The following is a 54,924-nucleotide window of genomic DNA, read 5'->3' on the forward strand; positions in this document are numbered from 1 at the left end:
CTTGGCGCCGCATCCCCAATAGATCAGCAATCGCCCCTTGGGGCGCTGGAAGTCCTTGGGCAGGTCTTCGGGGACCTCGTCGGTGCGGGTGCCGGGCTTGGGGGTGAGCAAGGGCACCGATGCGCCGAGCTTGGCGACCGGCGGCATGAAATGATCGGCCTTGGGCGCTCCGGACGCGGGCGCCCGGGACGAACCCAGCCGCAGGATCAGCTCGTGCATCTGCTTGTTGCCGCCACCGCCGAACATCATCGAGAGCCCCGCCCCCATGCCGCCGCCGCTTCCCATCGCTGCAAGGCCGGTCACGGTGCCGACATCCATGTCATAGCGGGCAACGGGGCTGGCGGACTGCTGGCTGCTCACCGGGCTGGCGACGAGGACCGCCATCGCGGCGGCGCAGGAACACAAAGCGGTTTTGCGAAAGGTGGCAGTGGGCATGGTCAAGGCTCCCGGAGATAATGGGGACATGCAGGCGACTCGCCTGATAGCACATCCGTGTACCGGCGGGGAGCCGTGGCCGCAGTGCGCCAGGTCATAGCCTCAACTGCGGGACCTCAATCGGCCGGCACTTTCTGCCAAGGGCGATCGTTCAGGTAGCCGTTAGCTTTTCCGCGCCTGCAGCCGTCTCCTGCTTGGTCAGCTTGTTAATGATATCGGGCACGAAACGCTCGGCAAACCCTGAGACAAAAGCGTACACCAGCATCTTGTAGAACTGTACCTTGTCGTGCATCCCCAGCGACTTTCTCACCTGTTCGACCCAGTTGTCACAGGGGTCTTTTTGATTGTCGCACGACTTTGCCGCGACATTCGCGTCCGATTGGGCGTTGGCCGTCGCAGCGCCCGTTGCACCATCGCTCGTCAGCGCGGGGGTGCCAGCGGCGGTGCCCCCCACCAACTCGCCATCGGGCGGCGCGGTAGGCAACTCCGCTGCGCCGCTACCATCATCGTCGCCCGTGGCGATTGTCGGAGCGATATCTGCAGAACTGCCGCCAGCCGCGCCGCTCCCTGCACCCAATGGGCCGCCGGGCTGATCCGGGAGGCTGAAATCGGGCAACAGCGCCTCAAGCAGGTTTGCTGCAGCCAGAATGTAGATGAACAAGGCAAACACACCGCCGATCCCGATCGAGCTGAGCACGCTGACCCAGCCGATCCGCAACCCTAACAGTTCGAAGATTCCGTCCTCGTTCATCGCGTCGCGCGATGTGGCCTTTTGCAATCGCTGGAGGATCGAGATCATCGCCCCGACCATGCCTGCCGCGATGATGGCCACCAGACCATGTTGGGCCAGCTCCGCGCGCATGCTGATGAATGCAATGCCAATCAAAATCACCACCGCAGCCGATACCCCGACGATCACCATCAACCGTCGGATCGAGTTTTCGCGTGCCAGATTGATCAGGTAGTTGGCGTGGATCACGTCGAGCAGATTACGCGCACGCTGGCGCAGAACCTCATCGTCGAGGTCTTCGATTGGTCCCGGGGCGAAGCTCGCCTCGTACGATTTGATGACACCCGCTGGTACCACCCGGCGAAACCTGTCCTCGATCGTCCAGAACCGGGCCTGGAGCGCCCTTTTGGGTACCAGCCATATCAGCGCCAGCTCGATCTTGAACAGTTGTCCCAGTGTCGGTTTGTTGCCGTTCTGCGGGTCGAGATCCTGAAACTCGTCTTTCAATCGCTCGAGCATTTTGCGCTTGATGGCGTTGCTTTCGAGGTCATCGGGTTCGTCTATATCGTCGGCTTTCCAGGCATAGCCCTCGAAGTTGTCGCGCATCGATTCGTAATAGATCCGCGAGATATAGCGCTCTTCATGGAACAGACGAAACATCGCAGACCTCCCCCTCACTCGGAGGTATTAGGCCTTGTTTTGGAGCGTTTGCGCCAGTTCAAGTGGCACCGTTTCGGACGGTTGCGGCACCTGCCATTGTCCATTCCGGATCATTTTCCCCCGAACAGCTGTCGGCCCGCCAGATCGAGCATGATCTCTTCCGATCCGCCGCCGATCGCGTTGACGCGGACCTCGCGGTAGATGCGCTCGACCTTCGATCCGGTGATATAGCTTGCCCCGCCCAGGATCTGCGCTGCCTCGCGCGCGACGATCTCGAGCATCTGCGTCGCCTGCACCTTGAGCATGGCGAAGTCGGCAGGCTGGTCGCGGCCGTGCTCTACCGCCCAGGCGCACTGGTCGACCCAGGCCTGGGTGGCGGCGATGCGGCGCGCCATGTCGGCGAGCTTGATGCGGATCGACTGGTGCTTGACCAGCGCCTTGCCGAAGGTCTCGCGGGTCTGGGCCCATTCCACCGCCTCCTTCAGGCACACCCGCGCATAGGCGCAACAGCCCATCGCCATGCCCAGCCGTTCGGCGTTGAAATTGCGCATGATGCCGATGAACCCGCCATTTTCCGGCCCGATCAGGTTCTCGGCAGGGACCTGCACGTCCTGCAAATAGATCGCTGCGGTGTCCGAACAGCGCCAGCCCATCTTGTCGAGCCGGGTGCGGGTGACGCCGGGCGCGGCCATGTCGACCAGCAGCAAGGATATGCCGCCTGCGCCCGCGCCGCCGGTGCGCACCGCGCAGGTCAGCCAGTCGGCGCGCATGCCGGAGGTGATGAACATCTTCGCGCCGTTGACGACGTAATGGTCGCCCACCCGTTCGGCGCGGGTCTTGAGGGCCGCGACATCCGATCCGCCCGATGGCTCGGTGATCCCCAGCGCGATGATCTTCTCGCCCGCCAGCACCGGCGGCGCGATCCTCTGCTTGAGCGCGTCGCTGCCCAGCGCCAGCACCGGGGGCAGGCCGATGCCATGCGTCATCAGCGATGCGGTCAGGCCGCCCGCACCCACCGCGGCCAGTTCCTCGGTCTGGGTCATGCCGTGAAAGATATCGAAGCCCTCGCTATGCCCGCCATAGGCTTCCGGATACCGCAGACCCAGGATACCGGCTTCGGCGGCCTTGCGATGCAGGTCACGCGGCAGCTCGCCGTCCGCCTCCCACTGGTCGATATATGGCGCGATCTCGCGCGCGACGAAGCGGCGCACCGATTGCGCCAGCGCCTCATGGCTGTCGTCGTAAAACGGCGAGCGCGCGCGCCAGTCGTCGAAGTCGGTCATCGGGCATCCTCTTGTCGTCTGTTCTATGAGTGCTGGGCTGGGGCGCTGTTACCAGTTTGTCAATTCTCCCGCGTTATGTGCTATGTTGATGGCTGAACCGGCCGAGGGGAGGCATGATGCAGCAGGACCAGACCGTGCCCGACACATCGCAAACGATGAGCGGCCGTTTCGTCGATGCAGCGCTCGAACGCCGTTTCGTCACCGGGGAACGCACGGCGCGCGTGGTCCACATGCGGCTGTTCGCGGGCTTTCTTGCGGTGATGCTGATCGGCTATGCGCTGGTCAATCCGCTGTATTTCAGCCGCGACGACGAGCTGCGGTTTACGTTTCTGCTGCTGCCCGCGCTCGCCATCCTGGCCGGCTATGCCGGGGCCACGGCATGGCGCGGCTATGCCAGCCGCCCGATGATCGATTTCGCCTGCCTGCTGGGCGTCGCCTTCCTGATCATGGCGGAAAATGCGTTGCTGTTCGAGGAGATGCAGCGGGCGCAGGTGCAGTTGCACGCCTCGATCGCGATCAACGGCCTGATCGTGATGGCGTTCGCCGCGATCGCCTTTGCCGGGCAGGTGCGCTGGTTCGCCGTCTGGCTCGTCTGCCATGCCGTGGTCTATTTCGGTATCATGCTGGTGACCGAGGCGGACATGATCCCGCTGATCTATGCGACGCTCGCTTATTGCACCAGCGCTGCTGTCATGGTGCTGCTCAACTGGTCGGTGGGGCAGGCCCATCGGCAGAGCTTCATCCTCGCGCAGGCGCTCGAGGCCGAGCGTGCAAAGACCGAGGAACTGCTGTTCAACGTGCTGCCGCCTGCGGTCGCTGCGCGGCTGAAAGCGGGGCAGGTGGTCGCCGACAGCTATCCCGACGTATCGGTGGTGTTCATCGACATCTGCGGATTTTCCGATCTGTCGCGGCGGATTTCACCCGGACACCTGGTCGATCTGCTCAACGGCTTTTTCCTGCTTGCGGACCGCTGCGCGGCCGAGACCGGGGTAGAGAAGGTCAAGACCATCGGCGATGCGTATCTGGCGATCAGCGGCGGCAACAACCCGGCGGTCAACAGCGCCGATGCCGCGATCCGCTTTGGCGAGGCGGTGATCGCGGGCCTGCCCGAACTGCGCGCCGCCACCGGAATCGATTTGCACATCCGCGTCGGCATCCACACCGGCCCCGTGGTCGGCGGGGTGATCGGCGAGACGCGGATGGCCTATGATTATTGGGGCGAGACGATGAACATCGCCAGCCGCATCGAAGGTGCTGCCAGCCCGGACGGCATCGCGGTATCCGAAACCACCTGGATGCGGGGCCGCGGCGACCGCTATTTCGAACTGCCGCAGATGCTCACCCTCAAGGGTGTCGGCGAGATGCCGGTCTATCGGCTGGCGGACAAGCCCAGCGCGGAGATCGTCCGGCTGGTGGTGTAGTCAGGGCTAAGATGCTCGTCATTCCCGCGCACGCGGGAATCCCGCTTTTTGCAAGGCCGCCGCAACAGCGGGACCCCCGCGTTCGCGGGGGTGACGATCGAAGGTGTTGAGCGGCCACGACGACAATTGGCAGTCCCGCAAAAGCTAGCTAACAAGGCCTCATGCCAACCCTTCTCATCTTCCTGTGCGGCGTTGCCAATTTCGCGCTTCACAAGGCGACGATGGAGGCGGACCATCCGATGGCGCAGCAGATGCGCGCCGCGTTCGGCCGCTTCATGGGCGGCTATGGCAGCTATATGCTAGAATTCCTGATCCTGCTCTCGGCGCTGAGCTTTGCCGCGATGGGCTATTCCATCGCGCTCCCCGCCTATCTTGTCTACACCGGCATGAACGGGCTTGCCGGCTGGGCGATACTGACAGGAAAGATCTAGGCCGCGACCGCCTGTTCGGCCTGTTGCAGCGCTGCGGCTAGCAACCGCTTTTCCAGCGTTTTCAGGCGGGCCTTGCTGTCGATCTTGTCGCCCAGCAGATCGGTGACGTAGAACGTATCGACCGCGCGCTCGCCATAGGTCGCGACATGCGCCGAATGGACGATGCACTTGAGGTCGAACAGCGCGAACGCCAGCCGGTTGAGCAAGGCGGGCCGGTCGAGCGCATTGACCTCGATCACCGTGAACCGGTTCGATGCCTTGTTGTCGACCAGCACCACAGGCGCGACATTGAACGCCTCGGTGCGCGGGCGCGCGGTCGGCCGCGCGATCAGCCTCGGGGTCAGCGCGACCCGGTTGGCCAGCGCATCGGCGATCGCGCTCTTGAGCCGCGCGATCTGGCTTTCCTCCATGAACGGGCGGCCCAGCGGGTCCTGCACCAGGAAATTGTCGAGCGCCATGCCATCGCGGCGGGTGTGGATCCGCGCATCGATGATATTGCCGCCCGCCAGATGGATGCCGCCGGCGATGCGATAGAACAGCCCCGGATGGTCGGCCGCGCTCACCGTTACCAGCGTCGCGCCGCGCGCGGGATAGAATTCGGCCGCAACGGTCAGCGGTTCGGTGTCGTGCGCATCGATCAGCCGCATGTTCTGGACGATGATATCCTCGGGCTCGGCGATCCAATAGGCATCGTCGAGCTTGCGCGCGATCTGGGTGAACCGGCCCTCGTCCATCGCCAGCGGCACGCGCACCGCCTCCTGCTTGGCGAGCACCCGCTCGCGGCGACCGTGCTGCTTGTGGCCCAGCCGCAGCACCTCCTCGGTCGATTCGAACAGATTGCCCAGCAGCTGGCGCTTCCAGCTGTTCCAGATACCCGGGCCCACCGCGCGGATATCGACGACAGTCAGCACCAGCAGCAGCTTGAGGCGTTCGGGGCTTTTCACCATCGCGGCGAAATCGGCGATCGTCTTGTAGTCGGTAAGGTCGCGCTTGAACGCGGTGGCCGACATCAACAGGTGATAGCGCACCAGCCAAGCGACCTGCTCGGTTTCCGCCTCGCTCAGCCCCAGCCGCGGGCACAGTTTCATCGCCACTTCGGCGCCCAGCACGCTGTGATCGCCGCGCCTGCCCTTGGCGATGTCGTGCAACAGCGTCGCAACGAACAGCACCCGCCGGCTGATCAATTTCTGCATCACCGCATAAGCGAGCGGATGGTCGTCCTTGAGCTCACCCGATTCGATCCGTGCGAGCAGGCCGATCGCGCGGATCGAATGTTCGTCGACGGTATAATGGTGGTACATATCGAACTGCATCTGCGCGACGACGCGGCCGAAATCGGGAACGAAGCGGCCGAACACCATCGCCTCGTTCATCCAGCGCAGCACCAGCTCGGGATCGCGCGGGCTGCACAGCACATCCATGAACAGCGCATTGGCGCGAGGGTCTGCCCGGACATGCTTGTCGATGAGCCCTGCGTCCATGCTCGCCTGGCGCATCGCGCTGGGGTGAATCTCGACCTTGTGCTTGTCGGCCAGCTGGAAGATCTCGATCATCCGCACCGGATCTTCGCGGAAGAAATCGGGCCGGGGCAATGCCAGCCGTCCGCGATCGAGGATGAAGCCCGACAGCTTGCGTGGGCGCCGCCGCAGCAGCGCTGGGATGAAGCGGCGATCGCGCGTGGCGAACTGGTCGTCGAGCTGCGCCAGGAACACCCCGGTGAGGTCGCCGACGCGTTTGGCGTTGAGGAAGAAATACTGCATGAACCGTTCGACCGCAGACTTGCCCGGGCGGTCGGCAAAGCGCATCCGGCTCGCCACCTCGCGTTGCAGGTCGAAGGTCAGCCGGTCCTCGGCGCGCCCGGTGATATCATGCAGGTGGCAGCGTACCGCCCAGAGGAAATTGGCCGAGCGGCGGAAACCGCGAAACTCGGTCATCGTCAGCAGCCCGGCATCGACCAGTTCGGCGGCAGAGCGGACCTGGTGGATGTACTTGCCGATCCAGTAGAGCGTGTGCAGATCGCGCAGGCCGCCCTTGCCGTCCTTGACGTTGGGCTCGACGACATAGCGGCTGTCGCCCATCTTCTTGTGCCGGGCGTCGCGCTCCTCGAGCTTTTGCGAGACGAAATCGCGCGCGGTGCCGGTGACGACATCCTTCCAGAAGCGCACCGACGCCTCGCGGTAGATCTCCTGATCGCCCCAGACATAGCGCCCCTCGAGCAGGGCGGTGCGGATGGTCAGGTCGCCCTTGGCCTGGCGGACCATCTCATCGATCGAACGGCTGGAGTGACCGACCTTGAGGCCAAGGTCCCACAGGATATAGAGGACCGCCTCGATCGCCTGCTCGGTCCAGCTGTTCTTCTTCATCGGCGTGAGGAAGGCGATGTCGACGTCGCTGTGCGGCGCCATCTCGCCGCGGCCATAGCCACCCACAGCGGCGATGCAGAAATGCTCGCCCATGCTGTGGTTGGCGACCGGATACTGATATCGCACGACATAATCGTGGATCAGCCGGACGATCTGGTCGATCAGGAACGATTGCGCGGCGGCGCATTCGTGCCCTGCTGCAGGACTGGCGACCAGCCGCTCGGCGATCTCCGCGCGGCCCGCCGCCAGCGCATCGCGCAGCAGGGCGACCACATCGGCGCGCGCCTTGTCCCCCTGCTCGTCGGCCAGCACGGCGATACGGGCATCGAGCGCGCGACGATCGATGATCGCGCGCTGGTTGGGTACGGTCGTCACTGGCATAAGCGGCAAGGGCGTTGGGGAAAGTTCAGCTGCTGGCTCCTGCCTGGGCTTTCGCCTCGGCCTGATAGGTCTTGCGCAGACCGACCTTGTCGATCTTCGCTGTCCCCAATCTGGGGAGCGCCTCGGCGCTTTGCCAGAGCATGGCGGGAATCTTGAACGCGGCAAGCTGGCTCGAGAGGAACTCGGTCAGTTCGGCATCGCTCAGCGAGGCGCCATCGCGCACGACATAGACCGCACCGACGATTTCGCCGAAGCGCTCGTCGGGGATCCCAAACACGCTGGCCTCGGCGATGTCAGGATGCGCATAGATCGCCGCCTCGACCTCGACGCAGCTGATGTTCTCGCCGCCGCGGATGATGATGTCCTTCTTGCGGTCGACGATGAACAGATAGCCATCGGCATCGAGATAGCCCAGGTCTCCGGTGCGGAAATAGCCATCGGGCATGATCGCGGCGCGGGTGGCGTCCTCGTTGTTCCAATAGCCCAGGAAATTGGCGACCGATCGGATCGCAACCTCGCCGACCTCGCCTGAGGGCAGCGGCTTGCCGTCGTCATCAAGAATCGCCAGATCGACCAGCGGACGCGAGGCCTGGCCGGTGCTGTCGGGCTTGGCCATGTAGTTCTCGTTGAAATTGCCGCAGCCAACGCCGTTGGTCTCGGTGAGGCCATAGCCCAGGATCGGGAACGCCCAGTCCATCGTCTCCTTGATCCGCTTGACGTGCTCGACCGGGCGCGGCGCACCGCCTGCAGCGAACGACACGCAGCTGGTGAGGTCGTATTTGTCGCGGTTGGGATGGGTCGCCATCTCATAGCTCATCAGCGGCACGCCGACGAAATAGCTGACCTTTTCGCGCTCGATCAGACGCATCGCTTCTTCGGCATCCCATTTGGGCATCAACACCAGCTTGCGCCCGATGACGAAGCTCTGCAGCAGCACCGGCACTTCGGCGGTGACGTGGAACAACGGCACGTTGAGCAGGGTGGCGGGCTGGCCTTCGGGCGGCTTGCCCTGGCGGGTGACGATGTTGAGCGCCATCAGGGTCTGGGCGACATAGCTGAATACGCCCTGCACCACGCCGCGATGGTCGGAATAGGCGCCCTTGGACTGGCCGGTCGAACCCGACGTGAACAGGATCGTCGCCAGATCGTCGCCGGTCAGCTCGGGCAATTCGCCCGCCGCATCGCCGCCGGCCGAAAGGATCGATGCCAGGCCGTTTTCGGGCGGTCCATCGTGCGAGATGGTGATGACCTTTGCGTCCCCGATATTGCCGCATTCGCCGATCCGCCGTGCACAGCGGTCATCGGCCAGCACCAGCTTGCAACCGACATCGGTAATCCCCGCGCACAGTTCGGGTCCCTGCCACCAGCCGTTGAGCAACGTGGCGACGCCGCCGGCCATCAGCGTGCCCATATAGGCGATGATCCAGTTGGCCGAGTTGCGCGCGGCGATGCCGACCCGGTCGCCCTTGGCAACGCCATGGCCCGCGATCAGCGCGGCGGCGACCCGGCGCGCGGCGGCGTAGCTCTGGCCAAAGGTCAGCCGGGTGTCGCCATCGACCAAAAATTCCGCGTCGGCATGCTGCATGCAGAAATAGGCGAAGAACTGCGAGAGCGCAGGCGGGGCCGAGGCGATCATCGGCAGTTTCTGGCCGTATCTCTCAAAATGCGTCAAAGGCAGCATGCCTCCTTCGCCGGTCAGCGCCTGGATGGCTTCATCCATCATCTGGTCCAGCTCGGTTGCCATCGAAATCTCTCCTCTTTCGCTTCTGGTTGCCAGCCCTTATGGAGAGTAAAACCCGTGGGGAAAAGCCTTGATCCTGCCAATTTCGGCGCTTGCCGCCAGTCTTGCCGCCAACACAGCGGCTGCCGTAACGTCCGCTCCGATCCGCTTCGAGGACCTCGGGCTGTCGCCGGTCGCGCTCAGTATCGGATCGTTCCAGCTCAAATGGTACTCGCTGGGATACCTCTTCGGCATCCTTTTTGGATATTGGTATATGCTGCGGTTGCTCAAGCAGCCCGGTGCACCGATGGCGCAGCGCCATGCCGATGACCTTATGCTCTATTCGACGCTGGGCATCATCCTCGGGGGAAGGCTCGGCTATGTGACGTTCTACCGGCCCGACCTGTTCGATACCCCGCTGGAGGTCTTCAAGGTCTGGGAGGGCGGCATGTCGTTCCATGGCGGGCTGATCGGCGTGCTCCTCGCCATCGGGTATCTCGTCTGGCGCAACGGCTTGAGCTATCTGCGCGTCGGCGATTACGTGGCGTGCGTGGTTCCGGTCGGGCTGCTGCTGGTGCGGCTGGCAAATTTCGTCAACGCCGAGCTGTGGGGCAGGCCGACCGATGTTCCCTGGGCGATCATCTTTCCGACCGATCCGGCTGGCCTTCCGCGCCACCCCAGCCAGCTTTACGAGGCCGCACTGGAGGGGGTCGTGCTGATGGCGCTGTTGTCGTTCCTGTTCTGGAAGACCAACGCCCGCTACAAGCCGGGAATGCTGGGGGGCGTGTTCCTGCTGTTTTACGGCCTGTCGCGATTCCTGATCGAGCTGGTGCGCAACCCCGACCAGCATCTGATCGAATTCGCCCAGCGCACCGGCATGAGCATGGGCCAGTGGTTGACCGTACCGATGATCGTGATCGGCCTCTATCTGATCATCAGCGCGCGCAATCGCGTGGCAAAGCCGCTCCCCGCTGCGGCCTGAGGGCGTGGAACCCTCAGGCGACAGCGGTCCGCAAGGCATCGAACCCGAAGATCTCGGCCTTGAGGCCGTCTTCCGGCGGCTGATCGGCGCGACCGGTCCGATCAGCGTCGCGCATTACATGGCCGAGGCCAACGCGCATTATTACGGCCGCGCCGATCCCTTCGGCGCGGCGGGCGATTTCATTACCGCGCCCGAGATCAGCCAGATGTTCGGCGAGATGATCGGGCTGTGGCTGGCCGATCAGTGGCAGCGCGCGGGCAAGCCGGCGCTGAGCCATTATGTCGAGTTCGGTCCCGGCCGTGGCACCCTGGCCAGCGATGCGCTGCGCGCTGGCGAGCGGTTCGGCTTTCGCCCGCAGGTGCATCTGATCGAGGGCAGCAGCCGGCTGCGGCAGGTGCAGCACGCCCTGGTCCCGCAGGCGACATGGCATGATGGCCTCGACAGCGTGCCGCGCGAGGGGCCGTTGCTGATCGTCGCCAACGAATTTCTCGATGCGCTTCCCGTGCGCCAGATCGTCCGTGCCGAGCAGGGCTGGCGCGAACGGGTGGTGGTGCACAATGGCGAGCGGTTCTTGCCGGTGGCAGGCGCGCGGCCAATGGATACTGCGGTGCCGTCCGCGCTGGCCGACGGCCCGGTCGGAACCATCCTGGAAAGCTGCCCGGCGGCAAGCGGCATGGCCTACGAGATCGCGGTCCGGCTCAAGGCGCAGGGCGGCGTCGCGCTGTTCATCGATTATGGATACAGCACGCCGCAGACCGGCAGCACGCTGCAGGCGGTGCGCGCGCACCAGAAGGTCGATCCGTTCGCCGACCCGGGGCTCGCCGATCTCACCGCCTTGGTCGATTTCGCGCAATTGAAGCAGATCGCGCTGGCCGGCGATGTCGATTGCCTGGGGCCGGTGGGCCAGGGCGCATGGCTGATGGCGTTGGGCATCGGCGCGCGCGCGGCAGCGCTGGCGAAGAGCGATCCCGCGCAGGCGCAGGCGCTGATGACCGCGCTCGACCGTCTGGTTTCGCCCGAGCAGATGGGCACGCTGTTCAAGGTAATGGCGTATCGCGGCCCGGGCTGGCCGCAGGGCGAGGGGTTTGGGGAGGCGAACGTCTGATCACCCTCACCCTTCCGGCGCTGCGCGCCTCCCTCCCTCTCCCACCGGGAGAGGGAAGGGGCCCGCACCGCGCAGCGGTGTGGGAAGGGTGAGGGTGACTAGGCCGCCGCCCGCTTCAAACGATCGTTGATCGCCTCGCCCATGCCGCCGGACGGGATCGGCGCAACCGCAATCCGCTGACAGGACGATGCATCCGCGCGGTGCAGCGCCGCATAGAGGTTCGCCGCAGCCTCGGCGAGATCACCCGACGGCGATAGCGTGTCATCCCCCGCCACCGCGCCGAACCCTATCAGCCATTCTTCCGCCTCAGCCGCCACCGCATCCAGCCGCACCGGCTTGCTCGGCGCATAATGGCTGGCGAGCTGGCCCGGCGCTTCGATGGCGTGATCGGTGAGCGGTAGCGGCGCTTCGCCGAGCAAAGCTGCGATCGCGGCAGGATCGATCGGCCCCGGACGCAGCAGCTGCCAGCCGCTCGGGCGATCCGAAAAGTTGCGCAGCGCAACTATGGTCGATTCCAGACCCGCGCTGCACGCCCCGCCATCGAGGATCAGTGGCACACCATCGCCCAGGCTGGCGGCGACATGCGCCGCCGTGGTCGGGCTGATGCCGCCGCTGCGGTTGGCCGAGGGCGCTGCGAGCATCATGCCGCCAGCCTTAAGCACCGCACGCATCACTGGATGCGCGGGGCAGCGCAGCGCGATCGTCGGCAGGCCCGCGGTCACCGCCGGGGCAACATCGGCGCCCTCGGCGAGCGGCAGCACCAAAGTCAGCGGACCCGGCCAGAACGCGGCGGCCAGTTTTTCTGCACGTTCGTCAAAAATCGCCAGCCGCCGCGCTGCGGCCACATCGGGCACGTGCACGATCAGCGGGTTGAAATCGGGGCGCCCCTTGGTGCGATAGATCGCCGCTACGGCATCGGCGCGCGACGCATCGGCGGCGAGGCCATAGACCGTCTCGGTGGGTAGCGCGACGGGCCTGCCGGCGCGCAGCAACGTCACCGCGCGCGCCACGGCTTCGGCGGAAGCGGGCACGATCTGCGCGTCTGAAGGCTTGGAAGCTGGCATCGCCCTGCCTATACAACGCTAGCAGACCGCGAACAGCAGGGAATAATCATGACATTCAACGCACCGACACTCGAACAGCTGTTCGTGCTCAAGACCATCACCGGGATCGATGACCTCGCCCAGCATGAACGCTTTGCCGAGGCGACCCCCGATCTGGTCGAGGCGATCGTCGAGGGCGTCGGCGACTTTGCCGCAGGCGAGTTCGCGCCGCTCTACCGCATCGGCGATACGGTCGGCGCAAGGCTGGTCGATGGCGCGGTGAAGATGCCCGAAGGCTACCGCGAAGCCTATCAGCATTATGTCGAGGCCGGCTGGAGCGCATTGAGCGCACCTGCCGATCATGGCGGCCAGGGCCTGCCGTTCTCGCTCGCCACCGTCGCGCTGGATTCGCTCGGCGCGGCGAACATGGCGTTTGCGCTCTGCCCGATCCTCACCGTCGGCGCGATCGAGGCGCTGCACCACCATGGCAGCGATACCCAGAAGGCGCTGTATCTGCCCAAGCTCGCCACCGGCGAGTGGACCGGCACGATGAACCTTACCGAGCCCCAGGCGGGCAGCGATGTCGGCGCCCTGCGTTCCACCGCCACCCCGCGCGGCGACGGCACCTGGTCGATCAAGGGGCAGAAGATCTATATCTCGTTCGGCGACCACGACATGGCCGACAACATCATCCATCTGGTGCTCGCGCGCACCCCAGATGCGCCTGCGGGCACCAAGGGCATCTCGCTGTTCCTGGTTCCCAAGTACCGGCTCGATGCAGACGGCAACCCCGGCGACGCCAATGGCATCAAGACCGTGTCGATCGAGCACAAGATGGGGATCAACGCCTCGCCCACCTGCGTGCTGCAGTTCGGCGAGGACGGCGAGAGCATCGGCGAGCTGATCGGCGGCGAGTTCGGCGGCATCCGCGCGATGTTCACGATGATGAACAACGCGCGGCTCAATGTGGGACTGCAGGGCGTTCAGATTGCCGAGGGCGCGACGCAAAAGGCGCTGTGGTTCGCGCGTGAACGCGTGCAATCGGCGCGCGCAGGTGCTGGCCGCGAACCGGTCGCGATCATCGAGCACCCCGATGTCCGCCGCATGCTGCTGCGGATGAAGGCGGGAACCGAAGCGATCCGCGCCTTGCTCTATTTTGCCTCGGGCTTTGTCGACCGCGCCAACCTTGGCGTCGACGGCGCGCGCGAGATGGTCGACCTGCTGACCCCGCTCGCCAAGACCTATGGCACCGATCTGGGCAGCGAGATCGCCTCGCTGGGTGTGCAGGTGCACGGCGGCATGGGCTATGTCGAGGAAACCGGCGCGGCGCAATATTACCGCGATATCCGCATCGCACAGATCTACGAAGGCACCAACGGCATCCAGGCGGCAGACCTTGTCGGCCGCAAGCTGGGCATGGGCGGCGGCGATGTCGTGCGCAAGCTGATCGCCGACGTGCAGGCCGATTGCGGCAACCACCCGGCGCTCTCGGCGCTGGCGGGCGATTGCGCCGAGGTCACCGAATGGATGATCGGAGCGAGCGTCGATGACCGGCTCGCGGGCAGCTATCCCTATTGCACGATGATGGCGGTGATGACGAGCGGCTGGCTGATGCTCAAGCAGCACCGCGCTGCCGAAGCGATGCTCGATGGTGCGCAAGGCAACGCCGATTTCCTGAACGCCAAGCTGGTGACGACGCGGTTCTACCTTGAGCGCATGGTCCCCGAGGCGAGCGGCCTCAAGGCCGGCGCGATGGCGGGCGCGGAGCAGCTCTACGCGCTCGATGCCGAAGCGCTGGCGGGGTGAGGGGGGCTGCCCTTTCTTTCTCCCTCCTTTCACCACCCGTTTGTCCCGAGCGAAGTCGAGGGACGCATGCGCAACCGGTAGCGAGCACGTCCCTCGACTTCGCTCGGGAACTCGGAAAGGTCAGCTTGACAGATGATGGGTGACCCTATCGACCCCGCCGACCCCCTCGCCCGCATCGCCGCTGCGCTCGAGCGCATGGCCCCGCCGTTGCTGCCGCCGACCGACTGGAGCGCAGCCCCTGCCTATGTCTGGAGCGGTGCAACCGTTCTGGCAGTGGCCGACCTGCAGGCGATCGCGCTCGACCGGCTTGTCGGCATCGATGCGCAAAAGGCGAGTTTCACCGAGAACGTCCGGCGTCATGCTGCAGGCCTCCCAGCGCACGATACACTGCTATGGGGTGCGCGCGGCATGGGCAAGTCGGCTTTGGTCAAGGCCGCAGTCGCCGCGCAGCAAGCCAGCGGCGCGCCGACCGCGCTCGTGCAGGCGGGCGGCGGACCTGAGGCGCTGACCACCCTGCCAGCCCTGTTCGACCAGCTCGGCGGGATCGACCGGCGGTTTGTCGTGTTCATCGACGATATCGGGTTCGATGGTCCCGAGGCGAGCAGCGCGGCACGCCCGCTGCGTTCGCTGCTCGAGGGCGGCGCGATGGCGCGGCCTGGCAATGTCCGTCTTGCCGTCACATCCAACCGCCGCGCGATCGTAGAGCGGAACATGAACGACCAGGACGACCCGATCAACCCGCGCGATGCGATCGACGACCGGATGGCGCTGGCCGACCGCTTCGGGCTCAGCCTCGGTTTCCACGCCTGCGACCAGGACACGTATCTGGCGATGATCGAAGGCTATGCGCAGGCGCACGGTCTCGCCTTCGACGCCGAAGACGCACTGCTCTGGGCGCGCCAACGCGGCGCCCGCTCGGGCCGCATCGCCTGGCACTATGTCGTCGAACTGGCAGGGCGCGCAGGGAAAGTGGTTTAGCGCGCAATATGCGTTTTCCGGCGAAAGCCGGAATCCAGAGCGGCAACAGCGCAACATCGCTTATGGACTCGGGCTTTCGCCGGAGAACGGGCAGCCCTACTTCTTGGGCACTGGCACCGGAACCGGCCTGGTCGGCAGGGCAGGTGCGGACGATCCGCCCGAGCTTCCGGGCAGCGGTGCGCCCGATGCACCAGGCGCACCCGCCGTGCCGCCGGTGAACGCGAGCGTGATCGACATGCGGCGGTTGGCGGGGTCGTTGCGGTCCTGCGGGTTGAACGGTTCGTTGTCGGCCACGCCTTCGATACGCGCGACCTGGCCCGGATTGATCCCGCCAAAGACCAGCGCCTTGCGGGTCGCCTCGGCCCGCGCGGTCGACAGCATCCAGTTGTTCATCGTCTTGCCCGAGGCATAAGGCAGCGCATCGGTGTGGCCGCGGATGATCACCGGATTGGGCATATCGTTGATCACCTGGGCAACCTCGCGCAGCAGTTCGGCCGCCTTGGGAACAAGCGTATCGGTCGACAGCGCGAACATGCTGAAATCGGCTTCATCGACCAGATCGATCCGCAACCCTTCGCGCGTGTCGGTAAAGCGCACGTTCTTTATCAGCTTCTGCAGATCCTTGCGCGCCGCGAGCCGCTGTTCGATCTCTTTCTTGAGCTGCTGGAACTGCGCCTGCTGGGCGCTGCGGTTGGCCTTGCCCTTGTCGTCATTGGTACCGGTGGCATCCTGCGGCACGGTGATGGCACGGGTGCCCGTCTGCGAGGCGCGCGTGGCATAATTGTCGCGGGCGACGATCGATTCGCCGCCGAACAGGCCGTTGGTGCCCGCGCTGCCGTTCTTGAGCTGGACCATCGTCGGCGCAAAATAGTCGGCGATCGCCTTGCGGTCCTTCTCTTCGGTGGCGCCAAGCAGCCACATCAGCAGGAAGAACGCCATCATCGCGGTCACGAAGTCGGCATAGGCCACCTTCCATGCGCCGCCGTGATGGCCGCCATGGGCCTCCTGGATGATCTTCTTGACGATGATCGGGCGGACGTTCTCGACCGGATCGGGCTTGCGCTTGGCAGCCATGGCTCAGCGACCCCGCATGCCGTCGAACACGTCGGCGAACGACGGCTGGTTGGCGTGGCCCAGGCTCGAGCGTGCGGCCTCGATCACCAGCGGCTGCGGGTGGCCGTGCAACGATGCGATGATGATCTGCTTGGCGACGTGATACATCGCGCCGTCGGCATCAATTACCTGGCGGCAGCGGTTGGCGAGCGGGCCGACCAGGCCGTAAGCCAGGAAAATCCCCAGAAACGTGCCGACCAGCGCCGAGCCGATCATCTCGCCCAGGATCGCCGGCGGCTTGTCGATCGAGCCCATCGTCTTGACGATTCCCAGAACCGCCGCGACGATGCCCAAGGCGGGCAATGCATCGGCAAGGTTCTGCAGGCCATCAGCAGGCGCGATGGCTTCATGATGGTGGGTCTTGATCGCCTGATCGACTACGTCCTCGACCGCGTGCGGATCGAGCTGGCCCGACGAGACGACGACCAGCCGCAGCGAGTCGCAGATCAGGTGGATCAGGGTGCTGTCCTTGAGCAGGGTCGGATATTCGGAGAACACCGGCGAGCTTGCCGGGTCCTCGATATGCGGCTCGAGCGCCACCGGGCCTTCGGTGCGCAGCATCTTCATCAGCTTGGACACCAGGAAGATGCAGTCGAGAAAATCCTGCTTCTTGTACTTCGAACCCTTGAACGCGGTCATGACGCCACCGCCGATGGCCTTGATGTGCGCCCCGGAGTTGCCGATGAGCAGCGAGCCTGCCGCCGCCCCGCCGATGATCATCATTTCCAGCGGCAGCGCATGAAGGATCACCCCCATGCTGCCCCCGGCGATGATGAAACCACCGAACACCATGGCAATCAGAACGACAAAGCCGATAGCAGCGAACATGGCGTATCCCTCGATCCGATAAATCGCGGCACAAAAAGCGGCGCGATGGGGCCGCAAACCGGCCCGGTCAGATCGTAGAACGGCTTTAGTCGTGCGTGGTTAAGGGCAAAACAGGGTTAATAAATAAGGATTTTTATTAACGAAGATAATCGAACAGGGTCTGCTGCGCGATCTTGCCGTAGACGGCCTGGGTCGCCTGAAGATTGATCATCAGCGATTGCAGGCGGGTCAGCGCTTCGGCGACGTTGGCATCGGACAGTTCCGATTTTCGCCCTGCGAGCGACAGTCTGCTCTGATCCAGCTGGTCGCGGGTGGATTCGAGCGTCGAACGGACCACGCCCTGCCGCGTCAGCAGCTGGGTCATGCGGTTGAGTGCGGAGTCGAGCGCGTCGAGCTGGGCGCCGCGGCTGGTGCCATCGCCATTGCGGATCGCCTCGGCGGTCGCGGCCATGATGTCGTCGAGCGTCGCGGTGGCGCCGCCGCCGATCGGTATGCCTTCTTGCACCGCATCCATGTTGGGCGAGGCGACCGTCATCCGGCCATCGCTGATCGGGATCCGGATCGGCGGACCGCTGCCGAACAGCGGGCCGCCATAATTGTCGCGCTGACCCAGGGCATCGCGGAAGTCGGAGGCAAGGCCTTCCATTTCGATCGCCATCGCTTCCGGGTCGGTGGGCGAAACGGTGCCGGTGTTGGCCTGCAGCAGAAGTTCGCGGGCGCGGATAAGGCCGTTGACCACAGCGTTCAGGCTGGCTTCGGCCTGGCTCGCACGGGTTTCCGCGCGGCCCAGATTCTGCGTCCAGGCCGCTTCGTCGGACTGGAACCGCGAGATCGAGGCCACTTCCAGCCACGCCTTGGGGTCGTCGGAGGGACGGGCGACACGGCTTTCGCCACCCACCAGCGCCTGCTGCTTGGCAATCAGCTGGCTCAATTGCAGCTGCTGCGACACCGCTTCAGGCGCGCGATAGCGATTTATCGACTGGACCATATCACGTCATCCCGCTCGTTCAGAATATCGACAAGATCGACTGCAGCGTTTCGCGCGCAATCTGGATGACCCGCGCCGATGCCTCATAGGCCTGTTGCAGGCGGATCAGGTCGGCGGCTTCGCGGTCGAGCTCGACCATCGATACAGAATTGCGCTGTGCCCGCGTGCTGGTGTCCAGCGCGGCAGCGGCTGCAGATTCGCTGCGGATCGAGGCCAGCGCCGTGGCGTGACCGGCCATGAAATTGTTCCAGCGTGTTTCCACGCCGTCGGCGGTGCGCATCGCCGGCAGGGTCAGCAGGTTGCCGTTGGGCGTGCCGTCGGCAGTGGCCAGGGCAAGATCGCCGATTGCCGCCGTCGTCACCGCCATGGTCGAAATCCCGCCGGTCATCGTCAGCAGCGGGGCTCCGGCAGCGCCGGCATCGGTGACGCCATTGGCGTTCCACGCATTGACATCATCGACAAACTGGCGCGCGAGCGCTTCCAGCTCCGCCGATCGGGCCGTGGCGGTGGCGCTTGCCCGGCTCAGCCCGGCGAGCGACCCATTGCTGGGCGAGCGTGCCGCATTGCCGTTGACCAGCACCCCAAGACTGCCATCGGCATTGGTCGCAAGGGTCACGGTCGCGGCAAAGTTCACGGTGGCCAGCGTCTGGCCATCATAGGTGACGGTCGCGGTGCCGTTGCCCGCCAGCGTCACCGTGGCGTCGAGCTTTTCGGTAATCACCGCGAGCATCGCATCGCGCGAATCGAGCAGGCCTGCATGCGCATCGCTGCCGACCGGCGTCCGCGTGATGTTGAGATTGAGCTCGTTTAGGTTCTGCAGCGCTGAATTGAGCGTCAGTGCTTCCAGATTGGCAGTCTGGGCGATCTGCTCGGACGTCAGTTGCAGATTGCGCGCGGTGCGGCCGAACGAATCGACCACCGCTTCCATCCCGCTCAGGAAGGTCAGCCGAAGGGCTTCGTCAAAGGGAGCCGCCGCCAGCTCCTCGCCGCGACTGAAAAAGCTGTTGAGCCGGGTGCCGACATTGGATCCGGCGTTATTGAGATTGGTTTCGATCCGCTCCATCCAGCTGACCTGGGTCTCGGTGCGGACGCGCGAGGCTCCGGTCTGGCGGACCTGGCTCTCGAGAAACTCGTCGGAGGCGCGCGTGACGCTGACGACCCTTACCCCGTTCAGCCCGGTATGGGAGCTGTACAGGGGGTTGAGCTTGCCTGAAACGGTTGCATCGCCCAGCAGCGTCGAGCGGCGGACGTAATCGGGGTTCTCCGCGTTCGCAATGTTGTGCGACACGGTTTCCATCGACCGGGCATAGGCCATCAGGCCCGAACGGCCAATGCTCAACAGGTCGCTCATGGCGTATCCACCCCGAATTGCTTGAGCACCATTTCGGCGATGCCGAAGCTCTGCTTGCCCGCCATGTCATCGGCGAGACGCGAATCCATCATGTCGCGGAACTGGTCGCCCGCGTCCGATCCCAGCAGCGTGTCGCCCTTGGTCGCGCTGCGCATCGATCCGATCATCTGGCGAAGGAAGATCGCCTCGAAGGCTTCTGCGGCCTTGCGAAACTCGGCCTTCTGCGCCTCGGTCTTGCCGCCGGTCGCCGCAGCATCGGTGACGGCTGCGGCAGCCGTGCTCGCTGCGGGCTTGCCCAGCGGCAGCACGGCGCTGGCACGCGCCATCGGGAACGCCGAGGAGGCGGGCATCACGGTCACAGGATCACCAGCTCGGCCTTGAGGGCGCCGGCCTGCTTCAGGGCCTCGAGGATCGCCGCCAGATCGCTGGGCGATGCACCGATGGCATTGATGGTCTCGACAATCTCCGACAAGTTGGCACCTTTTCTGATCTCGAACGCCGGGTTGGTCTCTTCCTCGATCGCCAACTGGCTGCGCTGTTCGACAGCCGTCTGGCCCTGGCTGAACGGCGCAGGCTGGACGACGGTCGGGGCTTCCTGCACCTTCACGGTCAGCTTGCCATGGCTCACTGCCGCAGGGCCGATCCGCACCGCTCCGTTGATAACGACCGTTCCGGTGCGCGCGTTAACAATTACTTTCGCTGCGGCCTCTGCCGGAGTGACGCCGATGTTCTCGATCCGGGACATCATCATCACCCGTTCCTGCGCGGTGACGGGGGCAGCGATCCGCACCGAGACGGCATCGTTGGCCACGGCGATCGCATAACCGAACTGGCTGTTGATCGCATCGGCGACCCGCATCGCGGTGGTAAGGTCGGCGTCGGCCAGGTTGAACATCAGATACGGGGTCTGCTCGAAACCGGTGTCGACCGCGCGTTCGATCGTCGCGCCCGCAGCGATCCGGCCGACCGAGGGGATGTTGACCACCGTGCTCGATCCGTCGGCGCCGCTAACACCCAGGCCGCCGACGGCAAGGTTGCCCTGCGCCATAGCATAGATCTGTCCGTCTGCGCCGAGCAGCGGCATCATGATCAGGGTGCCGCCGCGCAGCGACTTGGCGCGGCCCAGCGCCGAGACCGTCACGTCGAGCCGCTGGCCGGGCTTGGCCATCGGCGGCAGTTCTGCGGTGACCAGCACGGCGGCGGCATTGCGGGTTGCAGGGTTGATGCCCGGCGGCAGCGACAGGCCGAAACGGTTGGTGACGCCGCGCATGGCGAGCGTGGCATATTCCAGATTGTCATCGCCGGTGCCCGCAAGCCCCACGACAATGCCATAGCCGGTCAGCTGGTTGGCGCGCAGGCCCTGGAATGCGCCCAGATCCTTGATCCGTTCGGCCTGGGCAGGCTGCATCGCCGCCAGCAGCATAAGGGCAAACGCCGCACATGCGCGCAACAGGATGGGAAGCGGGTGGGTCATATCTCGGGCCTTCAAAACGGACTGACGATTTCGAAGAAGCGCTGCAGCCAGCCCTTCTGGCTCGCACGCGCGATCTCACCGGTGCCGCCGTAGATGATCTGGGCATTGGCGACGCGCGACGAGGCGATGATGTTTTCCGGGCCGATATCGACCGCGCGGACGATACCGCTGAAGCGGATGTGCTCCGAGCCGCGGTTGAGGCTGATCAGCTTTTCGCCGCGCACCAGCATGGTGCCGTTGGGATAGACCTCGGCGATGGTGACGGTGACCTGGCCCTGCAGCGAGTTCGACTGCTGCGCGGTGCCGGTGCCCTGGAAGCTGGTGTTGCCGCCCATGCTGACGTCGCTGGGGTTGAAGAAGCTCAACGGGCCGGTGACCGGAGGCGTCAGGCCGATGCTGCCGTTGCGATCGGTGTTGGCGCCGTTCGATTTGACCGCCTGGGTGCGTTCGACCAGCGCGATGGTCAGCACGTCGCCGACCATGCCGGCGCGCGCGCCGTTGGTCAGCGCCGAATAGCCGTTGCTGGCCTGAAAGATCGCGCCATTGGGCACCGCCGGCGCCGCATGCGGCATCGACAGCGTCGGCGCATAATCGGGATCGGGCTGGATCGGCTGCCGCTTCTTCTTGGCGTAGGCGGGGGAAGCGGAAATCACCAGTGACAGCGCGATGGCCGCCACCAGTCCTCCCCTGCAAGGGGAGGTGGCAGTGCGTAGCACTGACGGAGGGGTGTCGCCGGTGCGAGGGGGTGACACCCCTCCACCACGCTGCTGCGCAGCGCGGTCCCCCTCTCCTTGCAGGGGAGGATTTTGTGCGGCGATGGGTGCAAAAGTCATTTAATGATCAACCCATCTGCTGGTTGGCGAACTGGAGCATTTCGTCGGTGGCCGAGATCATCTTGGAGTTGACCTCATAGGCGCGCTGGGTCTCGATCATGTCGACCAGCTCCTCGACGATGTTGACGTTCGATCCCTCGAGCGAACCCTGGCGGATCGCGCCGCGGCCCTCGAGCCCGCCGGCACCGATCACCGGGGCACCGCTGGACAGCGTTTCGCCCAGCAGGTTGTTGCCCAGCGACTTGAGGCCGGCCGAGTTGACGAAGCTGGCGATCTCGATCTGGCCGAGCTCGCTGGGCTCGGTCTGGCCTGCCAGCGTTGCCGAGACCGTGCCGTCGGCACCGATGGTGATGCCGGTGACGCCCTCGGGAACCTGGATGTTGGGGACCAAAGGCAGGCCTTCAGGGGTCACGATCTGGCCCTCGGCGGTCAGGTTGAAGTTGCCTGCGCGGGTATAGGCGTTGGTGCCATCGGGCATCTCGACCTGGAAATAGCCGTTGCCCTCGATCATCATGTCGAGTGCGTTGTTGGTGATCTGGGCGGTGCCCTGTGTATCGATGCGGCTGGTGCCCGCGACCCGGACGCCGGTGCCGACCGACAGGCCGGTGGCGTACTGGTTCTGCGCATCGGCCTTGGCCCCGGCAGCGATCTGCTGCTGGTAGGCGAGCGTCTCGAAGTTCGCACGGTCGCGCTTGAATCCGGTGGTGTTCACGTTCGCCAGGTTGTTGGCGATGACGCGCATCTTGGTGTTCTGTGCGTCCAACCCGGTGCGGGCGACCTGAAGGGCTCCGTTGCTCATCTTATTCTACTCCGTTCCGGTTCAATTGGGCAGCCGCATGATGCTGGCCCCGCCGTCGTCCATTTCCTGCGCGGTGGTCAGCATCTTGACCTGGGTTTCCCAGGCGCGGCTGGCCTCGATCATGTCGACCAGCGACTGGGTCATGTTGACGTTCGACCCTTCGAGCGCGCCGGTGGTTACGCTGGCATCGGGGTCCTCGGGCAGGGCGCCGTCGCCGGGCACGCGAAACAGGTTGTCGCGGCCTTTCTTGATCTCGCTGCCCTGCGGGCTGACCAGCTTCAGCCGGCCCGCCTCGATCGGCTGGGCAGGATCGCCGCCGACCGGCACGATCGAGATCGCGCCGTTCGCCGCGATCGTGATTTTGTCGGCTGGAGGCAGCGTGATCGGGCCGTTCTGGCCCAGCACCGGATGGCCGTCGCCCGTGGTCAGCAGACCACTGTCGTTGAGCACCAGGTCGCCGCGCCGCGTATAGGCTTCGGCGCCATCGGGGGCCTGTACCGCGAGCAGCGCATCGCCGTTCATCGCGACATCCAGCGTGCCGCCGGTGGTCTTGACGGTACCGCCGTTCATGTCCGCGCCGATAACCGCCTCGCTGGTCGAGGCGCGGCTGTCGAGCCCGGCACCCTGGATGTAGAGCGCGCGGGCGTTGACGATCTCGGCACGAAAGCCGGTGGTGTCGGCGTTCGCCATGTTGTTGGCGATCGCCGTCTGCCGGCTCATGATGCCCTGCATGGCCTTCAGGTTGGTGTGGATCATCTTGTCCATGTCAGGGCACCGTGGTTGTTGGGTTCAAGGTCAATCTATCGGCCTGTCATCAGGACCGCAGGTTGACGATGGCCTGGGTCATGTTGTTGGCGGTTTCGATCGCCTTGGCGTTCGCCTGGAAGTTGCGCTGCGCCGCGATCAGTCCGACCAGCTCTTCGGTCAGGTCGATGTTGGCCGCCTCCAGCGTGCCCGAGCGGACGGTGCCCAGCGGGCCGTTGCCGGCCTGGTTGATCAGCGCGCCGCCCGAAACCCCGGTGGCCTGCCAGTGCGAATCGCCGATCGGGCGCAAGCCTTCGACCGCGGCAAAGCTGGCCATGGCGATGGCGCCGACGCGGGCCTGGCTGCCGTTCGAGTAGGTCGCGGTGACCACGCCGTCATCGGCGACGGTGATGTTGGACAGCACCGCATTGGGATCGTTGGGGTCGGTTTCGGGCAGCACGAAGTCGAACATGTCGGCTGCAGACGTGGAGGTTATCTGGCCGGCGGCGTTGACCGGCAGCAGCTGCACCTTGTTGCCGGTCGCATCGACGACCTCGCGGTCGACGTTGACCGCGAACGCGCCGTTGCGCGTATACGTCTCTGCCTCGCGCGGGGGCTGGCCCTTGACCACGAAGAAGCCGTCGCCTGCGACCGCCAGATCGAGCGTGCGACCCGTCGAGTTGAGCGAGCCCTGCGTGAACTGCTGGACGATGCCGTTGAGGCGCACGCCCTGGCCGGCGACCGCCTTGGTGTTCTGTGTGGGCGCCGAGGCGAACAGGTCGCCAAACTCGGCGCGGCTCTTCTTGAAGCCGATCGAGTTGCTGTTGGCGATGTTGTTGGAAACGACCGAAAGATCGGTCTGGGCCGCTTTCAGGCCGCTCAGCGAGGTGACGAAGGACATTGGGCTTACTCCTCAGTAAAACTTGGGTCAGTGAAACTTTGGTCGGTGGAACTTTGGTCGGTGAAACTGGGTCGGGTGGGTGGACGCGATCGGGGTCAGCCGATGCGCTTGACGCTGGCGGCAGAGACGTTGCCCGCCGGGGTCACCAGCATCGCTTCGGCGCCGGTGCTGCTCGATTCGACCGCCATCACCGGCAGCCAGACGGAAAGCGTGGAAGGGGCAGCGCCGGTGATCCGGGCGGTGAGCGGTCCCACATCGACCGGGTTGCCGGCCTCGTCCTGGCTGATCAGCTCGAAGGGAACCTTGCCCGCATCGAGCTTGCCCAGCTGCTGGGTGTGGACGACCTCGCCTGCGGTGTTGAGCCATTCGACCGACACGTTGTCCGCGCCGGTCGCCAGGGTGAATTCGCCGCGATAACGGCCTTGTGCGTCGGCATAGGCGGTATCGCCGCCCTGCAGCACCGAGCGGCCGATGAAATTGGCGGCCTCCGACAGGCGCGATGTGCTGAATCCACCGGCGATCTGCTTGAGCGATGCGTTCATCTCGGAAATGCCCGCGACCTGGCTGAACTGCGCCATCTGTCCGACCATCGCCTGGTTGTCGACCGGATCGAACGGATCCTGGTACTTCAGCTGAGCGGTCATCAGCTTGAGGAACGCGGCCTGGCCCAGCGAATCCTGGCTGTTCTTGGCGGCCACGTCCTTGCTGGCCATCTGCGTGGTGGCAAAATCGCCGGTAATCGTGGTCATTTGCCCATCCTTACGGTATCGAGGATCAGCGACTTTGCGGTCTGCATCACCTGCACGTTGTTCTGGTATTGCCGGGCGGTCTCCAGCATATCGATCAGCTCGGCGGTCTCGTCGACGCCCGCATCCCAGACATAGCCTTCGCCGTCGGCCAGCGGATTGGTCGGGTCATGCCGCTTGACCGGCTTGATGTCCGACTGGACCACCCTCTCGACCGACACGGTGGCGACGCCGGGGCGCTCTTCGATGGTCTTGAACACCGGCTTGATCGCGCGATACGCCTCGGCCTCGCTCGCATAAGTGGTGCGCGCGTTGGCAAGGTTGGATGCGGTGGTGTTGAGCCGCGAAAGCTGTGCCGACATCGCGCGTCCCGAGATGTCGAAGATGTTCATCGGACCGGGCATCGCTTATTCTCCCTTGATCGCGCGGGTCAGCGTCGAGACGCGGCCCTCGAGGAAGGACAATGTGGTCGAATAGCCGATGGCGTTTTCGGCGAAGAGCGTCTGCTCGGTGTTGAGCTCCACCGTGTTGCCGTCCATCGAGGGCTGCAGAGGAACGCGATAGCCCGCGTTCTCGCCGAGCGCGGCGTTCAGGCTGTCGCCACCCTGGACGCGCTGCATCGCCTTGTCGAAATCAAGGTCGCGTGCCTTGTACCCGGGCGTCGCGGCATTGGCGATGTTCGATGCCAGCATCGACAGCCGCTGCGATCGCAGCTGCAGCGCCGTGCCGTGCATTCCGAAAATCCTGTCTGCCCCCATGGGACCATTCCTCTTAACCTGTGGCTGCACCTGCCGTCATAAGCGATGGACAGAATGCGTCGCTTCGAAGGTAAGCAATGCCCGTGCCATTTCGCTGAAAACCCCGGTTTTCCGGCATTCATGGCAGGTCGGGCAGTGACCCGGGCATGCGGATTGAGGGCGGGGCGGCAAGCTTCTGCCGGTCGGGCGGCAACATCTTGCCGCTGCAGGCCGTGCAGGGGCATCGCGCAATACAGGACAGACCATGACGATTGCCGCCTTTTTCGATCCGCTGGCGCTGGCCGGTGTTGCAGGCGGAAGCTTTGCCGTCGCCTGGGTCCAGAATGGCAGCGCCGCAGCGCTCAGCGGCCTGTCGGCGCTGCGCCGCGAACTGTGGATGAAGACGCAGGACCAGGCCGACGAGGGCCACCGCGCCGTCCTGCGCATCGAACACACCGTCGAAAGCCGTGGCATCAGCTGCGCCGACCGGGTCAAGGCGGGCGGCGCATTTGTCTCCGCCGCCGCCGATGCCATGGCCAACAACCGTTCGCTCGACGGCTTTCAGGCGGCGATGCTGCGGCTGGGCACGCAGCGCCGCGCGCGACTGACCGCGATGGTGCGTTTCTGGGAGAACGTTGCCGATTGCGCACCGGCGATGGGCATGCTCGGCACGGTCATCGGCCTCATCCTGCTGTTCGGCAATGTCTCGGACGCAGCTTCGATCGGCCGCGCGATGGCAGTCGCCTTGCTGACCACCTTATACGGGCTGGTGCTCGCCAACCTGATCGCGGGCCCGATCGCGCAGCGGCTGGCGCGGATCGCGGGCGAGCAGATCGGCTGGGAAGAGGATGCTGCTCGGCGTCTCATCGATATCGGCCGCCGCGAATATCCCGACATCACGCCAAGCGGCCTTTATGTCGCCACCGAAGAGCCGCGCGCCGTGCGGGCGCCCGTGCTCCCCTCATGACGCCTGCGCAACGCACCACAGTGTCGTTTCTCGACCTTGCCCTGATCATGACCGGGGTGATGGCGCTGATCGCCAGTGTCGGCAATCGTCATCCTGCCGTGGCAGAGGCGCTGGCGGACAGCTTCGGCACCCAGCAGCAGGCAACCACTCGGCGCATCGACCTTCCGCTCGCCCAATTGTTCGAACCGCATGAAGCGCGGCTGACCCCCCAGGGAACGGCCCGGCTCGCCGCGCTGGGCCAGAAGGCCGACCTCGCCGAAATCGGCATCAAGGTGCCGGTGGTAGCGGCAGGCGGCGCATCCCGGCTGGACCGGTGGGAGCTGGCCGCTGCCCGCACCGCCGCGATCATGCGGGTGCTGTCTGATCAGGGCATTGCCGACAATGCGATGCTGCCCGACCTGGCACGCCCCGGCTCCGGTTCGGACGCGCCGGCGCGCAATGTCACGCTGACCGTCCGCATGCCCCCGGCGCTGGATTAGCCCTATTCTGGCACGGACCTTGCTGTGATTGTCCCGACAGTCACCAAAGGACCGCTTATGTTTGTTCCCAGGATCACGCTCGCCGCTCTGGCTCTGGCCCCCGCTATCGCAGCGCCGGCGCCCGCTATGGCCCAGGCCCTTGCTCAGGGGATGCAGAACCTCACCGAAATCGACATTCTGGTCGCAGCAACGATGGGCGCCGAAGTCGGCCAGCCCGGTGGCGCGCGCGCTCTGGTCGATCGTCGGTTGAAATTGAAGGCTTGCCCGGTCGCGCTCGAAATCACCGGGCCCGATATGGGGGCCGCCGCAGTGCGCTGCCCGACCTTGGGCTGGCGCATCCGCGTGCCGCTGGACCTGGCCGCGGCGCCGACACAGGCTGCCGCCCCCCGCGCGCCGCAACCGCGCGGCGCTATGGCCGCCTTGGGCGAGGACGCGGTCAAACGTGGCGAACCGATCCTGCTGTCGGTCGATCGGCCGATGTTTTCGCTCTCGCGCGTCATGATCGCCGACAAGGATGGCCGGGTCGGCGAGGTCATCCCGGTGCGCGACGACCCCAAGGGCAGGCCGATCTTCGTGCGGATCATCGAACCAGGGCGTGCCACCATCCTTGGGAACTGACCGGAATTGGTAACCCTGCCGTTCACCATTGTCGGCAGAACCGCATTAACCTTTTGTCAAAAATTCGCCTTAAGCAATCCAGGCCAGGGCCGTTAAAGGACGTAAGTCATGCTAGAACGAGGTCTTTATTCCATGTCCCGCATAACAGCATATGGCAGCCCGGCGATCGGCGCGACCCGCAAGAGCGCGGCGACCGACAAGGCCGTCGAGGCGACCGCCACATCCGCCGCTTCGGACAACGCCGTCCGCAACGCGCCCGCCACCACCAGCTTCGCGCAGATGGCAGCCGCCACCGCGCCGATCGACGAGGGTCGCGTCGCCGCGATCCGTGATGCGCTCGCCAATGGCAGCTATGTCATCGATGCCGAAAAGCTTGCGGCCAAGATGATCGAACTCGACCTCGGCGTAGTTGCCAACTGATGCAGGCCGATCTGCTTGAGCGCTTCGCCGACACGCAAAGCGCGCTGATTGCAGCCCTGGACGCAGGCGATACCGCAGCGATGATCGCGCACACCCGCGATCTTGGCGGCATCACCGATGCGCTGCGCAATCAGGGCGTGCTGCGCGCCGATACCAGCACCCGCAGCCAGCTCGACCGGCTGATGAAGTTCAACACCGCTGCCGCCCAGCGCCTGCGCTTCCTGCGCGATCATGTCGATCGCCGGGTTGCGGAGATCCAGGGCAGCGAAGCGGCTGCAACCTACCGGGCGCCCGCGCGGCGCTGAATATCAGAGACAATGTGGGGCAAGCCCTCCATCCCTCGCGGGATGGAGGGCTTTTTTGTATTGGGCCTCTCCCCCTCCCGCTCGCGGGAGGGGAGAAGGTCGCGCCTATCCGCCTCTCCCTTGATGGGAGAGGCAGCGAGACTTGGCAGCTCGCTGTCTTAGTCGCGGCGGTGAGGGTGATGGTGCGGCTGGGTGCTGATCGCGCGTTGTCGAAAACAACCACAATCCGGAGAGATCACCCCCACCCAACCCTCCCCCATCAAGGGGGAGGGCTATTTGCGCCTCCCCTTTACCCGATCGCCACGCCACCCCCCAAAAACTGGCACAGCTCTTGCTGATACCCTCTCCAGTACCCCTCTGGAGAGCAGCGCTTTGTCCTCGTATCTTGGCAGTGTCGACAACACCGGTGATCGCGTTACCCGCGCGATTGCTGCGTCTGCGCGCCGGACGGGGATGGATTTCGGCTATCTGATGGGCCAGGCGCGGATCGAGAGCGGGATGAACCCCGATGCCAAGGCATCGACCTCGTCCGCCACCGGCCTGTATCAGTTCATCGACCAGAGCTGGCTCGGCGTCGTCGAAAAGCACGGCGCAAAGCACGGGCTCGACTGGGCGGCCGATGCCATCCAGCGCGACGGCAAGGGCCGCTTGCGGGTCAGCGACCCCGAAACCCGGCAGGCGATCCTGGCGCTGCGCAAGAACCCCGAAGTCGCAGCCTTGATGGCGGGCGAATTCGCCTCCGACAACCGCCAGTATCTCGAAGGCTCGCTGGGCCGCCAGGCCGCGCCGGTCGACCTGTATCTCGCGCATTTCCTAGGCCCCGAGGGCGCACGCCAGTTCCTCGCCGCGCACGATGCCAATCCCGATGCCGCAGCCGCGCCGCAGTTCGGCCGCGCGGCACAGGCCAACCGCAACATCTTCTACGACCGCGCAGGCAACCCGCGCAGCTTCGCCGATATCCGCAGCCGCTTTGCCGACAAGCTCGGCGGAGCGGCAAGCACCGGCGGCAGCCGGTTGCCGCGCGATGGCAATGCGCTGCCGCAGGTGCAGCCTGCCGATTACGTCCGGCTCGCCAGCGCGCGCGCCGCCCGACCTGATGCCGCCTCGCTGGGCGGAAACGACAATGCGCGGCTGGCTTACATGCTGCTCGCATCGATGGGAGCCTGAACTTCATGACACCTGCGTCCAACGCACCCGGCAGCAAACTCGGTGGCATCCTTGCGATGTCGCGCGGCGCGATCCTGCCGCTGACCACGCTGCTGCTGGTGGTGTTCCTGATCCTGCCGGTGCCCGCGCTGGTGCTCGACATCGGGTTCATCTTCAACATCATGATCAGCCTTGCCGTGCTGATGGTGGCGTTGAACGTCACCAAGCCGCTCGATTTCTCGAGCTTCCCCACCGTGCTGCTGTTCGCCACGCTGCTTCGGCTCGGCCTCAACGTCGCCTCGACCCGCGTCGTGCTGGTCAACGGACACGAAGGCGGCGCGGCTGCGGGCCATGTCATCGAGGCGTTCGGCAGCCTGCTGATCGGCGGCGACTATATCGTCGGCATCTTCGTGTTCGCGATCCTGATGATCATCAACCTCGTCGTGATCACCAAGGGCGCGGGCCGCGTCTCGGAAGTCTCGGCGCGCTTCACCCTCGATGCGATGCCCGGCAAACAGATGGCAATCGACGCCGATCTCAATGCCGGCCTGATGACCCCCGACGAAGCCAAGGCCCGCCGGGTCGAGGTCGCCACCGAAGCGGATTTCTACGGATCGATGGACGGTGCGTCCAAGTTCGTGAAGGGCGATGCGGTCGCGGGCGTGCTGATCCTGGTGGTCAACATCATCGGCGGCATCATCCTGGGGATGGTCAGCCACGGCCTGTCGATCAGCGAGGCTGCGTCCAATTACACCATGCTCGCCATCGGTGATGCGCTGGTCGCGCAGGTGCCTGCCCTGCTGCTGTCGATTGCCGCCGCTTCGATCGTCACCCGGGTGAATTCGCCTTTTGATCTTTCGGGCCAGATTTCGGGCCAGTTCGGCATTGCCAAGGCATGGGTTCCGGTCGCCGCGATCCTCGGCGTGATGGGCATGCTGCCTGGAATGCCGCACATGATCATCCTGCCCGCTGCGGCCGTTGCCGGGTTTATCGCGTGGAAGCTGTCGCGCCCCAAGCCGCCGGTGGTCGAGGAAGTCGCGCCTGCCGCGCCCGAAAACCCCAACGCCATCGAGTGGCAGGACGTGTCCGATGGCGCGATGCTGGGCATCGATGTCGGCTATGGCCTGGTGCCTTTGGTCGACGAGCGCCGCGATGCGCCGCTGATGCGCCGCGTCACCGGCATCCGCAAGCAGATCTCCAAGGAGCTGGGCTTCGTCATTCCCCTGGTGCGGATCAAGGACGACATGAGCCTGCCCGCCAACAGCTATCGCATCACCATCGGCGGCACCATCGTTGCCGAAGACGAAATCTGGCCCGACGATCTGCTCGCGCTCGACAGCGGCGATATCGACACGCCGATCGCGGGCCGCGCCTGCAAGGATCCGACCTTCGGCATGGATGCGGTGTGGATTTCGGCCGACATGCGCGCCGATGCGATCGTTGCCGGCTACACCGTGGTCGACGCCTCGACCGTGATGGCGACGCATCTCAACCAGATGGTCCGCCTCAACGCGGCACAATTGTTCGGCATGGACGAGACCAAGAAGCTGCTCGAAACGCTCAAGGAAAGCTCGCCCGAACTGGTCGACGGCCTCACCCCGCAGCCGTTCTCGCTGTTCACCATCTCCGCCGTCTGCCGCGAACTGCTGCGCGAGGGCGTTCCGTTGCGCGATTTCCGCCGGATCTGCTCGGCGATGGTCGAGGCAGCGGGCGAGGGCAACACCGTGGCGCAGATCGTCGAAAGCGTCCGCCAGCGGATCGGGTCGATCATCATCCAGTCTCTGGTGCCGGTGAACCTGCCGCTGCCCGTGGTGACGCTCGATGCCGAGCTCGAAACCCTGCTCGCCCAGTCGCTGCGCGTGTCGGGCGATGCCGCCTTCCCGATCGAACCGGGGCTGGCGCAGCGCATCCTGGGTGCAATCGAACAGGCGGCGCGTCCGCTGATGATCGAACAGCGCAACTACGCATTGGTCACCTCGCCGCTGGCGCGCAAGCCGCTCGCCGATCTGCTGCGGCCGCGCTTCCCCGATACCCCGGTGCTCTCGTTCCGCGAGCTGCCCGACGACAAGCCGGTCGAGGTGGTGGCCACGGTTGGCGGGCATGCGCAGCAACGCGCGCCCCAGGCCGAACACTCCTTCTCGCGCGGCTGAGCTGATGCCGCAGCCCGACATTCTCATGAAGCTGGACACATAACATGCAGCAACTTCCCATCGAGACGATCACTTATGGCCGCAAGCCCGCCGCGATTGCGCCGGGCAAGCTGATCGAGGCGCATCTGCCGCTGGTCCGCAAGCTCGCCTGGCACGTCCGCGGCATGGCGCCCGGCGTGATCGAGATCGAGGACCTGATCCAGATCGGCATGGTCACCCTGGTCGAAGCAGCGAACCATTACGAGGATCGCGGCCATGGCTTTGCCACCTATGCCAGCATGCGCATCCGCGGCGCGCTGATCGATCACCTGCGCTCGAACAGCAACATGTGCAGGTCGGCGATGGATTTCCGCAAGAAGCTGCGCCGCGCGCACGAGAAGCTCGTCCGCCATCTCGGCCGTAACCCGACCGAGGCCGAAGTCGCCGCCGAGATGGGCATGGACGCGGCCGAATACCGCATGCGCTCCGATGCCGCGCAGGACGTTCGCTTCGAATCGATGGACGAGGTCTATTCCGAACACTCGATGTGGTTTGCCGACAGCGAGGATTCCGCCGAGACGCGGATGGAAGCCGACAACCTCAAGCAGTTGCTCAACGCCAGCATCGGCACGCTCAAGGAGCGTGAACAGCTGATCCTGCAGCTGCATTATATCGAGGAAATGAACCTCGACGAGATCGGCCTGATCCTGGGGATCACGGCGGCACGCGTCTGCCAGATCAAGAAAGGCGCGCTGGAAAAGCTGCGCAAGCGCCTGGCGAGTTCGCGGTAACCTAGCAGCTCTCTCCCCTTCAGGGGAGAGAAGCGAGACTTGGCAGCTTGCTGCCTAGTCGCAGCAGAGAGGGGCTGAGCGCAGCGCGTTCCCCTCTCCCAACCCTCTCCCCTGAAGGGGAGAGGGCTTTAAACCCTCACCCACAAACACGAAAAACCCCCCTCCCGTTGCGGGGAAGAGGGTTGATCGAGAATTCGAAAGGCGCCGGCCGATGAGTTGTCGTGAATAACCGGTGCGGAGCCTTAACGGTTCAGTATGGGTCTGGTTCCCGACCGATTAACGGATCAGGCTCAGAACGCCCTGCTGGCTCTGGTTCGCCTGGGCGAGCATCGCGGTCGATGCCTGGCTCAGGATCTGCGACTTGGCGAGCTGGGTCGATTCTTCCGAGAAGTCGGCGTCCTGGATGCGCGAGCGCGATTCCGACAGGTTGGTGACGCGGTTGACCAGGCTCGAGACGGTTGCCTGCAGACGGTTCTGCGAAGCACCCAGAGTTGCCTGGGCCGTCGTGATCGTGTCGAGAGCGGTGTCGAGCAGACCAAGCGCCGTGTCGGCACCGGTAGCGTCGCTGATGTCGACGGCATCGACGCCCAGATCGGCAGCGAGCATGCTGGTCAGCGTGATGTCGACGGTTTCACCCGAGGACGATCCCGTCTGGATCGAAACGGTGGTGTTGGTGCCTTCGAGCAGCTTCACGCCGTTGAAATCGGTGCGGTTGGCAACGTCGTCGATCTGCGCAAGCAGTTCGCCAACTTCTGCCTGCAGGTTGACGCGGTCGCTGTCCTGCAGCGTGCCCGAAGCCGACTGAACCGACAGTTCACGCATACGCTGCAGCATGTTGACGATTTCGTTCATGCCGCCTTCTGCGGTCTGCGCCAGCGAGATGCCGTCGTTGGCATTGCGCACAGCCTGGTTCAGGCCGCGGATCTGCGAGGTCATGCGGGTGGCGATGGCGTTGCCGGCGGCATCGTCCGAAGCCGAGTTGATACGCTTGCCGGTCGAGAGACGGTCGATTGCCTTCGAGAGGCTCTGTTCTGCTTTGGTCGAGGCATAAGAAGCACGCATCGCCGCGACGTTGGTTCCGATAACAGTCATCTGTTGTTCCTTTCAGTTCTTAAATCGGGGCGGCTCGGTCCCACCAAAGCGGCCTCAAAAGCGTTAACGGTGCCCGGCAGGGGGGATTAAGAAAAAAATCGAACCGGAAAATTTCGTTGGGGGGAGGGGGGAAGGCGCACCTGTCAATTCGTCGCGCTCGTCCCGAGCGGGTGTCAAAAATCCGTCACCGGTTCCTTGACTGCAGGCGTCAATAAATTGGCGGATGGGGGTAACCTCTTATTATAGAGGCATCTCAAGGCCCCGTGGTCTCGGCACTTATTTTTTTTGGCACAGCTCTTGCTCTGATCAGTCCTGCGGGGCTCTTCTTTAACGGCGGTCCCCGCGATCCATTAAGTCGGGGGACTGAAATATGATCGAATGCACACTCAGCCAGGCCGTTCGCACGAACCTGCCGATGCTGGAAAGCTGGCTCAAGTCGGCCTGGATCAATCCGGTTGCCACCGCGACCGCCCCAGGCACCGCCAAGGTGCTGATGGCGCAGGAGATCGGCTCGGCCAGCCATCGTGACATTCTTGTCGACCTCATCGACGGCGCACCGCAGCTGGTGCGCGCCGCCAACGGTCTTCCCGCCCGCATCGCTTTCGGCTTCGACGACATGCCGCTCGGCCTGGCGCTGATCGCCGAGCTGCTCCGCGCTGGACGCGGCCCTGCCGTCGGCGAGCCTGCGATGACCAAGCTCATGGGCTATGCCGCCCGCATCGCGCGCAGCGAGGCTGCCGTGCTGATCCAGGGCGAAACCGGCACCGGCAAGGAGGGCATGGCCCGGCTGGTGCATGACCAGAGCCCCCGCGCCAAGGGTCCCTTCATCGCGGTCAACTGCGCAGCTCTCCCCGAAACCATGGTGGAAGCCATTCTGTTCGGCCACAAAAAGGGTGCCTTCACCGGTGCTTCGGCCGATGGCGAAGGCCTGTTCCGCGCTGCCGACGGCGGCACCCTGTTCCTCGACGAGATCACCGAGCTGCCACTGGCGCTGCAGGCCAAGTTGCTGCGCGCGCTGCAGGAAGGCGAAGTTCTGCCCGTCGGCGAGACCCGTTCGGTCAAGGTCGATGTCCGCATCGTCACCGCCGCCAACCGCGATGCCGCCGATCTGGTGGCTGCGGGCGAATTTCGCGAGGACCTTTACTGGCGCCTCAACGTGATGCCGATCGCGCTGCCGCGTCTTGCCGATCGCCGTCAGGATATCCGCGCCATCGCCGCCGCGATGCTGCTTCGCATGCAGAACGATGCCAGCGATTTCGCGTGGCTTAGCGCCGAGGCGCTCGAAACGCTGCAGGCGCACAGCTGGCCGGGCAACGCCCGCGAGCTGGGCAACGTGCTCCAGCGCGCACTGGTGCTGCGCGATGGCGACGCGATCGAAGCCGAAGACCTGGGCCTTGCCCCCGCACGCCTGTTCGCCGCGCCCGCTGCAGCGCCTGCGCCTGCCTCCTTTGGTCCCCGCGCCGATCCCGTGCCTGCCGCCGGGACGGTTAAGCTGATGCGCGCGGGCGATCTGCACAGCCTGTCGCGCGCTGTCGAGCACGATGCGATCCAGCAGGCGCTCGACGAGAATGGCGGCAACCGCCGCGAGACCGCCCGCATGCTGGGCATCTCCGAACGCACCCTGCGCTACCGCCTCGCCAATATGCGCGAGCTGGCCGCCGCAGCGTGACCGGGCCTGAGGGAACCAAGCCATGAGCAATATCAGCAGTTCGATCATGGCAGCGCGCAACGCCATTCTGCAACAGAACAGCGCGCTGCAGCAGCTGTCCAAGAAATCCCCGATGCTGGGCACCGATGCGACCGAGGCCAAGCCCGATGGCTTTGCCGGAACGCTCAAGACCGCGCTCGACCAGGTCAACCAGGTCCAGCACACATCGGCGGAAGCGGCGACATCGTACGAAATGGGCCAGACCACCGACATAGCTGCGGTGATGATGGCCAAGCAGAAGGCGTCGATCGGTTTCGAAGCGACCCTTCAGGTCCGTAACAAATTGCTGTCCGCGTATCAGGACATCATGAACATGCCGGTATAATCCATGTCAGAGATTACCATTACCCCCAGTTCATCCGACGGCACCGCGCTTGCCCCTTCGCCCGCGATCATCGCCGGCCAGGGCGGCTCGGGCGCGGCGGGCCGCATCCTGGGTGGCACCACCATCCCGGCACAGGTCCGCAACTTCGTGGCCCAGCCCGCCGTCGCCAAGGCGATGCCGCTGATCGGCTTCCTGGGCGTCGTCATGCTGGCGATCCTGGCATGGGCCGCCTTGCGCGAACCGCCGCAGCGCGACCTGTTCAGGGGCCTCCCCGACAGCGACAAGTCTGCGGTCATCTCGGCGCTCGATGCCTCGACCATCCGCTACAGCTTCGACAACAGCTCGGGCACGATCATGGTGTCCGAAGATGATTATCACCAGGCAAGGATTGCGCTCGCAGCCCAGGGTCTGCCCAAGAGCGCGCCCAGCGGCGACGATCTGATCTCGGCGATGCCGATGGGGGCGAGCCGCGCGGTGGAAAACGAAAAGCTGCGCGCCGCACGCGAGCTCGATCTTGCCCGCAGCATCGAAGCGATGGACTCGGTCGTCAGTGCCCGCGTCCATCTGGCGGTCGAGCCGCCCAGCATCTTCATCCGCGACCGCAACGAGCCCGCCGCATCGGTGGTGCTGCAGCTTGCAGAGTCGGGACGCCTGCCGGAGTCGCAGGTCCAGGCGATCATCCACCTCGTCGCCAGCTCGATCCCCGGCCTGTCGGCGGACAATGTTTCGCTGGTCGATCAGAACGGCCGTTTGCTTTCGAGCAACGCCAAGTCCGGCGGGATGGATGATGCCGAGCGCCAGATCGAGGTGAAGCAAACCATCGAGGAACGCTATCGCCGCCAGCTGACCGCATTGCTGACCCCGATGCTGGGTTCGGGCAACTTCGTCGCCGAAGTATCGACCGAGGTGAACTTTGCCGAGCGTCAGGCTACGACCGAAAGCTTCCCCGCCGACGAGGCGCGGGTGCGCAGCGAGCAGACCGTCACCTCGACCGAAGCGCTGCCGGCCCCCGCCGGTGGAATTCCCGGCGCGCTGGCCAACCAGCCGCCCGCCGACCCCAATATCGCGACCGAGGCCGGTGCCGAACTGGCGGGTGCCGAGGCCGCCGCTCCCGGCACCACCACGACCCGCAACGAGCAGGTCAATCGCAACTTCGAGCTCGGCCGCCAGGTCGCGGTGACCCGCGAGCCTTCGGGCAAGGTCACCCGCATCTCGGTCGCGGTCGCCATCAAGAACCTGGCCGGTGGCAAGGAGCGCAGCGCCGCTGAAATCGCCGCGATCGAGGCTCTGGTAAAAGGCGCGATCGGCTTCGATGTCGCGCGCGGTGACCAGGTCGCGATCTCGTCGCGCAACTTCGAGCCGGTGACCACGCTGGAAGAACCGTTCTACGAGACCAGCTGGTTCAACATGCTGGTGCGCAACGTCTCGGCGTTGCTCGTGGCACTCGCGCTGATCTTCGGCATCGGTCGCCCGCTGCTCAAGCGCTACACCAAGCAGAAGGCCGACGACAAGCAGGCGGAGCTGGCTGCCGCCGCAGTGGACGGCCCGACCGGCCTGCTCGCCCAGGCGCTGGCCCGCGACGGCAACGATCCGCGTGCCGTGGCACGCGCCGCCAGCGACAACGAGCCGGTGACGCTCGACATGATCAACGCCGCGTCGAGCTATCAGGAACGCGCGCTGCTGATCCAGAACTTCGTCCGGCAGAACCCGGATCACGCCACCTTGGTGGTGCGTGATCTGCTCAAGGCGACTGCCGACGCTTCACGGGAGCCGGTCGATGCCTGATGCACTTGATGCCGTGGTCGAGCAGGGCATTGCCCCCGCCGGCCGCCGCCCGATCCCGGGCGATCACGCCGCTGCCATCCTGATGCTGCTGTTTGCAGAAGAACAGGCCGCCGAAATCCTCACCCGGCTGGAGCCCGAGGAAGTGCGCCAGCTCAGCGAAACCATGTTCTCGGTCGCCGATGTCGGTGCCGAGGAGATCAACGAGGTGCTCGACCTGTTCATCGACAAGGCGCGCAACCGCACCACGCTTGGCTACAAGGCCGACGAGCAGATCGAGGGCATGCTCAAGCGCGCGCTGGGCGACCGCCGTGCCGAAACCATGCTCACCCGCGTCGCACCCAAGAAGTCCGGCAACGGGCTCGAGGCGCTCAAGTGGATGGACGCGGTCGAAATCGCGCTGCTGGTCGAGCATGAACACCCGCAGATCGCAGCTGTCGTGCTGTCGTATCTCAAGCCCGAGGTTGCCGCCAACGTGCTGCAGCTGTTGCCGGTCGAAGTCCAGGAAGACGTGGTCTTCCGGCTGGCGACTTTGGGCCCGGTCAGCGCCGAGGCGCTCGAGACGATCGATGCCTTGCTCGCCAGCCAGGGCGCCAGCCAGCGCAGTGGTGGATCGAGCTCGTCGGGAGGCACTTCCGATGCGGCTGCGATCATGAACATCATCAACAAGCGCGAGAGCGCGCGCATCATCCGCGCGGTGACCAAGCGCGACAAGGACATCGCGCGCAAGATCGAGGACGAGATGTTCGTCTTTGCCGATCTCATCCGGCTCGATGCCAAGGATCTGGGCGCGCTGGTGCGCTCGATTGATGCGGAAATCCTCGTCCCAGCGCTCAAGGGTGCGGACGACAAACTGCGCGACAAGATGTTCGGCTGCATGTCGAGCCGCGCGGCGCAGTCGATCGCCGACGACATTGCCGATCGTGGTCCGATGCCGCTGTCCGAAGTGGTCGAGGCGCAGAAGGCGATCGTCCAGGCCGCCAAGCGGATGGCCGATGCGGGCGAAATCGTGATCGGTGGAGGTGGCGACGAATATGTCTGACCGCCCGATCACGATCGGTCCCGACGGCGCTGCGGCGTTCCTGCCGGTCTGGGATATGCAGGCTCCGGTGGCGGTGTTCCGTCCCTCGGCGATCTTCACCGCAATGTCGGGCTTTGCCAGCGCCGATGCGCAGGCGCCGGTGATGGAGTTCGACGAGGAAGACGATTACGACGACGAGCCGGTGATCGATGCAGGCCCGTCGCCCGAGGAAATGCTGGTGCAGGCCTATGATCAGGGGGTTGCCGATGGCATTGCCCAGGCCACCGCCGAGCTGCAATCGAGCGATGCCGCGACTGAGGCGCTGGCCGCAGCGATCACGGCATTGCGCCCGCAACTGTCGCAGGGCCTGTGCGCCATGCTGCTGCATGCGATGAAGCAGATGCTCGAACGCTCGAGCGGGTTTGCGCAGCCCGATGCGGCTGTGCTGGAAAAACACTGCCGCTCGCTCGCCATGCTGGTGACCCGCGACATGCGCGGCAGCGCGCTGCACCTGCACCCAGAAGACATGAAGCTGCTTGGCGATGCCGAATGCGGGCTGGTGCTTACCCCTGACCCGACAATCCGGCGCGGCACCGTTTCGCTCAATCACGCCGATGGCTGGATCGAGCAGGGGACACAGCCGATGCTCGATGCGCTGCAGGGTCTGATCGATGATCTGGAGGGGGACCAATGATCGCCGCACAGGAAGACGCCGTTCGTCAGTTTACCGACAAGGTCGCCGCGCTTGGGGCAGGGCCGCGCCGCGTCGGCCGTCTGGTCGCGCATGAAGGCGGAATGCTTGAAGTTACCGGCTTTGACTACCCGATCGGCTATGGCGGATCGGTCCGCGCCGCCGACGGCAGGCGCATCCGTGCCGAGATCGCTGGGTTTCGCGGTTCGCGCGCGATGATGGTGCCGCTGGAAAGCGATGCTGCGTTGCGCAGCGGCGCGCGGGTCGAACCCGACGCGCAGGCCAATATGGCCGTGGTCGGAGAAGCGCTGCTCGGCCGGGTGATCGGTCCGATGGGCGAGCCGCTCGACGGCCTGGGCCCGGTGATCGCGCACGATCGCTGGCCGCTGGCCGGCAAGCGCGAAAACGTGCTCAACCGTGGCCGAGTCACCAAGACAATCGATCTGGGCGTCCGCGCGATCAACGCGCTGCTCACTGCCGGACACGGCCAGCGGATCGCGGTGGCAGCAGGGTCGGGTGTCGGCAAATCGGTACTGATCGGCCAGATCATCGGCTTTGCCGAGGCAGACATCATCGTCGTCGGGTTGATCGGCGAGCGTGGCCGCGAGGTCAGCGATTTCGTCGAGACCAAGATGGCAGGGCCGATGAAGTCGCGCACGGTGACCGTCGCGGTTCCTGCCGATCACAGCCCGATCCTGCGGCTGCGCGCGGCCTATCGCGCCACGGCCATCGCCGAATATTTCCGCAAGCAGGGCAAGAAGGTGCTGCTGATCATCGACAGCCTGACCCGCATCGCCCACGCACAGCGCGAAATCGGGCTGGCGCTGGGCGAGCCGCCGACGATGAAGGGCTATCCGCCTTCCGCGCTCGCGCTGATCCCCAAGCTCGTCGAACGCGCCGGCAACGACAAGGAAAGCGGCGGATCGATCACCGCGCTCTACACCGTGCTCGCCGATGGCGACGATCTCGACGACCCGATCGTCGATGGCGCCCGCGCCATCGTCGATGGCCACATCATCCTGTCGCGTTCGATGGCCGAGCAGGGGATTTTCCCGGCGATCGACATCGGCAAGTCGCTCAGCCGCGTTGCCACCGACATCATCTCCGACGAACATCGCCGCGCGATGGCGAATTTCCGCCGGATCTGGTCGGCGTACGAGGAAAACCGCGATCTGCTGCTGATGGGCGCGTATCGCGAGGGCAGCGACGCCAATATCGACGAGGCGGTGGCGCGCAGGCCCGATCTGCTGGATTTCATCCGCCAGGCGCCACATGACCGGATCGATATCGACGCGAGCGTCGCCGATCTGATGCAAGGGTTCGGCGCATGAGCTTGAAGCCCAAATCCTGGCGGCGGGTGCACGCCGTGCGCGATGCGCAGGTCAAGCTGGCGATCGGGGTTGCCGCCCATGCGATGCGCAACGAGGCGACCTTGGTGAACAATGCCGACCGGCTGAAGAAGCTGCGCGACGGTGCGTTCGAAGCCGCGCACTGCCACACGGGCGCCGCGCTGCATTCGCAGCTCGAGCTCGCGCAGCGGCTGATGCGCGCCGATGGCGAGATCAATGCCGCCCTGGTGCGCGCGCGGCAGCATCTTGCCCAGGTCGAGCGGCAACGGACTGCCGCCTATATCGACCGGGAAACCACATCACGGCTGCTCGACAGAGCGATTGCGCATGCCGATGACACCGCCGACCGCAAGGCCGCGCGGCTGCCGATCCGCCGCAGAATGAAGAAGGAAGCGCAGGAATGAGCCACGACATCATGCAGGCGCTTTCGGGATCATCGATGCTGTCGCTCTCGGTTGGCACGCTTCCTGCTGTAAAGCCGGGTATGTCGCTTGATGCCAACCCCTTTGCCAGCCAGCTGGCGCTGATGACCACTCCGGACGCCGCGTTGGGCGGTGCCGGACAGGCTGCATCCGGCGGTGCCGTCGAGGGCGAAGCGAGCGCCGCGTTTGCTGCAGCGCTCGTCCAGGCTGGCGCGCCACTGGCGGGGTCGATGGCCGAACCGGTAGCGCAGTCGCCGGCGGTGACGGCTTCGGCCCTCCCCGACACCGTTGCTGCCGCCGAAGTTGCGCCGCTGCCCGAAGATGCCAGTCCCAGCCAGATCATCGAAGCGGTGCTCGCCGGGACGATGAAGCCTGCGCCCGGCATCGTGCAGACACAGGTGCCCGCGGCCAAAGCGGGCGCTGCCCAGACTTCGGACACGACCCGCGCGCGTTCCATCGCGCCTGGGTCGATGCCCGAGGCGGTTGCGGCGGACGAGATCGCCGCCGAACCCCATGACGGGCCCCACTCCGTGCGCCCGCGCCGCGCCGCGCACCGCGACACGTCGGTTGCCACGGCCGCCGACGCCGCGCCAGTCGCTGCGCCGGTCGTCGAACCTGCGCTCCCCGCTCCCGTCCGCCCGCAAGCCTCTGCGCCAGAGACCGGCAGCGTGCGGGTCGCGATCAGCGCCAACCCGTCGATGGCGGCACATCCCGCACCTGCAGCCGATGAAGCCCTCGGTGCGGACGCCGCACCCACGATTGTACCCGACGCTGCCCAGTCCTTTGCCCAGTCCTCTGCGCAGATGACCCCGGTCCCTGCGCCACCCGCGCAGCCGGATCATGCCCAGCGTCCCGCGACCGCGTCTGCACCTCGCGATGCCGCTGTCGCCGTCGATCCCGACACCGCCACACCCGCGCAGCCCGCTGCAGCAGTGGCCCAGGCTCCCGTCGCTGTCGCCCGCCCGGACGTCGATGCTGCGGCCGCTCCGGCGGTCGCTGCCGACCCGGCAACTGTTGCGCGCGCAGCGACCGATCCCGCCCTCGCCGCAGCGGTCGTCCAGCCCGGCCAGGGTGCAGCCCAGCCGCCGCGCAGCGTGGTCTCGGCAACCAGCCAGCGCACCATTCTGGCGGCATCGCAGGGCGCACGCCCGGCAGAGGCACTCGGCGCTGTGCTGGGTCTGGGTGATCCCGCCGCGCCGCTGCCCGCCTCGTCGCCCGCCGCGCGCTTTGCCGATGCGATCCGAGTCGATGCGACCCGCCTTGATGCGATGTCCGCCGCGCCGGCTGAAACCGTTCCGCCCGCATGGGCCGCAGCGCTCAACGCGGTCGCCTCGCCGGTGACGACGCAGGCTGCTTTCGGGCTCACCGCTGCAGCCGCAGCGGGCAACGCCGCGGCGGCTCCGCTCGCAACCTTGAGCTTTGACGAGGGCTTTGTCGGCAACGTCGAAACGCAGATCGCCCGCGTGATCGGCGAGGGTCAGCTGGTGCGGATGCAGATCATGCCCGAGCACCTTGGCCGCATCGATATCGAGTTGCTCGCGGGGCCCAAGCGCGACCATGTGCGCATCGTCACCGAACATGACGCGGTGCGCGACACGCTGGCCCAGTCGCAGATCCGGCTCGAGCAGGAGCTGCGCAACAACGGCAACCGCAACACCGACATCACCGTGGAGCTTCGCCAGCCATCGACAGGCACCCAGGGTGGCTCTGCCCAGCAACAGCGCGGCCAGTCCGGGTCCGAACCGGGCCCAGCCCGCGACGGCATGCCACGGCAGGCTGCAGCAGATTCCCTGACACAACCCAACACCGCCCAGCGTCGCCCGCGCGACAATGTGCGCTACGCTTAACCCACTGAACACACGACAATCTCTTAAGGATCGACAGATGGCTGAAACCGAAAAGGAACCGAAAAAGAAGGGCGGCTTAGTCAAGAAGCTGCTCGTTCCCGTCCTGCTCGTCGCAGTTCTGGGCGGCGGCGGCGCTGCGGCCGGATTCTTCGCTGCCGGCATGGTCGGTGGTGGCGAGCATGAAGACCCCAACGCGCCCAAGGTGGTGCTGAAGGATGGCACCACGGTGTCGGCCAAGGCTGCCGGTCTCAAGCAGCCCGGTGAAGGCAGCAAGCTCGACGCCAAGTTCAAGGTCACCTATTTCCCGATCGAGGAGCCGTTCACCGCCAACCTGCGCGGGGACACCGGCTTTGCCCAGATGTCGCTCGCGGTCTCGACCTATTTCGATGACAAGATCACCGTCGCGCTCACCGATCACAACATCGCCGTGCGCTCTGCCGTGTTGATGACGATCAGCGAATTCGACGCGATGCAACTCGAATCGCTCGAGGGCAAGGAGCAGCTCAAGGACAAGATCAAGGATGTCGTCAACGCCACGCTGACCGAGAAGACCGGCTTCGGCGGCATCGAGGACGTCTATTTCACCAGCATCGTGGTTCAATGAACACCATTCCAGCGAGACGGGACGACACGATTTCATGAGCAAGGCCAAAACTTCCGCGCGTGACCAGGCCGGTGTGCCCGGCGAAGCGGCTGCCCCGGTTGCGGAGCGCCGCCCTGCCGAGCACAGCTTCGCTCGCGCCGATGCCGACCAGAAGACCGTGGTGCCGGTGCTGCGCCGCGTCGCCCGGGATCTGTGCATCGGGCTGCGCAACGCGCTGGAGCCGATTGCCGGGGTCAAGCTGCGGGTCGATGCGCCCGATCCCGAATTCGCCCAGTTCGATGCCTGGTGCGACCGCCAGCCCGAGCTGGTCAGCATCACCCAGTTCCAGCTGAGCCCGATGAAGGGCCGCGTGCTGTTGCGCATGGAGCCTGCGATGGTTTCGGCGATGCTCGACGCGTTCTTCGGCGGCGCGCCGCGCGACAGCACGGTGACCAAGAAGGAATTCACCCAGACCGACATCCGGCTGATCGGGCGCATTGCCAAGGCGATCGGCGAGCGGATCGGCGGGGCGTGGAACGAGATCGGCAGCTTTGCCTGCCATGCCGCAGGGCATTCGAGCAGCGTCGATGGCGCACGCATCGCTGCGCCCTCCGCGCGCATGGTGGTGCAGCGCTTCCGGCTGACGCTGCCCGGTAACAGCCGCTACGAGATCGAGATCGTCTACCCGCTCGACGGGCTGCAGGGCGCCGACCAGTGCCTGACGCCCGCAGGCTTTGCCGAAGAGCGCGGACCTGATCCGGCCTGGCGCGACCAGATGGCATGCGTGCTGGCCGATGTCAGCCTGCCCGCGCGCTCGGTGCTCGCCCGTCCGGTGCTCACCTTGCCGCAGCTCGCCGATCTCAAGCCCGGCGACATCATTCCCATTCCACCGGCGCGCAACCTGCCGCTGATCATCGGTGACCGCGTGTTCGCGCGCGGCAGCCTGGGTGAACAGAACGGCCTGGCCGCGTTCCGCATCGAAACCATTGAAAGAGGATAAGCCAAACCATGAGCGACATGACCGAAGCGCCGATGCTCGGCGCACCTGCCGATCCGATCGATCTGGGCGGCAACGGATTGCACGAGGCGGCAAATCATTACCGCTTTCTTGCCGATATCCCCGTGCGGCTGTCTGTCGAGGTCGGCAGCGTATCGCTGCGCCTGGCTGAAATCATGGAGCTTGCCGAAGGTTCGGTGGTCGAGCTCGACCGTCAGGCCAATGAGCTGCTCGACATCAACGTAAATGGCACGCTGGTTGCAAGAGGGGAAGTTGTCACTGTCGACGGCCGGTTCGGAATCCGGGTGGCCGAGGTGGTGACGAAGAACGTCGGCCAGGCACGGGTCGAACGGCGAGTCTGACGGGGTCCCTATTGTCCCTGCCAAACCCGCCGGAAACCCGGCGGCGCGGCGGTGGACAAGAAGCGGACCTGCATGACCTATTACATCATCAAACTCGTCATCATGCTGCCGATCATGGCCGGCATGATCTACGGCAGCCTGTGGCTGTACAAGAAGTACCAGCCCGGCATGATGGCCCGGCTCGACATGGCAGGCCCGCAGCGCGACCTCAAGGTCGTCGAAACGGTCAGCATGGGTGTGTCGGGCAAGCTCGCGGTGGTCGAGTTTGCGGGACAGAAAATTCTGGTTTCGGTAACGCGCGCGCGGATCGACACGATCGCCCGCGCCGATGCCGGACACGGTCCGGCCAGCGTATCACCTCCCCCGGCGACGCTGGCCCGATCAGAGCATGACCTGCTCGCCGCGTTCAAGGGACGCGGGGCATGAGCGGGGCAATCCTTTCCGTCCCAACATCCCGTGTTCCCGAGCGAAGTCGAGGGACCATACGCAACCGTGGCGCGCACGTCCCTCGACTTCGCTCGGGACAGACGGGGTGGGTGATCGCCCTTGTGATCCTCGCGTTCCTCGCCCTCTTCCTCGCCACCCCCGCCTTCGCACAAGCCACCGGCCCGGTCGCAGCGCCCGGAGCCTCGGAAGCCCTGGGCCGCGCGCTCAATGATGTCGCGGGCGACGGCAAGCCGCTGACGCTCTCCCTGCAGATCCTCGTATTGATGGGTCTGCTCACCATCCTGCCTTCGATGCTGCTGATGATGACCAGCTTCACGCGGATCATCATCGTGCTGTCGATCCTGCGCCAGGCGCTGGGGCTGCAGCAGACTCCGCCCAACCAGGTGCTGATCGGCCTGTCGCTGTTCCTCTCGATGTTCGTGATGGCGCCGACCTTTACCGAGATCAACGCGCGCGCTGTCGCCCCCTATGCCGCCGACACGATCGAGCTGGAAACCGCGATCGAGATTTCGGGCAACGAATTCCACAAGTTCATGATCAAGCAGACCCGTCAGACCGACCTCAAGCTGTTCATGGATCTGGCCAAGGAAAAGGCGTTCGCCCGGCCGCAGGACATCCCGTTCTCGATCCTGCTGCCCGCGTTCGTCACCAGCGAACTCAAGACCGCGTTCCAGATCGGCTTCATGATCTTCCTGCCGTTCCTGGTGATCGACCTTGTCGTCGCTTCCACGCTGATGGCTTTGGGCATGATGATGCTGTCGCCGACGATCATCTCGATGCCGTTCAAGCTGCTGCTGTTCGTGCTGGTCGATGGCTGGGCGCTGACCATGGGCTCGCTCGCCGGGTCGTTCGTGACGTGATGTCGGTATCTTCGAACCCCTTCCCGTTTGTCCCGAGCGAAGTCGAGGGACGTGATCGCCAACGGTTGCGTAACGTCCCTCGACACGCTCGGGACAAACGGAACTTGAGAGCCATCGGAAACTGACATGGAACAGACCGACTATTTCATCGGGCTTGCGCAGCAGACCTTGTGGATCACCGCGCTCGCCTCGGCCCCGCTGCTGATCCCCGCGCTGCTGGTGGGCGTGCTGCTCGGCATGGTCCAGGCGGCGACCTCGATCAACGAGGCGACCTTGAGCTTCGTGCCCAAGCTTGTCGTGCTCGCGATCATCCTGGCGCTGTTCGGCGGATCGATCCTCTATCTGATCGCCGATTTCACCGTCGAGATCTTCAGCCGCATTCCGGACCTTCTGCTGTGATCGCACCGGGGTTCGCCTCTGTCGAAGCGCAATTGTGGATCTGGATCATGGCGATGATCCGGCCCGGGGCCGCGCTGATGGTGGCACCGGTGTTCGGCGCGACCAGCGTGCCGCTGCAGGTGCGGATCATCCTGTCGGCGATGATCGGCATTGCCGCTGCCAATTCGGTCGATATCAAGCTGCCCGACAGCACGCTGATCAGCTATTCGGGCTTCGTCTTCATCCTGGGCGAGGTCATTTGCGGCGCGGCGATCGGCTTTGCGCTGCAGATCGGCTATTCCGCCGCGTTCGTCGCGGGCGAAGTGATCAGCAACACCATGGGGCTGGGTTTTGCCTCGATGAGCGATCCGCAAAGCGGCGCGTCGAGCCCGGTGATCGGCAGCTTCCTGTCGATTATCGCGGTGCTGTTGCTGCTGGCGATGGATGGCCATCTGATGCTGATCGCGATCATCGTGCAAAGCTACGAGGCGCTGCCCCCGGGCAATGCCTTCGTGTCAGCGCGGGTGATCTTCGATCTGGTCGAGTTCGGCGGCACATTGTTCTCGATGGGTCTGGTCATCGCGCTTCCGGTGGGGGCCGCGCTGATCATCGTGCAGATCACGATGGCGATGCTCGCGCGCTCCGCACCGCAGCTCAACCTGTTTTCGGTCGGCATTCCTGTCGCCGTGCTCGCAGGGATCATCCTGCTGGCGATGGCGGCTCCGGTGCTTGCCGATGGGATGATGCGCGCGATGGAGCTTGGCCTTGCGCAATCCGAAGTGATGGCGGGCAGCTGACGCGATGGCAGAGCAGCCCCCAGGTGGCGGTGAAAAGACCGAAGCCCCGACCGAAAAGCGCATTCGCGATTCGGTCGAGAAGGGCGATGTGCTCCAGTCCAAGGAACTGGGCACCGCGATGATCATGATCGGAGGCACCTTCGCCTTCGTGCTGTTCGGCGACGTCATGGTGTCGGCGATCGCATCGATGCTGCGCACCGGGTTGGTGTTCGACCTGCACGACGCGACCGATTTCAACGTCGGCCAGCGCACCTTCACGCTGCTGGCGCCGCTGGCGCTGCCCTTTGGCGGGCTGTTCGTGTTCCTGATGCTGGCGGCGGTGGCGACACCGGCGTCGCTCGGCTCGCTGGGCTTCCGGTGGAGCGCACTCCAGCCCAAGGCCTCCAAGCTCAGCCCGATGGCGGGTTTCAAGCGGATGTTCGGGCTTCACGGGCTGATCGAGCTGGGCAAGTCGATCGCCAAGGTGGCGCTGATGGGCACGGTCGGCGTGGTGATGATCATGACGATGCTGCCGCAGATGGCCGAGCTCGGCCATGGCGATGTTCGGGCCGGAATCGGTGCATTTGGCGAGCTGTTTGCGATCACGATGATGGCGATGGCCGGATGCCTGGGTCTGATCGCGATGATCGACGTTCCGGCACAATGGTTCCAGCGCAACCAGAAGCTCAAGATGACCAAGCAGGAAATCAAGGACGAGCACAAGGAAGCCGAAGGCTCGCCCGAGCTCAAACAGGCGGTGCGGCGGCGACAGTACGAGATGCTCAATGGATCGACCCGCAAGGCGATCGAAGAGGCGACCGTGCTGCTGGTCAACCCGACCCATTTTGCGATTGCACTGCGGTACGACCGGGACAAGGACGCAGCACCCGTGGTGCTGGCGCGGGGGCGCGGCGCGATTGCGCAGGTGATGCGCGAACTGGCGATGGAGAAGGGCGTCACCATCCTGCGCTATCCCGAACTGACCCGCGCGATCTATTTCACCTCCAAGCCAGGCACGATCATCGACGAGCGGCTGTACATGGCGGTGGCGACGCTGCTCGCCTTCGTGTTCCGCATCAACGAGAAGCTGGATGTCGGCTTCGGCCAGCCCGACCTCGACGTGCCCGCCGAGATGCGCTTCGACATGGACGGAAAGCCCGAGAAAATGCGCGCGCAATGACCAAAAGATCGCTTAAACCGAGCGCCCCGGCGCCGTTAACGAACCCAAGAGGACACGGCCATGGTCACCAATAGCGGAATATCGAATCTCATCACCGGGTTTACCGGCGTGAACAGCGCATCTTTGGTCAACGACCTGGTGGCGGCATCGCTTCAGCCCAAACAGGCTGCGGTGAAGGAACGGCAGAACCTCAACCAGGCGCGCATTTCCGCACTCGCCTCGGCCACATCGGCGCTGGACACTTTCTCCACCGCGCTGACCGAAATCCTCAACGGCCGCCAGTTTTCCGGCGCGCTGGTCTCGACCCGCGGCGATCTGGTCGCAGCGACGTTCATCCCCGGCCAGAAACCACAGGGGCTGCCTGCAACGGTCCAGGTGACGCAGCTGGCATCGGCGCAGAGCATGGTGTCGGCGTCGTCCTATGCCGCCAATGCGCAAGTGGGTGAAGGCACGCTGACCATCGAGACATCGGCGGGCAGCTTCGATGTCATCATCGATTCGACCAACAACAGCCTGGGCGGGCTTCGCGACGCGATCAACGCATCGGACAGCGGAGTCACCGCGAGCATCATCACCGACAACAACGGCTCGCGGCTGGTGCTGCGCGGCAAGGAAGGGGCGGCCAACAGCTTCACCATCACCGGATCGGGCGGCGCTGCGGCACTCGATGCGTTTGCCTATCCGCCTGCCGGTGGCGCCGGCATGACCTCGGTCACCAATGCGGGCGACAGCATCGTCAAGGTCAACGGCATCGATGTCGTCAACAGCTCCAACCAGATCGACACCGCCATCCCGGGCGTGCGCATCAACCTGCTCACCGCCTCGCCTGGCACCACTGTGGTGATCAGCGGCGACCAGCCGACATCCACGGTCAAAGATGTGCTCAACGAATTCGTCAAGGCCTACAACGATCTGCGCACCGCGCTCAACAGCGCCACCGCGCCGGGCCTGGAAGGCGCGAGCGGCGGGCCGCTGGCCGGCAATGCCGCCGCGCGCGACATGATGCGCGCGCTGGCCGCGCTGACCACCAAGCCGCTCACCGATACCGGAACCTACCGGTCGCTCGCCGACATTGGCGTGAGCACCGGCCGCGACGGGACCCTCACGCTCAACGCGACCAGGTTCGATGCCGCGCTCGCCGCCGATCCCGAAGGCGTCGCCAAGATGCTGGAGCCTGCGACGCCCACCGCCGGCAACCCGGGTCTTGCCAAGGCGTTCGAGGATGTGCGCACCAGCCTCAAGGCGCCCAGCAGCTCGCTCACCACCGCGAAGAAACGGTTCGCCGATCTGGCTCAGGATTACAGCAAGGCGCTGGAAAAGGTCCAGGAAGACAGCGCCCGTTACCGCGAGCAGCTGCAAACCACCTTTTCGGCCATGGACCGTCAGCTGACGATCCTGCGCTCGACGCAGAGCTATCTCGACCAGCAGATCGCTGTTTGGTCGGGCAAGAACAACTGAAATCCACGAAACGATAAGGGATCGCCATGAGCTTCATCTCCCCCCGGCGCAACATGGGCAGTTACAAGGCCGTCGACACCGCAAGCCGGGTCGAAGGCGCCAGCCCGCACGATCTGGTCGTGATCCTGTTCGACGAGCTGCTGCTGCGGCTCGATGCAGCGGTGCGCCATGCCCAGCGCGGCGAGAGCGTGCCGATGATCCAGGCGCGCGCCCGCGCCTCGGCCATCGTGATCGCGCTCGAGGAGAGCCTGGATTTCAACAAGGGCGGCGAACTCGCGCTTGCCCTTGCGCGTATCTACCGCGAAGCCAGCCGCCGGATCAACGCCGCGATCAGCGTCGACAACGTCGACCTGCTGGTCTCCGCGCGCCAGATGCTCGCCGAGATCGCCGAAGCCTGGCGATCGATCGCGCCGCGGTGAGTGCCACCGCCTGTCGTGCAGCCTTCGTTTTCAGTGTGGCGTAAAAATTCTGATCGTGGCTGACACCGTGTCAGCCATGTCGATGCCTGCTGCTGTCCTGACCGCAATCTTGAGCGGCAGCAAAAATCCGCCGTCGCGCGGAATCAGGGATGTGGTGAATGCGACGGCGCCGATGTTGGCCTGCACGGGTACGCAGCCCCAGCCATAGCTCGCTTGCCGGGCTGCATGATGGATTTCGCCAAGGCAGTGTTGGGGCAGCGCTAGGAAATAAAACGGGGCCGGACCGCGCCATTCTATCACCGGCGCGCTGAATTCGACCCTGGCAATTTCCTCGCGCATGCCGTGCCCCTTGCCGATGTCACCGCCGGATCGCTGCAGCTATGCCAGCCTTACCGCGCCGGGTAGCGCAGACGGCCCAGGAAGCGGGTGAGGCTGAGGCTTTCGCCGCCCTTGGTCCACTTGGCCTTGGCCTTTTCGAACTGCATGACGTTCTCGATGCGGCGCGCGAGGAAGGCGTGGGTGTCGGCGAAGTCGGGGCTTTCGTCGTCGAGAAACGCCATCAGCGTCGATCCGTAGACGCCCGACAGGATCATTCGCTTGGAATAATGGTTGTAATCAGTCGCGGTGTCGCCCGCGAGCCGCCACATCAGGTCCGCGGTGCGCCATGACAGCTTGGCGGCGCGGCCGAGGTTGGAGGGCAGCGCAAGGATCGCGGTTGCGCGGCGCAGCGCTTCGCGTTGGTGCGCAACGGCCTCGAAGCGGAACGCCACGAGTGCGGTGATGCGCTCGCGGATCTTCATGCTCGCGATCCGCTCGGGCGGAAACGCCTCGATCATCTGCGCATCGATATGGCTGATCCACGCCTCGATCATGTCCATCGGGCCCTGATCGAAGGCAAGCTGGGCAAGCCCGGGCTCCAGACCCTGCGCACTCGCGGCGGCATCTCGCGCGGCCGGGGTCCAGCCATCGAACACCGCTTCGTCGGCGATGAATGGCGGCAGGAACAGCCGCACCTCGTCCAGCGTCGGGTCGGCGGGCAGGGTGTCGAGCTTGGTCGGGCGGTACATGGGCGGTGCCTCCTTGGGTGGCATCCCAATTAGGGAGCCGCAGGCGAACCTGCAAGCCGCGCGGCGCGGCGCGCCTCGGGCAGCCGCACCAGCACCAAGGCTGCGCCGATGGCGACCATGCCGATCCAGTCGGGCAGCGACAGCCGTTCGCCGAAGGCCACCCAGCCCACGATCACCGCGATCACCGGCTGGCCGAGCAGCGCAATCCCCAGCACCACCGGGGAGAAATGGCCGACCGCGTAAACCATCAACCCCTGGCCGAACAATTGGCAGACCAAGGCAAGCAGCAGCACCGGCGTCCAGTCGGTCGGCCAGACCGGCTCGCCCAGCAGCAGCGCGATGACCAGCATCGGGGCGATGCCGAACACCGTCGACCAGACCAGCACCGACCAGCTGCCCAGAACGCTGCGGACTTTGCGGATGCTGAGCAGATACACCACGTACAACACGCCTGCGGCGAGGCAGAACAGGTCGCCCACCAGATTGCGGACGTCGAGTTCGTACGAGCTGCCCATCAGCAGGCCTGCGCCGACCACCGCCAGCACCACTGCGCCGACTTCGGCCCGGTGCGGCCAGGCGCGGCTGATCACGAAGCCATAGAGCACCAGGATGATGCTGCCCATGTTGCCGAACAGGGTCGAGTTGGCGAGCTTGGTCCGCTCGATGCCGAAGTTCCAGCTGGCAAGGTCGAGCGCAAAGGCGAACCCTCCCAATGCCAGCACCCACCAGATGCCGCGGCCATAGCCCGACAGCGGTTCGCGCCGCTGCATCGCGATCAGCACCAGCACCGGCAGCGCCAGCGTCAACCGCCAGAATCCGGCGGACACAGGGCCGGTATCGGCCATCCGCACGAACAGCGGACCGAAGGCAAGCGCCACATTGGCCATGATCAGCGCCAGCAGGGCCAGACCCCCACCGCGCTCGGTTGCTTTTGTCATCGCGGGGGCTTAGCCAATCACTTAAATCCTGTCTCGGCAAAACCGGGACGGTGCAAACGGAGATTCTTGCCGATGTCCAACGATACAATGCCGACCCTGTTCGACCCGATCCAGCTCGGCGCGATTGCCTGCCCCAACCGCATCCTGATGGCGCCGCTGACCCGCTGCCGCGCGACCAAGGCGCATGTGCCGGTGCCGCTGATGGGCGAATATTATGCGCAGCGGGCCAGCGCCGGGCTGATCATCTCCGAAGCCACCGGGATCAGCCAGGAAGGCCTGGGCACCCCGTTCGCGCCGGGCATCTGGAGCGACGAGCAGGTCGAAGCCTGGAAGCCGATCACCGAGCGGGTGCATGAAGCAGGCGGGCGCATCATCTGCCAGCTGTGGCACATGGGCCGTCTGGTGCATTCGGATTTCATCGGCGGAAAGCCGCCGATCTCGGCCTCGGCGACGCGGTTCGATTATCATGCGCACACCTATGAAGGCACCAAGCCCTATGACACGGCGCGCGCGCTGCCGGTGGACGAGATTCCGCGCGTGATCGCAGACTATGTCCGCGCCACCGAAAACGCCCGCCGCGCGGGCTTCGACGGGGTGCAGATCCACGCGGCCAACGGCTATCTGATCGACCAGTTCATTCGCTCCTCGTCGAACCTGCGCGAGGACGAATATGGCGGCGCGATCGAAAACCGCATCCGCCTGCTCGGCGAAGTGACGCAGGCGCTGGTCGATGCCTGGAGCCACGAGCACGTCTCGGTGCGGCTGTCACCCAACGGCGAGACGCAAGGCGTCAACGATGCCACGCCCGACGCGACCTTCACCGCCGCCGCCGCCTTGCTCGACCGGATCGGCATCGCGTTCCTCGAACTGCGCGAGCCGCCCGCCAACGGCACCTTCGGTGCCAGCGACGTGCCGCCGGTCAGCCCGCATATCCGCAAGGTGTTTGCCGGGCCGCTGGTGCTCAATAGCGATTACGTGCTGGAGAACGCCCAGGCAGCGATGGCCGAGGGCTGCGCCGACGCGATCAGCTTTGGCCGCACCTTCCTGGCCAACCCCGATCTGCCGGCAAGGTTCGCTGCTGATGCGCCGCTCACCCCCGACAATCCCAAGCGCTGGTACGGCCAGGGGCCCGAGGGTTACACCGATTACCCGACGATGGCCGAGCAGTCCGAACTCGCCGCCGCGTCATGATCGCCAGCGGCCAGCCCTTGCTGATCAGTGCGGTGCTGATCGGCACTGCGCTGGTGCTGCTGCTGGCCGAAGCCTTGTGGCCGCGGCGGAGTCACCGGCTGCCGCTGGCGCAGCGCTGGCGCACGCATCTGGGCTTCGTCATGATCAACATGCCGGTCGAGCGCGGGGTGCAGGCCTTGGTGTTCATCGGCGTGTTCGGCGCGATAACGGGATACGCCGCGCAGCCCGATTTCGGATTGCTGCCGATGACCGGGCTGCCCGGCTGGGCGCAGGGCGTACTCGCGATCCTGCTGCTCGACCTTGCGGTCTGGGCGCAGCACTGGGCGACGCACCGCATTCCGCTGTTGTGGCGGCTGCACCGCGTCCATCACCCCGACCGCGATCTCGATATGTCGACCGCATTGCGCTTCCACCCGCTCGAGATCGCCCTGTCGATGCTGCTCAAGATGGGCGTCGCGCTGGCGCTGGGGGCGCCGTTATGGGCGCTGATCGTGTTCGAGCTGCTGCTGGCGGTGCTGCCGATGTTCAACCATGCCAATCTGGCGCTGCCGCTGTGGCTCGACCGGGTGCTGCGGCTGGTCATCGTCACGCCGGACATGCACCGCGTCCATCACAGCACCGCGCGGATCGAGCATGACAGCAACTACGGCTTCTGCCTGTCGATCTGGGATCGCGTTGTCCGGACCTATCGGCCGCGCCCCAGCGGCGGGCATCAGACGATGACGATCGGGCTGACCGATTATCCGGGCCGCGAATCCACCCGGTTCGGCTGGTCGATGGGGTTGCCATTTCGTTGATCGGCTGCCTTTCGACCGCAAGCGCTTGAATTTGCATTCGATTGCTGCATCTGGTGCTGGCACCCGCCTTTGCCGCCGCCCGCGATGGGCATGGAGTTTCCGTTACCTATGTCCCTGCTGAGCAATATCACCGCCGAGCGCGAGAGCTTCGTCACCCATCTCGAATGCTCGATGACCGGCGAGGTCTACCCCGCCGACGAGGTTCACGGTCTATCGCGCGTCGGACGGCCTCTGCTGGTGCGCTACGACCTGCCTGGCATCGCCGCGCATCTCGACCGGGACGCGTTGCAGGCGCGCGAGACCGATCTGTGGCGCTGGCGCGAGCTGCTGCCGGTGCGGCACGTGCGCGATATCGTCAGCCTGGGCGAGATCGAAACGCCTTTGGTACCGTTGCCGGTCTCCGGCGGGGCGAATGTGATGGCCAAGGATGAGGGGCGGCTGCCGACGGGATCGTTCAAGGCGCGCGGGCTGGTGATGGCCGTCGCCATGGCCAAGGCGCTGGGGATCAAGCGGATCGCGATGCCGAC

The 54,924-nt window shown here is 65.3% G+C and carries 57 protein-coding genes and 1 pseudogene (1 of these 58 only partly in view); 35 read left to right on the forward strand and 23 right to left on the reverse strand.

From position 1 onward, the window contains the following. The 3 genes and pseudogenes from ACK4R0_RS08885 to ACK4R0_RS08895 all read right to left on the reverse strand — a co-directional run. Positions 1-435 (reverse strand): annotated as a pseudogene (locus ACK4R0_RS08885) (hypothetical protein); the annotation flags it as partial. A gap of 151 nt (positions 436-586) precedes the next feature. Then, positions 587-1,771: a hypothetical protein gene (locus ACK4R0_RS08890; protein ID WP_409673301.1), complete on the reverse strand. Its 1,185-nt coding sequence runs from the start codon at positions 1,769-1,771 to the stop codon at positions 587-589. Between the two features lie 164 nt (positions 1,772-1,935). Beyond that, entirely contained in the window at positions 1,936-3,108 is a 1,173-nt protein-coding gene (locus tag ACK4R0_RS08895; protein ID WP_409673304.1) for an acyl-CoA dehydrogenase family protein, read from the reverse strand. Positions 3,109-3,221: 113 nt separating this feature from the next. On the opposite strand from ACK4R0_RS08895, the gene ACK4R0_RS08900 reads away from it, so the two are divergent. Then, positions 3,222-4,529 (forward strand): adenylate/guanylate cyclase domain-containing protein, encoded by a 1,308-nt coding sequence (locus tag ACK4R0_RS08900; protein ID WP_409673307.1) that lies wholly within the window; start codon positions 3,222-3,224, stop codon positions 4,527-4,529. 161 nt (positions 4,530-4,690) lie between these two features. Beyond that, complete coding sequence (locus ACK4R0_RS08905) at positions 4,691-4,960, forward strand: hypothetical protein (protein WP_409673310.1); 270 nt, start codon at positions 4,691-4,693, stop codon at positions 4,958-4,960. Here ACK4R0_RS08905 and ACK4R0_RS08910 read toward each other — a convergent pair. Continuing rightward, positions 4,957-7,704, reverse strand: coding sequence for a [protein-PII] uridylyltransferase (locus tag ACK4R0_RS08910; RefSeq protein WP_409673313.1), 2,748 nt, complete (start codon positions 7,702-7,704; stop codon positions 4,957-4,959). The two genes, ACK4R0_RS08905 and ACK4R0_RS08910, sit on opposite strands and share 4 nt — an antisense overlap. A gap of 25 nt (positions 7,705-7,729) precedes the next feature. Continuing rightward, a complete protein-coding gene (locus ACK4R0_RS08915) occupies positions 7,730-9,448 on the reverse strand; it encodes a class I adenylate-forming enzyme family protein (RefSeq protein WP_409673315.1) in 1,719 nt (572 codons plus the stop codon). A 67-nt stretch (positions 9,449-9,515) separates the two neighbouring features. Between ACK4R0_RS08915 and lgt the strand changes: the two genes are divergently transcribed. Then, positions 9,516-10,406, forward strand: a complete 891-nt coding sequence (lgt, locus tag ACK4R0_RS08920) for a prolipoprotein diacylglyceryl transferase (RefSeq protein ID WP_409673318.1) — start codon at positions 9,516-9,518, stop codon at positions 10,404-10,406. A 4-nt stretch (positions 10,407-10,410) separates the two neighbouring features. Continuing rightward, a complete protein-coding gene (locus ACK4R0_RS08925) occupies positions 10,411-11,511 on the forward strand; it encodes a class I SAM-dependent methyltransferase (protein ID WP_409673321.1) in 1,101 nt (366 codons plus the stop codon). Between the two features lie 98 nt (positions 11,512-11,609). Here the strand turns inward: ACK4R0_RS08925 and ACK4R0_RS08930 are convergent, their stop codons facing one another. Beyond that, complete coding sequence (locus ACK4R0_RS08930; protein WP_409673324.1) at positions 11,610-12,575, reverse strand: L-threonylcarbamoyladenylate synthase; 966 nt, start codon at positions 12,573-12,575, stop codon at positions 11,610-11,612. 48 nt (positions 12,576-12,623) lie between these two features. Between ACK4R0_RS08930 and ACK4R0_RS08935 the strand changes: the two genes are divergently transcribed. After that, a complete protein-coding gene (locus ACK4R0_RS08935; protein WP_409673327.1) occupies positions 12,624-14,360 on the forward strand; it encodes an acyl-CoA dehydrogenase in 1,737 nt (578 codons plus the stop codon). Between the two features lie 135 nt (positions 14,361-14,495). Further along, positions 14,496-15,338 carry an ATP-binding protein gene (locus ACK4R0_RS08940; RefSeq protein ID WP_409673652.1) on the forward strand — a complete coding sequence of 281 codons (843 nt, stop codon included), beginning with the start codon at positions 14,496-14,498 and terminating at the stop codon, positions 15,336-15,338. Positions 15,339-15,434: 96 nt separating this feature from the next. On the opposite strand, the gene ACK4R0_RS08945 is transcribed toward ACK4R0_RS08940, so the two are convergent. The 13 genes from ACK4R0_RS08945 to flgB form a co-directional block, all read right to left on the reverse strand. Next, positions 15,435-16,412 (reverse strand): flagellar motor protein MotB, encoded by a 978-nt coding sequence (locus ACK4R0_RS08945; RefSeq protein ID WP_409673330.1) that lies wholly within the window; start codon positions 16,410-16,412, stop codon positions 15,435-15,437. A 3-nt stretch (positions 16,413-16,415) separates the two neighbouring features. Then, positions 16,416-17,279, reverse strand: a complete 864-nt coding sequence (gene motA / locus ACK4R0_RS08950) for a flagellar motor stator protein MotA (protein ID WP_409673333.1) — start codon at positions 17,277-17,279, stop codon at positions 16,416-16,418. 136 nt (positions 17,280-17,415) lie between these two features. Beyond that, the gene (locus tag ACK4R0_RS08955) at positions 17,416-18,267 is read right to left on the reverse strand and encodes a flagellin (protein WP_409673336.1); all 852 of its coding nucleotides are present in this window, start codon (positions 18,265-18,267) and stop codon (positions 17,416-17,418) included. A gap of 19 nt (positions 18,268-18,286) precedes the next feature. After that, on the reverse strand, positions 18,287-19,618 hold the full coding sequence (flgK, locus tag ACK4R0_RS08960; protein WP_409673339.1) for a flagellar hook-associated protein FlgK: 1,332 nt from the start codon (positions 19,616-19,618) through the stop codon (positions 18,287-18,289). After that, positions 19,615-19,968 carry a rod-binding protein gene (locus ACK4R0_RS08965; protein WP_409673654.1) on the reverse strand — a complete coding sequence of 118 codons (354 nt, stop codon included), beginning with the start codon at positions 19,966-19,968 and terminating at the stop codon, positions 19,615-19,617. The genes flgK and ACK4R0_RS08965 overlap by 4 nt, the downstream gene beginning before the upstream one ends. Before the next feature lie 5 nt (positions 19,969-19,973). Next, a complete protein-coding gene (locus ACK4R0_RS08970) occupies positions 19,974-21,092 on the reverse strand; it encodes a flagellar basal body P-ring protein FlgI (RefSeq protein ID WP_409673341.1) in 1,119 nt (372 codons plus the stop codon). A gap of 11 nt (positions 21,093-21,103) precedes the next feature. Continuing rightward, on the reverse strand, positions 21,104-21,772 hold the full coding sequence (locus ACK4R0_RS08975) for a flagellar basal body L-ring protein FlgH (protein ID WP_409673655.1): 669 nt from the start codon (positions 21,770-21,772) through the stop codon (positions 21,104-21,106). A 160-nt stretch (positions 21,773-21,932) separates the two neighbouring features. Continuing rightward, on the reverse strand, positions 21,933-22,724 hold the full coding sequence (flgG, locus tag ACK4R0_RS08980; RefSeq protein ID WP_409673345.1) for a flagellar basal-body rod protein FlgG: 792 nt from the start codon (positions 22,722-22,724) through the stop codon (positions 21,933-21,935). Positions 22,725-22,745: 21 nt separating this feature from the next. Then, positions 22,746-23,489 carry a flagellar basal body rod protein FlgF gene (locus ACK4R0_RS08985; protein WP_409673348.1) on the reverse strand — a complete coding sequence of 248 codons (744 nt, stop codon included), beginning with the start codon at positions 23,487-23,489 and terminating at the stop codon, positions 22,746-22,748. Positions 23,490-23,538: 49 nt separating this feature from the next. Beyond that, on the reverse strand, positions 23,539-24,369 hold the full coding sequence (locus ACK4R0_RS08990) for a flagellar hook-basal body complex protein (protein ID WP_409673351.1): 831 nt from the start codon (positions 24,367-24,369) through the stop codon (positions 23,539-23,541). Positions 24,370-24,464: 95 nt separating this feature from the next. Beyond that, positions 24,465-25,118: a flagellar hook assembly protein FlgD gene (locus ACK4R0_RS08995; RefSeq protein WP_409673353.1), complete on the reverse strand. Its 654-nt coding sequence runs from the start codon at positions 25,116-25,118 to the stop codon at positions 24,465-24,467. After that, complete coding sequence (gene flgC / locus ACK4R0_RS09000; protein ID WP_409673657.1) at positions 25,115-25,507, reverse strand: flagellar basal body rod protein FlgC; 393 nt, start codon at positions 25,505-25,507, stop codon at positions 25,115-25,117. The genes ACK4R0_RS08995 and flgC overlap by 4 nt, the downstream gene beginning before the upstream one ends. Positions 25,508-25,522: 15 nt before the next feature. Then, a complete protein-coding gene (gene flgB / locus ACK4R0_RS09005; protein ID WP_409673356.1) occupies positions 25,523-25,873 on the reverse strand; it encodes a flagellar basal body rod protein FlgB in 351 nt (116 codons plus the stop codon). A 244-nt stretch (positions 25,874-26,117) separates the two neighbouring features. On the opposite strand from flgB, the gene ACK4R0_RS09010 reads away from it, so the two are divergent. The 8 genes from ACK4R0_RS09010 (at position 26,118) to ACK4R0_RS09045 (ending at position 32,707) form a co-directional block, all read left to right on the forward strand. After that, on the forward strand, positions 26,118-26,819 hold the full coding sequence (locus ACK4R0_RS09010; protein WP_409673359.1) for a MotA/TolQ/ExbB proton channel family protein: 702 nt from the start codon (positions 26,118-26,120) through the stop codon (positions 26,817-26,819). Continuing rightward, positions 26,816-27,298: a flagellar motor protein gene (locus ACK4R0_RS09015; RefSeq protein WP_409673361.1), complete on the forward strand. Its 483-nt coding sequence runs from the start codon at positions 26,816-26,818 to the stop codon at positions 27,296-27,298. Before ACK4R0_RS09010 ends, ACK4R0_RS09015 begins: the two co-directional genes overlap by 4 nt. A 126-nt stretch (positions 27,299-27,424) precedes the next feature. After that, positions 27,425-27,916, forward strand: coding sequence for a flagellar protein (locus ACK4R0_RS09020; RefSeq protein WP_409673365.1), 492 nt, complete (start codon positions 27,425-27,427; stop codon positions 27,914-27,916). Positions 27,917-28,048: 132 nt separating this feature from the next. Continuing rightward, on the forward strand, positions 28,049-28,336 hold the full coding sequence (gene flgM, locus ACK4R0_RS09025; protein WP_409673368.1) for a flagellar biosynthesis anti-sigma factor FlgM: 288 nt from the start codon (positions 28,049-28,051) through the stop codon (positions 28,334-28,336). Further along, on the forward strand, positions 28,336-28,641 hold the full coding sequence (locus ACK4R0_RS09030) for a hypothetical protein (protein WP_409673371.1): 306 nt from the start codon (positions 28,336-28,338) through the stop codon (positions 28,639-28,641). Before flgM ends, ACK4R0_RS09030 begins: the two co-directional genes overlap by 1 nt. A 372-nt stretch (positions 28,642-29,013) precedes the next feature. Next, positions 29,014-29,808, forward strand: a complete 795-nt coding sequence (locus tag ACK4R0_RS09035) for a lytic transglycosylase domain-containing protein (protein WP_409673373.1) — start codon at positions 29,014-29,016, stop codon at positions 29,806-29,808. Between the two features lie 5 nt (positions 29,809-29,813). Continuing rightward, on the forward strand, positions 29,814-31,937 hold the full coding sequence (gene flhA / locus ACK4R0_RS09040) for a flagellar biosynthesis protein FlhA (protein WP_409673376.1): 2,124 nt from the start codon (positions 29,814-29,816) through the stop codon (positions 31,935-31,937). 44 nt (positions 31,938-31,981) lie between these two features. Next, a complete protein-coding gene (locus ACK4R0_RS09045) occupies positions 31,982-32,707 on the forward strand; it encodes a sigma-70 family RNA polymerase sigma factor (RefSeq protein WP_409673379.1) in 726 nt (241 codons plus the stop codon). A 276-nt stretch (positions 32,708-32,983) separates the two neighbouring features. Here ACK4R0_RS09045 and ACK4R0_RS09050 read toward each other — a convergent pair whose 3' ends face one another. Further along, positions 32,984-33,799, reverse strand: coding sequence for a flagellin (locus ACK4R0_RS09050; RefSeq protein WP_409673382.1), 816 nt, complete (start codon positions 33,797-33,799; stop codon positions 32,984-32,986). A gap of 370 nt (positions 33,800-34,169) precedes the next feature. Here ACK4R0_RS09050 and ACK4R0_RS09055 point away from each other — a divergent pair, with 370 nt between their 5' ends. From ACK4R0_RS09055 to fliS, 18 genes are all read left to right on the forward strand, one after another. Continuing rightward, positions 34,170-35,468: a sigma-54 interaction domain-containing protein gene (locus ACK4R0_RS09055; RefSeq protein ID WP_409673384.1), complete on the forward strand. Its 1,299-nt coding sequence runs from the start codon at positions 34,170-34,172 to the stop codon at positions 35,466-35,468. A 22-nt stretch (positions 35,469-35,490) separates the two neighbouring features. Next, positions 35,491-35,832 (forward strand): flagellar hook-basal body complex protein FliE, encoded by a 342-nt coding sequence (gene fliE / locus ACK4R0_RS09060; RefSeq protein ID WP_409673387.1) that lies wholly within the window; start codon positions 35,491-35,493, stop codon positions 35,830-35,832. 3 nt (positions 35,833-35,835) lie between these two features. Beyond that, positions 35,836-37,617, forward strand: a complete 1,782-nt coding sequence (gene fliF, locus ACK4R0_RS09065; RefSeq protein ID WP_409673389.1) for a flagellar basal-body MS-ring/collar protein FliF — start codon at positions 35,836-35,838, stop codon at positions 37,615-37,617. Next, positions 37,610-38,656: a flagellar motor switch protein FliG gene (gene fliG / locus ACK4R0_RS09070; RefSeq protein ID WP_409673392.1), complete on the forward strand. Its 1,047-nt coding sequence runs from the start codon at positions 37,610-37,612 to the stop codon at positions 38,654-38,656. Before fliF ends, fliG begins: the two co-directional genes overlap by 8 nt. Further along, complete coding sequence (locus ACK4R0_RS09075) at positions 38,649-39,329, forward strand: hypothetical protein (RefSeq protein WP_409673395.1); 681 nt, start codon at positions 38,649-38,651, stop codon at positions 39,327-39,329. The genes fliG and ACK4R0_RS09075 overlap by 8 nt, the downstream gene beginning before the upstream one ends. After that, positions 39,326-40,657, forward strand: a complete 1,332-nt coding sequence (locus tag ACK4R0_RS09080; protein WP_409673397.1) for a FliI/YscN family ATPase — start codon at positions 39,326-39,328, stop codon at positions 40,655-40,657. Before ACK4R0_RS09075 ends, ACK4R0_RS09080 begins: the two co-directional genes overlap by 4 nt. After that, positions 40,654-41,079, forward strand: a complete 426-nt coding sequence (locus tag ACK4R0_RS09085) for a hypothetical protein (protein WP_409673400.1) — start codon at positions 40,654-40,656, stop codon at positions 41,077-41,079. The genes ACK4R0_RS09080 and ACK4R0_RS09085 overlap by 4 nt, the downstream gene beginning before the upstream one ends. Further along, on the forward strand, positions 41,076-42,944 hold the full coding sequence (locus tag ACK4R0_RS09090) for a flagellar hook-length control protein FliK (RefSeq protein ID WP_409673403.1): 1,869 nt from the start codon (positions 41,076-41,078) through the stop codon (positions 42,942-42,944). Before ACK4R0_RS09085 ends, ACK4R0_RS09090 begins: the two co-directional genes overlap by 4 nt. A gap of 37 nt (positions 42,945-42,981) precedes the next feature. After that, complete coding sequence (locus tag ACK4R0_RS09095) at positions 42,982-43,548, forward strand: flagellar basal body-associated FliL family protein (RefSeq protein ID WP_409673406.1); 567 nt, start codon at positions 42,982-42,984, stop codon at positions 43,546-43,548. A gap of 34 nt (positions 43,549-43,582) precedes the next feature. Further along, positions 43,583-44,527 carry a flagellar motor switch protein FliM gene (locus ACK4R0_RS09100; RefSeq protein WP_409673408.1) on the forward strand — a complete coding sequence of 315 codons (945 nt, stop codon included), beginning with the start codon at positions 43,583-43,585 and terminating at the stop codon, positions 44,525-44,527. Positions 44,528-44,535: 8 nt separating this feature from the next. Continuing rightward, complete coding sequence (gene fliN / locus ACK4R0_RS09105) at positions 44,536-44,886, forward strand: flagellar motor switch protein FliN (protein ID WP_409673410.1); 351 nt, start codon at positions 44,536-44,538, stop codon at positions 44,884-44,886. Between the two features lie 72 nt (positions 44,887-44,958). Then, positions 44,959-45,312: a FliO/MopB family protein gene (locus ACK4R0_RS09110; protein ID WP_409673413.1), complete on the forward strand. Its 354-nt coding sequence runs from the start codon at positions 44,959-44,961 to the stop codon at positions 45,310-45,312. Between the two features lie 110 nt (positions 45,313-45,422). Then, the gene (fliP, locus tag ACK4R0_RS09115; protein ID WP_409673416.1) at positions 45,423-46,193 is read left to right on the forward strand and encodes a flagellar type III secretion system pore protein FliP; all 771 of its coding nucleotides are present in this window, start codon (positions 45,423-45,425) and stop codon (positions 46,191-46,193) included. A gap of 126 nt (positions 46,194-46,319) precedes the next feature. Further along, positions 46,320-46,592 carry a flagellar biosynthetic protein FliQ gene (locus tag ACK4R0_RS09120; RefSeq protein ID WP_054135646.1) on the forward strand — a complete coding sequence of 91 codons (273 nt, stop codon included), beginning with the start codon at positions 46,320-46,322 and terminating at the stop codon, positions 46,590-46,592. Then, positions 46,589-47,368, forward strand: a complete 780-nt coding sequence (gene fliR / locus ACK4R0_RS09125) for a flagellar biosynthetic protein FliR (protein WP_409673420.1) — start codon at positions 46,589-46,591, stop codon at positions 47,366-47,368. Before ACK4R0_RS09120 ends, fliR begins: the two co-directional genes overlap by 4 nt. Before the next feature lie 4 nt (positions 47,369-47,372). Continuing rightward, positions 47,373-48,527, forward strand: coding sequence for a flagellar biosynthesis protein FlhB (locus ACK4R0_RS09130; RefSeq protein WP_409673423.1), 1,155 nt, complete (start codon positions 47,373-47,375; stop codon positions 48,525-48,527). Between the two features lie 60 nt (positions 48,528-48,587). Then, a complete protein-coding gene (fliD, locus tag ACK4R0_RS09135; RefSeq protein WP_409673426.1) occupies positions 48,588-49,985 on the forward strand; it encodes a flagellar filament capping protein FliD in 1,398 nt (465 codons plus the stop codon). Between the two features lie 26 nt (positions 49,986-50,011). Beyond that, on the forward strand, positions 50,012-50,404 hold the full coding sequence (fliS, locus tag ACK4R0_RS09140; protein ID WP_409673429.1) for a flagellar export chaperone FliS: 393 nt from the start codon (positions 50,012-50,014) through the stop codon (positions 50,402-50,404). A gap of 30 nt (positions 50,405-50,434) precedes the next feature. Here the strand turns inward: fliS and ACK4R0_RS09145 are convergent, their stop codons facing one another. From ACK4R0_RS09145 to ACK4R0_RS09155, 3 genes are read right to left on the reverse strand one after another with little or no spacing between them, the layout of a single operon-like run. Beyond that, positions 50,435-50,743: a DUF1905 domain-containing protein gene (locus ACK4R0_RS09145; RefSeq protein ID WP_409673432.1), complete on the reverse strand. Its 309-nt coding sequence runs from the start codon at positions 50,741-50,743 to the stop codon at positions 50,435-50,437. 50 nt (positions 50,744-50,793) lie between these two features. Next, positions 50,794-51,471, reverse strand: a complete 678-nt coding sequence (locus ACK4R0_RS09150) for a COQ9 family protein (protein ID WP_409673435.1) — start codon at positions 51,469-51,471, stop codon at positions 50,794-50,796. A 29-nt stretch (positions 51,472-51,500) separates the two neighbouring features. After that, complete coding sequence (locus ACK4R0_RS09155; RefSeq protein ID WP_409673438.1) at positions 51,501-52,409, reverse strand: DMT family transporter; 909 nt, start codon at positions 52,407-52,409, stop codon at positions 51,501-51,503. A gap of 87 nt (positions 52,410-52,496) precedes the next feature. Between ACK4R0_RS09155 and ACK4R0_RS09160 the strand changes: the two genes are divergently transcribed. The 3 genes from ACK4R0_RS09160 to ACK4R0_RS09170 form a co-directional block, all read left to right on the forward strand. After that, positions 52,497-53,600, forward strand: coding sequence for an alkene reductase (locus ACK4R0_RS09160; protein WP_409673658.1), 1,104 nt, complete (start codon positions 52,497-52,499; stop codon positions 53,598-53,600). Then, positions 53,597-54,397 carry a sterol desaturase family protein gene (locus ACK4R0_RS09165; RefSeq protein WP_409673441.1) on the forward strand — a complete coding sequence of 267 codons (801 nt, stop codon included), beginning with the start codon at positions 53,597-53,599 and terminating at the stop codon, positions 54,395-54,397. The genes ACK4R0_RS09160 and ACK4R0_RS09165 overlap by 4 nt, the downstream gene beginning before the upstream one ends. Positions 54,398-54,505: 108 nt before the next feature. After that, positions 54,506-54,924: the 5' portion of a threonine synthase gene (locus ACK4R0_RS09170; protein WP_409673443.1), read on the forward strand. 811 nt of this gene lie beyond the right edge of the window; only the first 419 of its 1,230 coding nucleotides appear in the window; its start codon is at positions 54,506-54,508; its stop codon lies off the right edge, out of view.

Origin of the sequence: Blastomonas sp., assembly GCF_046294995.1 — a bacterium.
Taxonomy (GTDB): domain Bacteria; phylum Pseudomonadota; class Alphaproteobacteria; order Sphingomonadales; family Sphingomonadaceae; genus Blastomonas.

What these genes read in the sequence shown, in the direction of transcription:
- ACK4R0_RS08890 (WP_409673301.1), bottom strand. Translation starts at nt 1,771, where the DNA reads ATGCGCGACAACTTCGAGGGCTATGCCTGGAAAGCCGACGATATAGAC.
- ACK4R0_RS08895 (WP_409673304.1), bottom strand. Translation starts at nt 3,108, where the DNA reads ATGACCGACTTCGACGACTGGCGCGCGCGCTCGCCGTTTTACGACGAC.
- ACK4R0_RS08900 (WP_409673307.1), top strand. Translation starts at nt 3,222, where the DNA reads ATGATGCAGCAGGACCAGACCGTGCCCGACACATCGCAAACGATGAGC.
- ACK4R0_RS08905 (WP_409673310.1), top strand. Translation starts at nt 4,691, where the DNA reads ATGCCAACCCTTCTCATCTTCCTGTGCGGCGTTGCCAATTTCGCGCTT.
- ACK4R0_RS08910 (WP_409673313.1), bottom strand. Translation starts at nt 7,704, where the DNA reads ATGCCAGTGACGACCGTACCCAACCAGCGCGCGATCATCGATCGTCGC.
- ACK4R0_RS08915 (WP_409673315.1), bottom strand. Translation starts at nt 9,448, where the DNA reads ATGGCAACCGAGCTGGACCAGATGATGGATGAAGCCATCCAGGCGCTG.
- ACK4R0_RS08930 (WP_409673324.1), bottom strand. Translation starts at nt 12,575, where the DNA reads ATGCCAGCTTCCAAGCCTTCAGACGCGCAGATCGTGCCCGCTTCCGCC.
- ACK4R0_RS08935 (WP_409673327.1), top strand. Translation starts at nt 12,624, where the DNA reads ATGACATTCAACGCACCGACACTCGAACAGCTGTTCGTGCTCAAGACC.
- ACK4R0_RS08940 (WP_409673652.1), top strand. Translation starts at nt 14,496, where the DNA reads ATGGGTGACCCTATCGACCCCGCCGACCCCCTCGCCCGCATCGCCGCT.
- ACK4R0_RS08945 (WP_409673330.1), bottom strand. Translation starts at nt 16,412, where the DNA reads ATGGCTGCCAAGCGCAAGCCCGATCCGGTCGAGAACGTCCGCCCGATC.
- motA (WP_409673333.1), bottom strand. Translation starts at nt 17,279, where the DNA reads ATGTTCGCTGCTATCGGCTTTGTCGTTCTGATTGCCATGGTGTTCGGT.
- ACK4R0_RS08955 (WP_409673336.1), bottom strand. Translation starts at nt 18,267, where the DNA reads ATGGTCCAGTCGATAAATCGCTATCGCGCGCCTGAAGCGGTGTCGCAG.
- flgK (WP_409673339.1), bottom strand. Translation starts at nt 19,618, where the DNA reads ATGAGCGACCTGTTGAGCATTGGCCGTTCGGGCCTGATGGCCTATGCC.
- ACK4R0_RS08965 (WP_409673654.1), bottom strand. Translation starts at nt 19,968, where the DNA reads ATGCCCGCCTCCTCGGCGTTCCCGATGGCGCGTGCCAGCGCCGTGCTG.
- ACK4R0_RS08970 (WP_409673341.1), bottom strand. Translation starts at nt 21,092, where the DNA reads ATGACCCACCCGCTTCCCATCCTGTTGCGCGCATGTGCGGCGTTTGCC.
- flgG (WP_409673345.1), bottom strand. Translation starts at nt 22,724, where the DNA reads ATGAGCAACGGAGCCCTTCAGGTCGCCCGCACCGGGTTGGACGCACAG.
- ACK4R0_RS08985 (WP_409673348.1), bottom strand. Translation starts at nt 23,489, where the DNA reads ATGGACAAGATGATCCACACCAACCTGAAGGCCATGCAGGGCATCATG.
- ACK4R0_RS08990 (WP_409673351.1), bottom strand. Translation starts at nt 24,369, where the DNA reads ATGTCCTTCGTCACCTCGCTGAGCGGCCTGAAAGCGGCCCAGACCGAT.
- ACK4R0_RS08995 (WP_409673353.1), bottom strand. Translation starts at nt 25,118, where the DNA reads ATGACCACGATTACCGGCGATTTTGCCACCACGCAGATGGCCAGCAAG.
- flgC (WP_409673657.1), bottom strand. Translation starts at nt 25,507, where the DNA reads ATGAACATCTTCGACATCTCGGGACGCGCGATGTCGGCACAGCTTTCG.
- flgB (WP_409673356.1), bottom strand. Translation starts at nt 25,873, where the DNA reads ATGGGGGCAGACAGGATTTTCGGAATGCACGGCACGGCGCTGCAGCTG.
- ACK4R0_RS09010 (WP_409673359.1), top strand. Translation starts at nt 26,118, where the DNA reads ATGACGATTGCCGCCTTTTTCGATCCGCTGGCGCTGGCCGGTGTTGCA.
- ACK4R0_RS09015 (WP_409673361.1), top strand. Translation starts at nt 26,816, where the DNA reads ATGACGCCTGCGCAACGCACCACAGTGTCGTTTCTCGACCTTGCCCTG.
- ACK4R0_RS09020 (WP_409673365.1), top strand. Translation starts at nt 27,425, where the DNA reads ATGGCCCAGGCCCTTGCTCAGGGGATGCAGAACCTCACCGAAATCGAC.
- flgM (WP_409673368.1), top strand. Translation starts at nt 28,049, where the DNA reads ATGTCCCGCATAACAGCATATGGCAGCCCGGCGATCGGCGCGACCCGC.
- ACK4R0_RS09030 (WP_409673371.1), top strand. Translation starts at nt 28,336, where the DNA reads ATGCAGGCCGATCTGCTTGAGCGCTTCGCCGACACGCAAAGCGCGCTG.
- flhA (WP_409673376.1), top strand. Translation starts at nt 29,814, where the DNA reads ATGACACCTGCGTCCAACGCACCCGGCAGCAAACTCGGTGGCATCCTT.
- ACK4R0_RS09045 (WP_409673379.1), top strand. Translation starts at nt 31,982, where the DNA reads ATGCAGCAACTTCCCATCGAGACGATCACTTATGGCCGCAAGCCCGCC.
- ACK4R0_RS09050 (WP_409673382.1), bottom strand. Translation starts at nt 33,799, where the DNA reads ATGACTGTTATCGGAACCAACGTCGCGGCGATGCGTGCTTCTTATGCC.
- ACK4R0_RS09055 (WP_409673384.1), top strand. Translation starts at nt 34,170, where the DNA reads ATGATCGAATGCACACTCAGCCAGGCCGTTCGCACGAACCTGCCGATG.
- fliE (WP_409673387.1), top strand. Translation starts at nt 35,491, where the DNA reads ATGAGCAATATCAGCAGTTCGATCATGGCAGCGCGCAACGCCATTCTG.
- fliF (WP_409673389.1), top strand. Translation starts at nt 35,836, where the DNA reads ATGTCAGAGATTACCATTACCCCCAGTTCATCCGACGGCACCGCGCTT.
- fliG (WP_409673392.1), top strand. Translation starts at nt 37,610, where the DNA reads ATGCCTGATGCACTTGATGCCGTGGTCGAGCAGGGCATTGCCCCCGCC.
- ACK4R0_RS09075 (WP_409673395.1), top strand. Translation starts at nt 38,649, where the DNA reads ATGTCTGACCGCCCGATCACGATCGGTCCCGACGGCGCTGCGGCGTTC.
- ACK4R0_RS09080 (WP_409673397.1), top strand. Translation starts at nt 39,326, where the DNA reads ATGATCGCCGCACAGGAAGACGCCGTTCGTCAGTTTACCGACAAGGTC.
- ACK4R0_RS09085 (WP_409673400.1), top strand. Translation starts at nt 40,654, where the DNA reads ATGAGCTTGAAGCCCAAATCCTGGCGGCGGGTGCACGCCGTGCGCGAT.
- ACK4R0_RS09090 (WP_409673403.1), top strand. Translation starts at nt 41,076, where the DNA reads ATGAGCCACGACATCATGCAGGCGCTTTCGGGATCATCGATGCTGTCG.
- ACK4R0_RS09095 (WP_409673406.1), top strand. Translation starts at nt 42,982, where the DNA reads ATGGCTGAAACCGAAAAGGAACCGAAAAAGAAGGGCGGCTTAGTCAAG.
- ACK4R0_RS09100 (WP_409673408.1), top strand. Translation starts at nt 43,583, where the DNA reads ATGAGCAAGGCCAAAACTTCCGCGCGTGACCAGGCCGGTGTGCCCGGC.
- fliN (WP_409673410.1), top strand. Translation starts at nt 44,536, where the DNA reads ATGAGCGACATGACCGAAGCGCCGATGCTCGGCGCACCTGCCGATCCG.
- ACK4R0_RS09110 (WP_409673413.1), top strand. Translation starts at nt 44,959, where the DNA reads ATGACCTATTACATCATCAAACTCGTCATCATGCTGCCGATCATGGCC.
- ACK4R0_RS09120 (WP_054135646.1), top strand. Translation starts at nt 46,320, where the DNA reads ATGGAACAGACCGACTATTTCATCGGGCTTGCGCAGCAGACCTTGTGG.
- ACK4R0_RS09130 (WP_409673423.1), top strand. Translation starts at nt 47,373, where the DNA reads ATGGCAGAGCAGCCCCCAGGTGGCGGTGAAAAGACCGAAGCCCCGACC.
- fliD (WP_409673426.1), top strand. Translation starts at nt 48,588, where the DNA reads ATGGTCACCAATAGCGGAATATCGAATCTCATCACCGGGTTTACCGGC.
- fliS (WP_409673429.1), top strand. Translation starts at nt 50,012, where the DNA reads ATGAGCTTCATCTCCCCCCGGCGCAACATGGGCAGTTACAAGGCCGTC.
- ACK4R0_RS09145 (WP_409673432.1), bottom strand. Translation starts at nt 50,743, where the DNA reads ATGCGCGAGGAAATTGCCAGGGTCGAATTCAGCGCGCCGGTGATAGAA.
- ACK4R0_RS09150 (WP_409673435.1), bottom strand. Translation starts at nt 51,471, where the DNA reads ATGTACCGCCCGACCAAGCTCGACACCCTGCCCGCCGACCCGACGCTG.
- ACK4R0_RS09155 (WP_409673438.1), bottom strand. Translation starts at nt 52,409, where the DNA reads ATGACAAAAGCAACCGAGCGCGGTGGGGGTCTGGCCCTGCTGGCGCTG.
- ACK4R0_RS09160 (WP_409673658.1), top strand. Translation starts at nt 52,497, where the DNA reads ATGCCGACCCTGTTCGACCCGATCCAGCTCGGCGCGATTGCCTGCCCC.
- ACK4R0_RS09165 (WP_409673441.1), top strand. Translation starts at nt 53,597, where the DNA reads ATGATCGCCAGCGGCCAGCCCTTGCTGATCAGTGCGGTGCTGATCGGC.